This window comes from Haloarcula sp. Atlit-7R (assembly GCF_003666065.1).
In the GTDB taxonomy this organism is placed as follows: domain Archaea; phylum Halobacteriota; class Halobacteria; order Halobacteriales; family Haloarculaceae; genus Haloarcula; species Haloarcula taiwanensis.
In genome coordinates this window covers 219,109-275,479 of record NZ_QXIK01000002.1, presented here as the reverse complement: position 1 = coordinate 275,479, position 56,371 = coordinate 219,109, and the positions used below count along the sequence as shown (strand labels likewise).

The window sequence follows — 56,371 nt, the reverse complement described above, 5'->3', positions numbered from 1 at the left end:
CTTACGGAAGCGCTCCGTTCGCGGGTCTCAGGTGGGGTTGAGTTCGACGAATACGCCCGGATTCTGTACGCAACGGACGGGAGCATCTACCGCGCCGAACCGGCCGGAGTCGTGTATCCGACGGGTATCGACGACGTGCGAGCGGCCGTCGACGTGGCGACGGCCCACGGCGTGCCGATACTCCCTCGCGGAACCGGGTCGTCGCTTGCCGGGCAAACCGTCGGCCCGGGCTGTGTCGTGCTGGACATGTCCCGGCACATGGACGAGATCATCGAGATTCGGCCTGGCGAGCAGACGGCGCGCATCCAGCCCGGTGTGGTGCAGGACGATCTGGACGACACGCTGGCCGAGTACGGCCTGAAGTTCGCCCCTGACCCGGCGTCGTCGAACCGGGCATCGGTCGGCGGCGGTATCGGGAACAACTCCACCGGCGCGCACTCCGTCAGATACGGCATCACCGACGCCTACACCGACGCGGTGAAGGCCGTTCTCTCGGACGGGTCGCTCATCCACGCCCGCGAGGTGGTCATCGACTCGCCGGAGTGGGACGACATCGTGAGCAAAGACGACCGTGAGGCCGACATCTACCGGACGGTCCGGAAAATCGTCGAAGAGAACACCGAGGAGATTGAAGAACGCTACCCAGATCTGAAACGGCGGGTGTCGGGCTACAACCTCGACCGCGTCATCTACGAGAACGACGACGGGGAGCTGGTCCTGAACCTCGCAAAGCTGTTCGTCGGGAGCGAGGGGACGCTGGGCGTCATCGTCGAGGCCGAACTCTCGCTGGTGACGGTCCCCGAGGAGACGGCGCTGGCGCTGTACTGCTTCGACACGCTCGGGGACGCGATGCGGGCCGTCCCGGTCGCGCTCGACTACGATGTCAGCGCGGTCGAGCTGATGGACGACGAGATGTTCAGGCTCGCAGCGGGGTCCGACGGCTACGCCGAGTACGTCGAGCCAATTCCCGACCGGGCGGCGGCCGCACTGATGCTCGAATACGACTCGGAACTGCACGACGACTTCGAGGCGGCCATCGCGCGGACCAACGAGCGGTTCCTCGATACCGGCGCGGCCTTCGACGTGGTCGAGGCCTACACCGACGAAGACCAGGCCGACCTCTGGAAGCTCCGGAAGGCGGCGATTCCGCTCCTGATGTCCATGGACGGCGACCCCAAGCCGTACCCGTTCATCGAGGACGCGACGGTCCCGCCAGCCGAACTGGCCGAGTACGTCGAGAAGTTCGAGGACGTGCTGGCCGACCACGACACCTCCGCCGCGTACTTCGCCCACGCCGGTTCCGGAACGCTCCATATCCGCCCGATTCTCAACCTGAAGGAGGAATCCGGCATCGAGGATATGCACTCTATCACCGACGACGTAACCGACCTCGTGCTGGAACACAAGGGGTCGTTCTCCGGCGAGCACGGCGACGGGATGGCCCGGACAGAGTTCACGCCGAAAATGTACGGCGAGACGCTCTGGGATGCGTTCAAGGAAGTCAAGACGGCGTTCGATCCACAGTGGTGGATGCACCCGGGTAACGTCGTCTACCGCGACGGGCCCGAAGACATCGGCCCCGACACCGACCGGGGCGTCGGCGCGGACATGCGCGAGAACCTCCGGTACGGCCCGGACTACCAGTCTCTGGAGCCACAGACGACGCTCGACTTCAAGGACGAGGGCGGTTTCTCACATCTGGTCGAACTGTGTAACGGCTGTGGCACCTGTCGACAGACCGACGGGGACGTGATGTGTCCCACCTACCGCGCCTCGGAGGAGGAGGTTCAGACGACGCGGGGCCGTGCGAACCTCCTCCGGTCGGCCATCAGCGGCGACCTTGACGAAGACGAGATTCACTCCGACCGGTTCCAGGAGGAAGTGCTCGACCTCTGTGTCGGCTGCAAGGGCTGCAAGAGCGACTGTCCGACCGGCGTCGACATGGCGAAACTCAAGACCGAACTGAAACACCAGCACCACCAAGAGGAGGGAACAAGCCTCCGGGAGCGCCTGTTCGCCAACATCGACACCGCCTCGAAGATCGGGTCGGCGCTGGCCCCGGTTTCGAACTGGGCGACAGACATCCCGGGGGCGCGAGTCGTCATGCAGAAACTGTTCGGCATCGCACCGGAGCGCGAACTCCCGACCTTCCGCCGGGAGACGCTGCAAGACTGGTTCGATGACCGCGGCGGCTCAACCGTCTCGCGGGCCGAGGCCGACCGGAAGGTCTTGCTGTTCCCCGACACGTACACGAACTACTCGTACCCGGCCGCCGGCAAGGCCGCCGTCGAAACCCTCGAAGCCGCGGGCGTCCACGTCGCCATCCCGGACGACACCGCGCCGTCGGGACGGGCGGCGTACTCCTCCGGGATGCTGGACCTGGCGCGGGAGCGCGCCGAGACGAACGCGAACCGGCTCGCGGAGCGCGTCGCCGATGGCTGGGACGTCGTGTTTGTTGAACCCTCTGACGCGGTGATGTTCCAGGACGAGTACCGCGACTTGCTCGACGGCCCCGATGTCTCGCAGGTGGCCGACAGCGCCTACGGCGTACTGGAGTACCTCGATACGTTCCGACTCGACGACGCGCTGCCGGTCGAGGACCGGTCGCTCGGGGCCGCCGGCGCGGTCAGCTACCACGGCCACTGCAACCAGAAGGGGACCAACAAGGACCACCACGCCGTCGGCGTCATGCGCCGGGTCGGCTACGAGGTCGACCCGCTGGACTCGACGTGCTGTGGCATGGCCGGGAGCTTCGGCTACCACGACGAGCACTACGACCTCTCGAAGACTATCGGGCGACTGCTGTTCGACAAGGTCGAGGAAAGCGACGGTGACCGCGTCGTTGCCCCGGGCGGGTCCTGTCGGTCGCAACTGGGTGACCGCGACGGCGTCAAGGAGATTCCACCCCATCCTATCGAAGTTGTCGCCGAGCGACTCCCGAACACGACGACAGCCGGACGGCCAGTGTGACAGGGTCAGCGACTGTTCGCGCCCTCTAGAAAAAAGGCCTGCTTGGCAGTGTCCGTGGCTTTCTATACACTCTGTGTCTGTCGATAATCAAGTTGCGTCTGTTGCGAAACTCCTTTTTATGCCATTGTTTGTATTCAGATTTTTATTTCTGATATTGCTTTCGGTCTTTTTAATTATATATGTCGCCAAATCACCTATAGTTTGCTGTATAAAACTATATTAGTGGCATATATGTAGACAGCCACGCAAAGGAATCGGTTCTCTCTGGGTGGAAATCAGTGCTCGTGCTTCTGCTCGCTTCCGGTTCCTGCGTCAGCTCGGATTGGCTCGTATTCCAATACGTTCATCATCCTGATACGCGGGGCCAGAGAAACGAACGTACAGTTGTTAGAAATTGTTTCAGACGCACGGCGGGACTGTCGCTACCGAAGAGTTAGTCCCGGGTAAACGACGCAGTGCCGTCGGTGAACGCGAGCGACTCACGCTCGGTGACTTCGGCGGCGGGCGGCAAGTCCTCGACGAGCGGCTCGGAAACGTGGAGCACCGAGAGCTCCTGTGTGGACTGGATCCAGACGATGCGGACCGTGTCGGGGTCGTAGCCGCCGAGCGCAGACAGCGCCGTCCGGATAGCGAACTCGTCGTCCGGCGCGACGAGCGGGAGCTTTGCCTTCGCCGTCGACCCGCTGGTGAGTGCGTTCGCGTACGTCTTCTGCAGGTCCAGCTGGTCGACAGCGGCCCGGCGGGTGATGTCGGCCAGCCCGATGCCGTTGCCGTTGCCCTTCGTCGCCTTGGTGAGTCCACGGGCGTAGAGCAGCTTGATCGACGGCTCGTCGGGGTCCGGTGCGTTGAGAACGCGGTAGCGGCCGATGACGTTCGTGTCCATTCCCGCGCCGGAGACATCCTTGCCGAGTTCGTCGACGACGAGCAGGTCGATGTCGTCGACCGGGAGCGTCGCCATCTCGTCGTACGCCCGTTCCAGCAGGGCGGGCTCGCGGTCGGCGAACGAGCCCGCGGGAATCGCCTCGACGTGGGCCGTCTCCTCGTGGAAGTTCTCGACCAGCGCGATGCCGCCGACAAGCGGCAGCGCCGACTCGACAACCGGGAGCGCGGCTTCCAGCGCCTCCACGTACCCTTCCGTGATAGCTGTCGAGTGGAACGCCTTCGCGCCGTGTTGCTTGCCCAGCCCGACGACGGTCATCTTCGTCAGACCACTCTCGATGCGACCGCTGTAATTAGTGTGGGGTTTCACTCGGTTCACGACGATCACGGCATCCGCTTCCTGTGCCGCCGTCGAAACGTGGACTGGAAACTCGGTGTCACCGACGGTGACGGTGTCGACCTGCTCGGTGTCCATCCGGGCGTCGATGTCGGCGTCGAGGCGCGATTCGGTGATCCCCAGACTCTCCAGCACTTCGCGCTGGCCCTCCGGCGTCGCCCCGCCGTGGCTCCCCATCGCCGGGACGACGACCGGCTCGAAGCTCCGGTCACGAACAGCCGCGACGACAGCCTCGGCGATGTCGTCGATACGGTGGATGCCGCGGCTGCCGACGGCGACGGCGACAGTCGCACCCGGTGCCAGCCCATCAAAGTCGAGACGGCCGAGTTCGGCGCGCGTCGCAGCCGACGGGTCGTCGACGGCGGCCGTCTCAGGCTCGTACTGGATACGAGCGAAGTCCGGCAGCGGCTGTGGGGCAATGAGATGGTCCACGTCGCCTCGGTCTGGGAAGTTCATACCAGAGGGTTCGGGGCGAATCATACAAAAACCGCGGTCACACGGCGCTACCGTGGCTCGGAACACGATTCTCGTTCCAGAAGGTCAAAAGAAGCCTGCGACGAACCGCGGATGCCGCCGTTAGCCCTGTAACAACAGTCGGACAGCGTCGGAAAGCTGGCCGACGCGGGCGGCGTGTTCGAAGGACTCCTCGCGGATACCGTTCGTGACGAGCGCGAACCCGACGTTCAGTTCGGGGTCGCCCCAGCCGAACGAACTGCCGAGGCCGGCGTGGCCGAACATGCGCTCTTTGCTGGCGGCCCCGAACATGTCGGCGGCCAGCCCACCGGTCCAGACGCCGAGTCCGTAGCGAGCCGGACGCGACAGCGTGCCGTCGGACTCGGTTTCGGCGTGGGTCGTGGTCGCCTCGTCGACGGTCGCTTCGGTCAGCAGCTCCGTCCCGTCAAGCGACCCGCCGTTTGCGAGACAGGCGTAGAACCGGGCCATGTCCCGGGCAGTGCCGACGCCGTTGGCTGCGGGAATCACCGCCCGGCGCATCGCCGCCTGATTGAACGCCGCCGCGTACTCCGCGGCAGGGTCTTCGAGCCCCTCGTCGACATCGTGACACCGGTCGAACGCCTCGTGTCCGGTCAGGGTCGCCACGTCGTCGGGCTCGTCATCCCGCAGACCGATTCCGGTATCGTCCATCCCCAGCGGCTCAAACACGTTTTCGGCGACGTAGTCTTCGACCGGCTGGCCGCTACAGCGACGGATGAGTTCGCCGAAGGGGATACCGGCGGTGTGGCTGAGCACCTGCCGGACTGTGATCGATGCCTTTTGTGTGCCGTCGTCGGCAAACTCCGGCCAGTGCTCGACGACCCGGTCGTCGTAGTCGAGCTTGCCCTGTTTGACGAGCTGGTGCAGGCCGACACCGGCGAACGGCTTCGTACAGGAGAACAGCATGTGGCGTGTCTCGGGCGTCGTTCCGTCGCCGTCGGGACCCGTGGAGCCGCCAGCGAAATCGACGACCAGGTCGCCGTCAACGTACACCGCCAGCTGTGCGCCGTGGTGGAGTCCGACATCGAGCTGTCGCTCGAACTGGGCCCGGAGCTGTTCGATATCGCTTGCGCCAAGCTGTGGCATGGTCTGTGTTGATTCCGGGCGCATACTACAAGTTAGGTTCGGTTCGACAGCGGAATCGAACGGCGGACAGCTACTCGTTGCATTCGAGCTGTCGGACCCCGGTGGTCGAGTATGCGAAACGTTGATGTCACTAAGCGGTCACGAGCCCGTATGCTCGGCAACAAGAACGGCACGTCAGAGGTGTCGACGACCCGGACGTCATTCGAGATTCTGGCGCTGATTCGGGACGCGGGAGGCGCGACAATCGCAGACATCCGGGCAGAGACGGACCTGGCCAAGAGCACGGTGTATCGACACCTCAAGACGCTGCACGACATGAACTATCTCGTCGAAGAGGGCGGGGAATACCGGCTCTCGCTGCGGTTTCTGCAACTCAGCGAACCGCCGCGGATACGGCGACCGGGCTATCTCGTCGCCAAGCAGAAAGTCATCGAGCTGGCGATAGAGACTGACGAACGGGCGCTGTTTCTGGTCGAGGAGGGTTTCGAGGGCGTGTATCTCCATCGGGCCGGCGGCCGGAATCCGCTCCAGAGCGACACGATGATCGGCAAACGCCGGCCACTACACGCGCTCGCCTCGGGGAAAGCCATTCTCGCGGAGTGGTCCGACGAACGCATCGAAGAGTTCGTCGAAACCGCAGGCCTCAACAGACTGACGGCGAACACGATTACCGACCGGGATGCACTGGTCGAGGAACTCGAACAGGTCCGCGAGCAGGGCTATGCGACCAACATGTCAGAACACATGGACGGCCTGCGCGCGGCGGGCGTGCCGGTGTACAACCACGAGGACGATCTCATCGGCGCGTTAAGCGTCTTCGGTCCGAGCGGCCGGGTACGCCGGGCAGATATCGAATCAACGTACCCCGACCTACTGGAACAGAAAGCCAGCGAGCTGAAGATCGACCTCACGTATGATTGAGAAGTGCAGATTCGTGTGGGCGACATCCCGCATTCCGGAATGTGTCGGACGGACCCTACTCGAAGGCCGGGATGCCGGTCAGGTCGTGGCCGATGATGAGCGAGTGGATGTCGTGCGTTCCCTCGTAGGTATAGACGGTTTCGAGGTTCGTCAGGTGCCGCATCGGGGAGTAATCAGCCGTGATGCCGTTGCCGCCGAGCATCTCGCGGGCCACCCGTGACTGCTCGCGGGCCATCCGTGCGTTGTTGCGCTTGGCCATCGACACCTGTTCCGGGCGGAGGTCGCCGCGTTCCTTCAGGTCGGCGAGCCGGTGGGCGAGCAACTGGCCCAGCGATATCTGGGTCGCCATCTCCGCGAGCTTCTCCTGCTGGAGCTGATAGCCGGCGATCGGCTTCCCGAACTGCTCGCGGTCGGTGGCGTACTCGTGGGCGGTCTCGAAACAGTCCATGGCGGCCCCCACCGTTCCCCAGGCGATACCGTAGCGGGCCTGTGTGAGACAGGACAGCGGTCCCTTCATCCCCTCGACGCCCGGCAGGACGTTCTCCTCGGGAACGCGGGCGTTCTGGAGGCTGATCTCACCCGTAATCGAAGCCCGCAGCGAGAGCTTCTCGTCGATCTTGTTCGTCGTCACGCCGTCGCGGTCCGTCTCGACGAGGAAGCCCCGCACTGGGTCGCCGTCGGCGGAGGTGACCTTCGCCCAGACCACTGCGAGGTCGCTAATGGGCGCGTTCGTGATCCACGTCTTCGAGCCGTTCAGGACGTAGCCGTCGGCGTCGCGCTCGGCCGTCGTCTCCATCGCCGACGGGTTCGACCCGTGTTCGGGCTCGGTCAGACCGAAACAGCCCACCCGCTCGCCGCTGCCGAGTGCCGGCAGCCATTCCTCCTTCTGTGCATCGCTGCCGTAGGCGTGAATCGGGTACATGACGAGGGCCCCCTGCACGCTGGCCATCGAGCGCAGGCCGCTGTCGCCGGCCTCCAGTTCCTGCAGGAGGAGGCCATACGCCGTCTCACTGAGTCCCGGCAGGCCGTACCCATCGAGGTTCGGGGCGTAGAACCCGAGGTCGCCCATCTCGGTGATGAGATCCGTCGGGAACGTCCCGTCGATCCAGTGTTGCCCGACGTCCGGCTTGACTTCGTTCTCGACGAACTCTCGGGCCGTATCACGGACCATCCGCTCTTCCTCGCCGAGGTCGTCTTCGAGACCGAGGTAATCGATCATATAGGATCTGTGGCCGGAGTTCAATTAAGCGTTTGCCCGCTGCCAAAGGGATAAAAGTCCGTGGCGCTGTCGACACTATAGAATGTCACAACCAGATAGCCAGACGGCGTGGAACCAACTATACATTGACGGTGAGTGGCGCGACGCCGACGCATCTGAGACGATTCCGGTGACTAACCCCGCGACAGGCGAGAAACTCGCGGCAGTACCCGCCGGGACAGAGGGGGATGTCAACGACGCCTACCGGGCCGCCGACGCGGCCCAGTCCGACTGGGCGGCGCTGTCGCGCGAGGAGCGCAACGAGTACGTCCAGTCGATGATCGGAGTGATGCAGGACCGGCTCGACGAAATCGTCGAACTACTTGCGACGGAGTCAGGCAGTGTTCAGGCCAAAGCAACTGCCGAGGCCAACTTCGCCATGGCGGACTTCCAGAGCGCACTGGAGATGGTCCCGCCGGAAGAGGAGGTCCGCGATTCGATGTATCACGAGGACAAGGACCATCACATCGTCCGCGAGCCCGCTGGCGTCGTCGGGATTATCTCCCCGTGGAACTTCCCGCTACATCTCACGACGCGGGCGCTCGGCCCCGCGCTCGCGCTGGGGAACACCGTCGTTATCAAGCCAGCGACGGATACGCCGATAACTGGCGGCCTCCTGCTGGCCGACATCGCCGAGGAGGCTGGCCTCCCGGACGGCGTCGTCAACGTCGTGACGGGCCACGGCTCCGATATCGGCGACCGGATGGCCGGCCATCCGACCGCCCGTGTGATGTCGTTCACCGGGTCGACAGCAGTCGGCAGGTCCGTGGCCAGTCAGGCCGGAGACGCGCTCGCCCTCCCGGCGCTTGAACTCGGTGGCAACGGACCGTTCGTCGTCACCGAGGACGCCGACATCGAGGCAGCCGCCAAGGCCGGCTCTGTCGGCGCGTTCGATCATCAGGGACAGGTGTGTATCTCGATCAACCGCCACCTCGTCCACGAGGCCGTCTACGACGAGTACGTCGAGAAGCTCGTCGAGCACGCGGAGTCGCTGACCATCGGGAACCCGCTCGACGAGGACGTGGAGTTCGGCCCGATCATCAACGAGAGTCAGGTCGACCAGCTCACCTCGTTCATCGAGCAGACCGTCGACGCCGGCGCGACGCTGGAAACGGGCGGCGAGGCCGAGGACCTGTTCCTCGAACCGACCGTCCTCTCGGGGTGTACCAACGATATGTCTGCGGCCTGTAACGAGCACTTCGGCCCCGTCGCTCCGGTCATCCCGTTCGAGTCCGACGAGGAAGCTGTCGAACTCGCCAACGACACCGAGTACGGCCTCGCCGCGGGCGTCTACAGCGGTGATGTCGAACACGGTCGGTCCATCGCCGACCAGATCGACGCCGGGATGGTCCATGTCAACGACCACCCGATTCAGGACGAACCCAACGCCCCGTTCGGCGGGATGAAGAACTCCGGAATCGGCCGGTACAACGGCGAGTGGATCATGGACGAACTGACCGAGACCAAGTGGATCTCCGTCCAGCACGAAGAGCGCGACTACCAGCTGCTGTAACGTCCGAGCGAAGCGGCTGGTCCGCTCAAATCGATTGCGGAGGCCACTCGGAAGCAGAACTATCAGACAGCGCGTCGTTTATGTGCTGGCCCCCGAGCGGGCAGACAGAAATAGAATGCAGAGTCCGCACAGCACCTCTGAATCGCCGGTCAGACGGGCTATATCGTCATCACGTCGCCGGGGCGTTCTCGGCGACAGTTTCGATGACCGACTCGTCAACGTACTCGTCACGGAGCGTCTGTTTGGAGAACTTCCCGGTCGCGCCCTTGGGAATCTCGTCGACCAGACGGATGGCGTCGGGGACCCACCACGACGGGTACGACTCGGCGACGAGGTCTTTGATTTCTTGCCGGAGCGCGGCTTCGTCGGACACAGCATCGCGTGTGACGACGAACGCGGCGGGACGTTCGTCCCACCGCTCGTGGGGGACCGGGACGACAGCGGCTTCGACGACCTCGTCGTGACCCATAATCGCGTTTTCGACCTCGACGCTTGCTATCCACTCGCCGCCGCTCTTGACGAGGTCGTCCATCCGGTCGACCACGTCGACGTATCCCTCCGGACTCACCCGGACGATGTCACCGGTTTTGAGCCAACCGTCGTCGGTGACGGCCTGTTCGGTCGCGTCGGGGGCGTTGTAGTACTCCTGTGTGACCCACGGGCCACGCATCCAGAGTTCGCCCAGCGACTCGCCGTCCCAGGGAACTTCCTCGCCGTCGGTGTTGACGACTTTGAACTCCAGCCCGGCAAGCGGAAGCCCCGCGGAGTGGCTCCGCAGGTCGAACAGTTCCTCTTCCGGTAGGTCCGTCATTCCGGGCTTGGGCTCGTAGGCGTGCGTGACCGGTGACGTTTCGGTCATGCCGTACCCGGAGATGAGATCCACATCGAACTCCTGCTTGTAGTCTTCCATCAGTGACCGCGGCGTCGCGGACCCGCCACTGGTGAAGTATCGGACCGACGAGAAGTCCACGTCGCTCTCGCGGGCGTACTCGAGCAGGTCCATGAAGACGGTCGGGACCGCTGCGGAGACGGTCACGTCCTCCTCCTCGATAAGCTTCGCCAGGTCCTCGGCCGACGGGTTCGGCCCGGGGAGGACCGTCTTGGCTCCTGCAGCGATAGTCGTGAACGGGCGACACCAGCCGCTGACGTGGAACATCGGGACGTACGTCAGCTCCACGTCGTCGGTCTTGATTCCGGCCTGGCTAGTCATCAGCGACATGACCTGTGTCCAGTACATTTTCTGGGTGTACTCGACACCTTTCGGCTTTCCTGTTGTCCCGGACGTGTAGCACATCCCCGCCGGCTGGTCCTCGGGCAGTTGCGGGAAGGAGTAGTCGGGGTCGCCGTCGGCGATGAACGATTCGTAGTCGACGACCGGCTCCAGCGACGTTTCGGGGACGGTGTCACCCATCACTATGTACTGCTCGACGGAGGCAAACGCCGCCTCGTCGTACGCCGCTTCGAGCTTCTCCAGCATGACGGGGTCGACGATGAGAATCTCGTCCTCAGCGTCGGCCACGATGTGCTGGATGTGCTCGTCGGGCAGGAGGAGGTTAATCATGTGGACCTGTGCGCCCATGCAGGCGACGCCGTAGTAGGCCTCTTGATGCCAGTGGTTGTTCCAGGCGAACGTCCCGACTCTGTCCCCGCGTTCGATACCCGCCTGTTCGAGGGCAGAAGCTAGCTTCCGTACCCGTTCGGCATACTCCGCTATCGTGTATCGGTGAATCCCCTGATGCGTCCGCGAAACGATCTCGCTGTCGGGGAACACGTTTTCGCCACGCCACAGGAACGACCGGAGGTTAAGTGGTGCACTGCCTGGCATACTCCATGCCAACACACACCGATATCTTAAAACTAGTCCTGCTGAGTGTGGTGGCTGTTGGTGCGCCGAATTCAGTGCGTAGCCAGTATTCGATAAAACTGTAAACTAGCGGTAAATTTATACCGGAACCCTGTGAAGTGGCCCCATGCAGCTACGACAGAGGTATATCCGATGAGCGAGTCCGTACTGCTCTCCATCGACGACGGAATCGCCACCCTGACGCTGAACGAACCGGAGACGCGGAACGCACTCACACAGCCCGTATACGACGCGCTGGAGCACCACCTCGATACCATCGAGACGGCGTCCGATGTCCGGTGTGTCGTCATCGAGGGGACCGGCGAGTCGTTCTCGGCCGGCGGTGACATCAAGGGGATGAGTGAGCGACTCTCGAACGATGACCCGGCCGATGACGCCGTCAGCGAACTGGCCCGCCGAACCCGGGACACCATCGCCAGAGTCGTCGCACTGCCGGTTCCGACCGTCGCGAAGGTCGACGGGTCGGCCGTTGGGGCCGGCGCGAACCTCGCTATCGCCTGTGACATCCAGTTGGCGAGCGAGTCGGCCAGTATCGGCTTCGTGTTCCGGCAGGTCGGACTCAGCGTCGACGCCGGCACGTCGTATCTGCTCCCCCGCATTGTCGGGACCAACGTCGCAAAGGAACTGGTGTTCACCGGGGAGATTCTGGATGCCGAGCGGGCCACGGAGCTGGGCCTGTTCAACCGCGTCTACGACGACGAGGCGTTCGAATCCGAAGTCGAGGCGACCGTCAGCCGCATTGCTAATGGACCGACCATCGCTCTCCGGCATTCCAAGCGGCTGCTTCAGGACGGGCTGGAGAAGTCCTTCGACCGCGCACAGCGCGACGAGGCGACGGCTCAGAGCATCGTCTTCGAGACCGCCGACCACGAGGAGGGTGTCGAAGCGTTTCTGACCGACCGCCGACCGGAGTTCGTCGGACGGTGACACGACCCGCAGCTTTTCATGACGCGGACCGCAATCAGCAATCATGACTGAACACAGCAGCGACTACTACCAGCGATTGGTCGACGAACGTGCGCTCAAAGAGTTTCTCGCAAAGGAGATAGGCCCGGCCGAGACGTTCGACGTTGCGCGCCACGAGCAGGGTCACTCCAACGAGACGCTGTTTGTCACCTGGGGCGACCGAGAACTGGTCGTCAGGCGGCCCCCGCCGGGCCAGACCGCTGAGACGGCCCACGACGTGTTGCGGGAGTATCGCGTCATCGACGCGCTGCAGGACACAGCCGTCCCGGTCCCACCGACGGTGACGGCCTGTGACGACCAGACGGTCATCGGGAGCGAGTTCTACGTCATGACCCGCGTCGAGGGGACCGTCATCCGAGACGAAGAACCGGAGCGCTTCGCGAACGACGACGCCCGAGAGGCCGTCGGCACCGAACTGGTGGACACCCTCGCAGCCATCCACGAGGTCGATCCGTCAGCTGTCGGCCTGTCCAACCTCGGCCGCGCAGGCGGGTATGCGAAGCGCCAGGTCACGCGCTGGGGGAAACAACTGGCGTGGGCGTTCGAACGGACGACCGAGTCCCGAACCGTCCCCGAGCTAGAGCGGGTCGGCTCGTGGTTACAGGACGAGTGCCACGACGACCACCCGGAGACACTGGTTCACGGCGATTACAAGCTCGACAACGTGATGTTCGGCCCCAGCGGCAGCCCCGAACTCGCCGCCGTCTTCGACTGGGAGATGGCGACGCTGGGCGATCCACGGGCCGACCTCGGCTGGCTGCTCTCGTACTGGCGCGACGCCAAGGACCCGGAGCCGGAGATCCCCGACCTCGCGATGGAGTTCATCGAAGCACCGGGCTACCCGACCCGGACGGACCTGGTCGACCGCTGGGAAGCCCAGACCGGCCTGACGTTCGAACACGAGCGGTTCTATCGAACGCTCGCCGTGTACAAGCTCGCCGCCCTCGGCGAGATGTTCTACCGCCGCTATCTGGAGGGCAACGCCGATGATCCGTTCTACCCGCTGATGGAGGACCGCGTCCCCGCGCTGGCTGACCGTGCGATTCGGATCATTGAGGGCGACGAACCGCTCTAACAGGCAGGGACGCCGAGGACCCCGAACACGTGGCGGCGCGGGCCTGGAACTCGCTCACGCCTGTGACATCTGGATTGCGACGACCGGCTCGGAGTGCGAGTAGCGACCGTTGCCGGTGACGGCGCTGGCTTACTCGCGGTAGCGCCGCACCGGTTTCAGTTCCTCGCTGTCCACGTCCTCGAAGGCCTTCCGGGCGATGGTCCGGAGGTGAACCTCGTCGGCCCCGTCGACGATGCGGAACGTCCTGACCAGTTCGTAGAAGTCCGCAAGCGGGAGGTCCCGGCCGATGCCGTTGCCGCCACAGAACTGGACGGCGGTGTCGATGGCGTCCTGCGTCGCCCGGGCGGCGAACACTTTGCTCATCGACACCTCGACGCGGGCTTCATTGCCGGCGGCGATGGCGTCCGCGGCGGCCCGGACCAGCGCCCGCGCGGCCTGAATCTGTGTCTCCTGTTCGGCGATTTCAAACCGGACGTGTTGCTTGTCGGCCACAGAGTCACCGAAGGCCTGCCGTTCGGTGGTGTAGGCCTTGGCGATGGACAGCGCCCGCTTGGCCATCCCCGAGAAGCGCATACAGTGGGTGAGCCGCGCCGGGCCGAGCCGCTGCTGGACGTGCTGGAAGCCGTTGCCTTCCTCGCCGAGCAGGTGCTCCTCAGGGACGCGAACGCCGTTGAACTCGATCTCGGCGTGGCCCTTCGGGTCGCCCTGACTGCCCATGTGCGGGACGTTCCGAACGATGTCCACGCCGTCGGCGTCGGCCGGGACGATGAACACCGAACACCCCTGATACGGGTGCACGTCCTCGTCCGTCCGAGCGAAGACGAGCAGGATATCGGCATCGACGCCGCCGGTAGTCCACCACTTGTGGCCGTCGATGACCCACTCGTCGCCGTCCTGCTGCGCCGTGGTGCGTATCATCTTCGGGTCGGAGCCCGCGCCCTGCATCGGTTCGGTCATCGCAAAGCCCGACTGTATCTCGCCCTCGACGAGCGGGTCGAGGTACTCCGATTTCTGGAGCGCCGTCCCCTGCATCTCCAGCAGGTGCATATTGCCCTCGTCGGGCGCGTCGACGCGCATCGCAATCGGGCCAAGGAGGCTTCGGCCCGCTTCCTCGAACGTCGGCAACACGTCCCGGAAGTCATAGCCCATGCCGCCGTGTTCCTCGGGGATTTGCGGGGCGTACACGTCGTACTCCCGTGCAGCAGCGCGGAGGTCGCGAACTGTTGCGTCGGAGATCGCTGTCCCGCCCGCGAGTTCGCGCTCCCGCGGGATGACAACCTCGTCCATCAACGCTCTGGCGCGCTCGGCAAGCGCAGTCGCGGCCTCGGAATCGGTGAACGATATCATGGCACAGTCTCGCTCTCGCACGTCGTCATGATAAGTGTTGGAGCACAGCGAACGCGTGGTCGGTCGTTTATTCCACAGCGCGGTGCCCCGGCGCACCCGCCGCGACACAGCCACGGGACTCTGGGCGTCGGCGGTAGTTTCATACCCGGACCAGTCCAAGCCGCTACCGTGAACGAGAGGTCAGACATTGAGGCCGTCTTCTGGGATATCGGGGGCGTCATCCTTCGGATGGCGTCCGTCCGGGCGGCCCACCGCGAGTTTGTCGACCGCCTGTGTTCGGAGTACCCGGCGGCTGCGGATTCCGACGCGGCTCTCGACCGATGGCGGGATGTCCTCGGAACGTACTTCGGCGAGCGCGAGGGCACAGCGTTCCGACCGGCCCGCGAGGGGTACCGGCGGGCAATCGACGAGATTCTGACAGTCAGTCCCGAGGAAACTGAGTGGGAATCACTGTTCCATAGAATCCGCGACGAACAGGTCGAACCCAACCCCGACGCCATCGCAGCCATCGAGGCCTTGGCGGACGCGCCGCTCCATCAAGGCGTCGTCAGTGACGTGGACGACGACGAGGGCGAGCAACTGTTGCGGACCTTCGGGGTCTGGGACGCGATGGATTCGTACACCGCCTCAGAGGCCGTCGGTCGGACCAAACCGGACCCGGCGATGTTCGAAACGGCGCTCAGAAAGGCTGCGGTCGAACCGGCGCGGGCCGTGATGATCGGTGACCGCTACGAGCACGATATGCACGGCGGAACACGGGCCGGGCTGTGGACAGTCGCTTACGGGGCCGAAGACGGACCCGCTGTGGATATCACGCTCGACGACCTCCGCGAGCTGCCGGATTGGCTTGGCGTCTCGGAGTGAAGCCGGATTACGACCGCCGTTACTGGGACTCCCCGCTACTCAGATGTCGGGCGTCTCTTCGAGCCGTGGGACGCCAGCGGCGGTGATCGTCTGGCCGACGATGTACGACGATGCCGGGCTGGCGAGGAACAGCGCGATGTCGGCGATCTCCTCCGAGAGGCCGATGCGGCGCTCGACGGCCTCGCGGTCGATATTGTCGGCGCTGACACCCATCTGTGACTCGACGCCCGGCGTGGCGACGAAGCCCGGGGCGATGCAGTTGATGCGGATGTCACGGTCGGCCCACTCCGCCGACAGCGTGGATGTGAGATTGCTGACGCCGGCCTTTGCGGCCCCGTAGTGACTCATATACGGTGCGCCCTGTTCCCCGGCAACGCTGGAGAGGTTGATGACCGCCCCGCCGCCGTCCGCGGCCAGCGCTTCGCCGGCCGCCTGCGTGCAGTGGTAGGTCCCGTGGAGGTTGATGTCGACGATGGTTTTCCAGCCGTTCTCGCTGATGTCGTCGAACCCGGACATGAAGCTCGCGCCGGCGTTGTTCACGAGCACATCCAGCCCACCGAACTCGTCGACGGTCGCTTCCACCAGCGCCTCGACAGCCTCGCGGTCTGTCACGTCGCATTCGATAGCGACTGCGTCACCGGGCCGGTCGCTGTCGTTGATTTCGTCGGCCACCGGGCCGACGTTGTCCTGCTCGCGCGAGCAGACAACCACGTCGGCCCCGTCAGCCGCGAACTCCTCCGCGATTGCCCGGCCGATACCGCTCGATGCACCCGTGATAATCGCCCGCTGTCCCTCCAAGCGAAACCGCTCCGTGTGTGGCTTTGACATCGCATCGGACATCTCGGCCATCTGCAATAAAGCTACGTCCTGAGTTCTCTCTGCCGGATTCAGTTGAATATCGTTGAACAGTCAGATCAGACGAGTGGTGCCGCGTCTCCCTGTGGCAGCGTCGAGAGTAACGGACGAGCCCCGGTAGCATTAACACCGACGCGAGACACGGAGGGATGTGTATGTCCAGCAATAGTAACAAACCGGGGTCTAGGGACCAGCGGGTCCCAGCGGGGCAGTGGCAACTCGACCAGAAACCGGAGCGTCGTTTCACAGTCGCTTGCGAGGACCAGTAAGATGGCCGGCGAGTTCGACACAGTCGACGTTGGCGATAGCTTCACCACGTCGGGCCGGACCATCACCGAGGCCGACGTGGTCAACTTTGCGGGTGTCAGCGGGGATTTCAATCACCTCCATACGAACGCCGAACGGATGGCCGACTCGGGCTACGGCGAGCGCATCGCACACGGTGCGCTGGTGTTTTCAGTCGTCACTGTGGGTTGGTATGGCAGGCCCGCGACGAGGCCGAAAAGCGGCACATGGTCGCGTTCTACGGCATCGACCGGCTTCGGTTCATCAAACCAGTGTTTCTGGGCGATACGATTCACGCCGAAGCCGAGGTTGTCGACACAGAGCGCCGAGACCACCCGGTTGCGACAGGCGTCGTCCGGACTGAAGTCACTACGCTGAATCAGGCCGACGAAGCTGTGTTCTCGGCCGAGTCCCTCACGCTTCGGCGGTAGCCCGCGCCGCCGTACTGCTCGGGAATTTCCGGTTTGATCTCGTTTGCGTCGAACTCACGCACTGCTTCTCGGACTGTCGTCTGTTCGGCTGTCAGGCTAAACGCCACACCCAGTGTGTGACAGCTACCCGAATATATATTTGGCCGTGCACCATCTGGGCAAGTGTTTCTTGTGGACTTGGGTTTGACCGCCAAACGTCTCTGTAATAGTCAGTGCTACAGCAGTATCGCCACACGACCACTGTCGCGACCGTCGCTCTCCCGATGGCTGTCATCTGTGAGCAGACCGTTCTGCGGCGTGGCGTTCCGTATACTGGAATAATTCCCGTAGTACGCCACAGGCGGACGCTCACGGACACTTCGACCGGTTTCGTGAGAGGCAGGCGGAAAAGGATAATACCCGTACTTTTGTTATCCGGTCGCCAGCAGTACGGGCGGCAGTTAGCCCGATTGAACAGCCAGACTGGGCCGCTCAGTCGCTGTCCGGTCAAACTGATCCCTGTAGTGCCGCGTTCGATTTCGCGTGTCTGTTGGCATCACAGCGACGCTAGCGGTATCGTTCTGTATACTGAAACAGTCAGGCGGTGGGCGACGCCCGCTGACACGGGGCAGACCGTTGTAGAATGTCATAAGTGGAAGTGCATCCGTCCACATATATTCAAATACTTACTCTTTCTACTCAGATAAGGCAGTTACAGTAACAGAATCCACAAACTCGTTTTGTATTGGGTTTTAAATTACCATCGGGCGTGTTTCTCTACCTACTCCTCCTAATGTAAAAACATATGGCGAAAGTAGATTTGCAGAGAAACAGACGAAAGATACACACGTTGTTCGGAATACAGAAACGTATTTCTATAAGTGTGCACATATCTGGTCCTATGGGAGACGAAGAAGACCTCGAAGACGAAACTGTGTCCGTATCGATGGAGATATCAGGAAATTACGACGAAGTCATGTCGAAACTGGCGACAGAGGACGATGGGTCGACGTCGCTCGTCTCGCTGCTCGACGACCTCGAACAGTTGCTTGACACAGTGGTCCGGATGGACGGTGGGACACGCAGTGCAATTGCACAGCAACTGCCCAAGGATATGACCGTCTCCTTCGATGCACAGGCGGTCGTCGATACACTCCAGGTGCTCGAACGCTACGACCTCGTTGTCCTCGAAGGCAACACCTGGAAGCCGGGTCCGAAACTCACGACCGAAGAATAAGAACCACCGCGCCGCATCCGTCGTGAGCCGACTTCTCCCACACCGGGGCGGTGTGGTTACCAACCGAAGTCCGACGGTAGCAAGCGGCTAGTTCGCTGCAACCGGTCAGTAATGGCCGAAGCCAACGCCTGTAACTCCTGCCGGAGCGTCAGCTACAGCATTCAACGGCGATGTCGTTCCAGCTGGCGTGAGCGACGTTCGGTAGCGTCCGCCTGTCGCCCAGTCTGTCGACTGTCACCATGTAAAGAGCTGTATAACAAACATTGGATAGCACGGAGAGGTAAATGCGAGCACACTTGGTGCTCGTACTCTCCCGACGCCCACCGTTCCATGCTCCCCTGTACGGGACGGTTTCACGCCGGGTTTGGCCACCCGGCATCGGTTCCTAATACGTCTGCCGATAGCCGGGGTCAGTTGCTACTGCGAGGCGCGGCACACTCGATAGTTCGTCAGACTCATTACTGGATTTTGATATCAATACCGCCGATAACTGTCTGTATTCATATGTATATCGCCACCGGATTGGTCAGTTTTACTATAATAACTCAGACACCGCAGTGACCTCTTCGGTGGAATCTTGGGCCAAGTTTTGCTGCACCAATCGTGTTCTACCGCCCCGAAAGCACATATGTAATCATACAGATCGGCGGAACGGCGACTACCAGCGATGGTGGACATCGTCGAAGACGTACTTCTCGTAGATGTCACGCACCGCGCCGTGGACCTGATTCGAGAGCGGGTCCATCTCGCTGACCGCCGCGTTCGCGCGGACGTGGGCCGGCGAGGTAGAGCCGGGGATGACAGTCGACACCGCGTCGTGGTCCAGAATCCAGCGCAACGCCATCTGGGCCATTGTCATTCGTTCGGGGACGTGTTCGCGGAGTTCCTCGACGGCGTCAAAGCCCGCGTCGACCGGGAGGCCAGCGAACGTCTCGCCGCGGTCGAAGGCCTCGCCCTCGATGTTGAAGTTCCGGTGGTCGTTCTCGGGGAACTCCGTGTCCCGGGAGAGTTTCCCGGTCAGGAGTCCGGAAGCCAGCGGAACGCGGACGATGACGCCGATATCGCGGCGCTTGGCTTCCTCGAAGAACCGCTCCGCAGGCCGCTGGCGGAACATATTGAAGATGATCTGGACCGTTTCGATTTCCGGGTACTCGATGGCTTTCAGCGCTTCCTCAACACGTTCGACGCTGACGCCGCAGTGAGCGACCTTCCCTTCGTCTTGCAGCCGCGAGAGGGCGTCGAACGTCTCGGGCTGATAGTAGGCGTCGGTCGGCGGACAGTGGAGTTGTAACAGTTCCAGCGTTTCGGTCCCGAGGTACTCACGCGAGCGGTCGACGTGCTCGGAGAGGTTGTCGTAGTTGTAGCGGTCGGCTGTATGTGGGTCGAGCCGGCGGCCGGCCTTCGTCGCGACGGTCACCTCGTCGCGGACCCCGCGTTCGTCCAGCACTTCTGCGATGCGCTGCTCGCTGAAGCCGTCACCGTACACGTCGGCGGTGTCGATGAAATCGACGCCGGCATCGAGCGCGGTCCGGAGCGTTTCCCGGCCTTCCTCTGCCGAGACATCGCCCCAATCTCCACCGATGTTCCAGGTTCCAAGTCCGACATCCGTCACGTCGTACCCTGCCGTCCCTAACTGTCGTCGGTTCACGTACGACTATACCGTCGACAGTCACTTGGTGGCTGTGATACGCGGCAACAACCTGAACAAAAAAGGGCAGTGTAGCCCGATAGCAGGCAGTCCGGTGGACGTGCCAACGTGGACGCCGGGGGCTACGTGAGCCACTTCGTCCGGCGGATGTCGTACGCACCGCAGTCCGGACACGAATGGTACTGAACGTCGAACGACGCCCGGCACACCAGACAGGTGTACCGGCGGCTCGGTTCCTCCCCAGGGGACGCAACGTTATCGAACAATCCCATCGACGACCACACGCCACCTTAGCAATACGAGATTAAAAACGGAGTAGATCGTTCACACGTTTCATACCAGTCGCGTCTGGCGATTGCGATTATGGAGTAGGGTAGTGGCAGCCAGTGACTGGTGGCACAGATGTAATAATTATCCTATATTTCTACGGCGGTCGAATTAGCCTTCCGGTGGAGGCGTGAGACCGACCTTGTCCTGACCAGAGAGTTGCGACCACGGATTTTAATGCCCAGTCTCCAGGTAACGGACGGTATGGATGAGGCACCTGCTGTCGGTGAGTTGACACCGCCGGATCGAACACTGATGGGGCCCGGCCCGAGCGACGTCCATCCGCGCGTGCTCAAGGCGATGAGCACGCCGCTGGTCGGCCACCTCGACCCCTCGTTCATTGAGGTTATGGACGAGGTCCAGGACCTCCTCCGATACACGTTCCGGACGGACAATAAGTGGACGATTCCGGTCTCCGGGACCGGCTCCGCGGCGATGGAGGCAGCCATCGGCAACGTCGTCGAGCCGGGCGATACGATGCTTGTTCCGACGAACGGCTACTTCGGCGGCCGGATGGCAAGCATGGCCGAGCGTGCGGGCGGCGAGGTCGTCACCGTCGACGCGCCGTGGGGCCGGCCGCTCGACCCGGCGGCGGTCGAAGCGGCCTTCGACGAACATAGCCCGGACGTGCTCGGGTTCGTCCACGCCGAGACCAGCACTGGCGTCCTCCAGCCGTCGGTGCCCGAACTCACTGACATCGCCCACGCAAACGACGCGCTGGTCATCGCTGACAGCGTGACCTCGCTGGGCGGCGTCGAACTCCGCGTCGACGACTGGGACATCGACGTGGCCTACGCAGGCCCGCAGAAGTGCCTCTCCTGTCCACCGGGCGCGAGCCCGCTCACGCTCAACGACGACGCGATGGACAAGGTCCTCGCCCGGGAGGAGGACCCCCGGTCGTGGTATCTCGACCTCTCCCTGCTGGAGGGGTACTGGGGCGAGGAGCGCGCCTACCACCACACGGCCCCAGTCACGAACGTGTACGCGCTCCGTGAGGCGCTTCGGCTCGTCGCCGAGGAGGGCATCGAAAAACGCTGGGACCGCCACCTGCACGTCGCTGGCGCGCTGAAAGCCGGCGTCGAAGGTATGGGACTGGAGATGAACGCCCCCGACGACTTCTGGCTCCCGAGCCTCAACACCGTCCGCGTGCCCGACGGCGTCGACGACGGCGCGGTCATCCAGCACCTGCTGGACGAGTACGACCTCGAGATCGCCAGCGGCCTGGGCGCGCTGGAGGGCGACATCTGGCGCATCGGCTGTATGGGCCATTCGGCCCGCCGGCAGAACGTCAGCTATCTGCTTGCTGCGTTGGGTAACGCGCTCGGTGAGCAGGGTTCGGCAGTGGACGTAGACGCTGGACTAGCGGCGATGAGCGAGCGGTTCTGACGCTCTCCAGAACCGGCCTCGGAGGGTTCGTTTTGCGGAACTGCTGGAACGGGATTGTCTCACGTAGCTCCGCTGTCCGAAGGCAAAGGACAACTCAACTGCTGTTCAGGTCCACTCGACACCGACTGAAAACCAAGTCCGCCCTCCCCGATTTGAACGGGGGACAAGTCGATCTACAGTCGACTGCTCTACCAGTCTGAGCTAAGGGCGGTCGACACCCGAAAATACCCCGCCGTCCGGACTTAAGGGTTGTTATTCGCGGAGGGTTCGCCGAACGGTCACACGACGCGGAGTGACACACTGATTGGTGTCAGACACGTCTGACCCACTTGCAGAGGTCTGGGAGACGGGGCAACAGAGTCTACGAACGGAATCTGAGCGGAGGGAACGGTATCGCGTCATGCCGGTAGCTGACGGGCGTCAGACATCGCGGGAAGATTAAAATACCATCATGTACAACACACGTCCGAACTCGATGAGCAAAATAACGTTCCGCGCTGACGACGACCTCATCGACCAACTCGAGGCGTTCGACGCCTCGAAGAGCGAGGTCATGCGCGAGGCGCTTCGGGAGTATCTCGGAGACGCGTCGCCGTCAGCGTCGGAACCACCGTCGTCGTCAGAGTCTGTGACCGACGCCGAGACAATCGACGAGCTCATCGAAGAACGCGTCGACAGTATCATCGCCGACCGACTGCGGATACGACGCCGCCCCTCGCAACCGCAGGATATCAACGTAAACATCTCGTTAGACGGCGTAAGCGCAGGGGCAGCGAACGCTGAAACCGAACGACGGCAGACCGCCGATCGGGGTGCAAGTGCCGAGGACGGGCGGTCTCACAGTGAAAATCAGTCGTCCGACACGAGCGGGCGTAAGACAGAGCCGGAAACGCGGGACAGGACCGACACGGAGGAACGTAAGACATGTGCGCAATGCGGTGATAATCTTGGACCTGACCACGTTTACTGCCCGAACTGTGGCGAGAAGGCGTCTCGGCGGGTGTTCTGTGATTGCGGCGATGAACTCCGGTCGGACTGGGGATTCTGCCCGGGCTGTGGGAGACGAACGCCCGCAGCGGATGTGCTCGATCAGACCTAATTCAGCGTTTACACTGGATAGAAGAGTCCAGACACCGTAAACGAGAAAATGTATGACACTGCCCGTAAGTTTTAATACATCAGGGTCAGTGGTTTATCCTGCGTAAGACGGTCGTCTTACACGGCGGCGAACGCGAGGGGATGCCGCCCTCGTACTGCGGTTTCGCTGTGTAAACACTCGTGCGGGGCGTAAACAGCCCTCGTCCGGGCCGTCTTACCCAAGGGGAACTACCAAACATGGAGCGTGTGACACTACGGATTCCGAAGCAGCAGATTGAAGAGGTCGAACAGATGGTCGAGACGGGCGAGTACCCCAATCGGAGCGAAGCGATTCGCTCGGCGGTTCGGGAGATGCTCGCCGAGGAAGGCTCCGAACAGGCCTCCGAAAAGAAGCGGTCCTGGGCCAAGGTGTAACGATGCAGGATATCGTTAACGAGGCCCTCGAACGCGACGAGCAGGAACAGAAGCGGATGTCCGACGAAGATGTCGACGGGTTCGGCGACCCGCGCATCGTCATCGTCGGCTGTGGTGGCGCCGGCAACAACACCGTCAACCGCCTGTACAACATCGGCGTCGAGGGCGCCGACACCGTGGCTATTAATACGGACAAACAACACCTCAAAATGATCGAAGCCGACACGAAGATTCTGGTCGGCAAGTCCCTCACCAATGGCCTCGGGGCCGGCGGCGACCCGTCGATGGGCGAGCGCGCCACGGAGATGGCACAGGGCACTATCAAGGAAGTGCTAGGCGACGCAGACCTCGTGTTCGTCACCGCCGGCATGGGCGGCGGCACCGGGACCGGTGCGGCCCCAGTCGTCTCGAAGATCGCTAAAGAACAGGGCGCAATCGTCGTCGGCATGGTGTCGACGCCGTTCAACGTCGAGCGAGCGCGGACGGTCAAGGCCGAGGAAGGCCTGGAGAAGCTCCGCAACGAGGCGGACTCCATCATCGTGCTGGACAACAACCGCCTGCTCGACTACGTCCCGAACCTGCCGATCGGCAAGGCGTTCTCCGTGATGGACCAGATCATCGCCGAGACCGTCAAGGGCATCTCAGAGACCATCACCCAGCCGAGCCTCATCAACCTCGACTACGCCGACATGACCTCCATCATGAACCAGGGCGGCGTCGCGGTGATGCTGGTCGGCGAGACCCAGGACAAGAACAAGACCGAAGAGGTCGTCAAGGACGCGATGAACCACCCGCTGCTCGACGTGGACTACCGTGGCGCGAGCGGCGGGCTGGTCCACATCACCGGCGGCCCGGACCTCACGCTGAAGGAGGCCGAGGGCATCGCACAGAACATCACCGAGCGGCTTGAGGCCGACGCCAACGTCATCTGGGGCGCACGGATTCAGGAAGAGTACAAGGGCAAGGTGCGGGTCATGGCCATCATGACCGGCGTCCAGTCCGCCCAGGTGCTCGGCCCGACGACCCAGAAACAGGCCAACAAGTCCCGCGAGGCGATTCAGGAAGTCGGCGACGACACCTCATTCGATGCGTCCGACAACGTCGAGAGCTTCGACAGCCCCGCCCCGAACAGCGGGAGTCAGAACAGCGGCGGTCGGAACGCCGGCTACAGCGAGACCGACGGCGGACAGGACCAGCGCGAGAAGAACAACGGACTCGACGTCATCCGGACGAACAAGTAACACCGCGGTTCTTCTTTCCGTTCTCTACGGCTGCGAGCGACGCTTTTTTCAGCGGCGTCTGACAAACGAGATGTCGGTCAGACTGCTTCCAGCGCGTCCAGCAGATTACACTTCCGACAGAGGTCCCGCGCCGTCGGCGCGCCGCAGTTCTCGCACTCGCCGTAGTCGGTGTCGCCGTTCTCGCCGCCGTAGGTGTCGGCGGCCAGCGCCGCGAGCTTCTCGTAGCCGGCCATAATCGAGTGGCGAGTCCCGGGATGGTTCTCTTCCAGTCCGAGCATGAGGTCCTGTATCTCGCCGCGGTAGGCCTCCTCGGCGTGGGGGCACTCGGTGATGTGTGCCGGGAGGTCTTGGAAGCGGGCGTACAGCGCGACTTCCTTCTCCGGGATGTCACGAAGCGGCTTGGCCCGTGGGATATGATGGTCTTGTGCCTCGCGTGTTTGTTCCGTGGGCGCGTCGGCAGACAAGTCAAACGGTCCCAGCGACGCCTCGAAGTGCTTGGCGATCTGTTCAACGTCGCCTTCGAGGAAGTTCATCAGCGCCGTCTCGGCTTCGTCGTCGAGGTTGTGGCCGGTCAGCAGTTTGTCCGCGTCGAGTTCCTCGGCGTACTTCGAGAGGAGGTCACGGCGGAACACGCCACAGTAGGCACAGGCAGCCATCCCTTCGGGGTCGTCTTCGACAACGTCGTCCATCTGGACGCCGAACTCCTCGGCGTAGGAGACGGTGATGTGTTCGATGCCGAGGTCGTCGGTCAGTTCCTCGCAGGCCTCCAGACTCGCGTCGCGGTAGCCCTCGATGCCCTCGTGGATAGAAAGCGCAACCAGTTCGATTCGGGGGTCTTCGGCGAACGTGTCGTGCAGAATCTGCGTGAGAACGACGCTGTCTTTGCCGCCCGAGAGGCCGATAACCCACGTCTCGGGGTCTTCGACAGTGGCGTCGTCGGACACGAGGCCGTCCTCGCGGATGCGACGACGAACCCGTTTCGTGACCGCTCGGCAGAGATGAGACTCACAGAGGTGCAGCCCGGAATAGGCCGCGTGTAACACCGCGTTCTCGCCGCATTTGTCGCACTCCATCGTGACGAGTAGTCGTGGCCGCAATGGTGAGAGGGTTTCGTCTCGGTTCCGGCACGGCAGTAGACAGCGATGTCGTTGGAGACGCCGTTCACAGCGCGCCGGGGCCGTGCTGTAACGCGTCGAGAACCGTCTTGACGGTCTGCTCGCGGCCGCTCGAGGAGAACAGTTCGTGGCCGCCGTCGTACAGCCGTATACGGTCGGCCGGCAGGCGCTCGCCGACGGCACGCGGGTCGACGACTGTGTCCGTGAGCGAGCAAAACGCCGCGGCGGCGTCCCGGGCCGGCGGAAGGGACCGCTGTGCCCGAAACACCGTCCGGAGGAACGCCGGCGAAACCGACGACGGAGCGTCCGCGAGCTGCTGGGCCGTCGCCAGGTCACCGATAGCGTCGGCGTCCAGCGTATCGACCGGGATGAACGGTTTCGTTATCGGGAGCGAGGCGAGAGCGTCGAGCACCGGCCCCGGAACCGGGAAGTCACTGTCCCACCATGGGCTCAGGTACACTCGGTTGCCGATACCGTCGGCGTCGAGGTGGGCCGCTGTCAGCCCGCCTGCACTGTGCCCGAGCAGGTCGAACCCGCCGAGGTCGGAAGCGTACTCCTGGACCGGGCCGACCCACTCCCGCCGGTAGTCGGTGATATGTGTCGGCAGTTCGACGGCGTGGACGCGGTACGCTGTGGCGAGCTGGTCGACGAGCCACTGGACGTTCTGGTGTCGACATCGGTTCCCCCAGCCGAGGACGAACAGGCAGTCTCGGGCAGCCCCCTCGTCGTACACGCGAATCTGCATATCCGACATTCCCGTTGTGCAGACATAAGACCGGGTGAACGCCTGACAACCACTCGTCGCGTTGTCGACGTGGAAGCCGTGCTGTGCTCAGGGCCGCCACGACAGCCACGCGCCGTGTGGCTCGTAGTCGACGAGGTGTGTGGTCTCGATGCCATCGTCGGTCTGGCGTTTCCAGTCCAGTGCCACTGACTCGCCGCCCGACAGGTCCCGCCGCCCGGTGAGCCAGTGCAGCGGGCGCTCGACCATTTGCGCTTCGAGCACCGTCGTCAGCGCCTCGTTCAGTTCCGCCGGGACCTGATACAGCACGAGCGTGGTGACGACGCAGACCGGGACATCGGACGGAATCTCGTCGAATACCGCCGGCAGGTCATCGAGCATATCGCCCTCAACGAGTCGCGGTGGCTCCTCGTGGGCGACGGTGAGCGCCCCGTCGAGGACGGCCCGGCGCGCCTCGTGTTCGGGCCAGACGAGCGCGCGGAGCCAGTCCCTGTCGGCCTCGTCGGTCACGTCGAGCGGATTGCGGTCGAGACCGACCCGAGAGCGGATAGCGGGCGGCGTCTCCGGGAGCGGCGGGTCGCCGCGTCGGACGCTGCTCTCGATGGTAATCGGCGAGTCGCTGTTACCCACTACGAGACCGTCGTAATCGTAGCGGTAGCGGTCAAACAGCATGTTCAGGCCGGCACTCGGCCCGAGTTCCACCAGCGCGAGCGGTCCGTCGGTGGCGCGGGCCACCTGTGTGATAGCCGGGTAGAGGACCGCGCTGTGCCGTACCGCGTTCGTCTGCGTGCGCCGGGTCCGCAGGAGCGGCCGGATATCGTCGGCATGGTCGAGACAGAACTCGCAGAAGGCTGGAAAGCACCTGTCATCGGGGTCGTGCGCCGTCTGGGTAATGCTCGGGTAGTACTCGGCCAGCCGATGGTCGGGGTGCCGGTCGAGCAGGTACTGCACCGCGGCCAGCAGGAGGTGCGGGGCCTGGCGACCCTCAGGAACGGCCGCTGCGATGTCGAGGATATCACTGTCTTGCGCTGCCTCGCGACAGAGGTGGCTGGACAGGGGAGAGGAGTCGTCGGTCCGTACAGCCAGGTCCCAAACTGCGTCTGAAGGTCTGACATATCGTCTCGGAGACAGCAAAGTGATATCGGTGTTCGCCTCCGGAGAGTCAGCGTTTAGGCTGCGCAAGCAGTAGGGCAGGCAATGAGTCTGGACCGTCCGGAGGCAGTCGAGCGGGTCGAAGAAATCGTCGCCACAGTCGAGGACGAGACGATGCCGGTCCCGGTCCGAGAGGTGTGGGTGTACGGCGACGTAGCGCTCGGGCTGGACCCGGTCGAGCGACTGGACGTCTACGTCACCAAGGATATCCTGTTCAAGGATGCCCCGGAGCGCGCCGAAGAGTTTCAGCGCAGTCACGGCGTCGACGGGGTCGGCAAGACCGTTCGCGCCGCGTGGGCCGACGAGCACCCCGAGTTCATCCGCGCGAACGCCAACGGCCACGCCGCGCCCGAGAAGTGCCTCGCCGCCCACCTCCTGAGCGACGACGAGCCGGTCCATCTAGAAGTGTGTAACGCCTCCTTCGAGGACAACGTCACCCAGCGGCTCAAGGGCGCGAAGATGCGAAACGACTACCAGCAGATTCTGGACCCCCGGGGAGCCTGCCTGTGGCTCGACGGCGAACGGTCGCCCGACGCGTTCCAGAAGCTCCGTGACAACGAGTTCGTCTTCCCGACGCTGACCCAGTCGCTGTCGATGCTCGGGATGGACGAGACGGAGGCCGGCGACGCCGCCGACGCGGTCAAAGAGTACCGGGCACAGCAGGAGGGCGCGACGGTTCGAGGCGACGTGGTGTAGCGCTCACCGTGCCGGCGCTGGACAGGGTGACTCACAGCAGCCAAGGCGCGTCGACCGTCGAGAACCGGTGTCCGCAGGCGGGACATTCGACGAGCCGCGAGCCGGTCCCGCCGTCCGAAACCGCGGTGAACCGGCGGCTCCAGGTCACATGACGGCACTCCGGACAGCGGCGGACGAGCGGTGGTATCATGGGGAGACGTGAGCCGGCACGTGTCGTCCGTAGCCGCTCACACAGCAAGGGCCTATCGACGGGCGACAGTACTCTGGGCGCGAACACAGGCCATGACAACTACAACGCGGTTTTGAGCGAACGGAAGGGATACACCCACACCACGGGAAGGGAATCGTATGCAACGGACGCGACGAGCGACCCTTGGACTGGTCGGTAGCGTGGCGATTGGTGCCCTGAGTGGCTGCCTCGCGCCGGGCGGGAACGGCAGTGGCGATGGCAGCACGGAAACACGCACGCATCCGTCGCCGGGAACTGATCCCGGCACCGAAACGGACGACGGAGGCACAGAGACGCCGACCGACGCTGGAGAGACGGAGACTCCCACCAACGAAACACCGACGGATGCGCTGGACGGGCTAGACAGAGTCGAGACACCGCCATACGAGGTCGAAGAGGTCGAGTGCAACGTTGCTGACTCCGGCGAGGGCGACCGCAATCCGCTGTATCTCTGTGCGAATATGCCGGCCAAGCCATCGTTGTCGTTCGAACAGGCGTCGACCCGAGGGGCGCTGTTTGCCGATGAAGGGCTAGCGCGCGCCCCGGACGACAACGGTGACCAGCTCTACGCGACGCTGTTGACAGACGCCGACGACATCGAGCGACTCGAAGACAACAGCGGTGACGCGTACAGTCTCGCCGCCGACACCGACTTCGAGAGTCACGCCGTGCTCGTCGTCCAGACCGGCTGGGGGTCCGGTTCGATCGTCCCCCATCTGAAACGCATCGAGGAGACAGCGGACGGCATCCACGCGTTCGGCTGTTACACGCAGCCCTGTGTGTACACCAGTGATTTCACTGCTCGGTCGACGGTCGTCAGGTTCGAGCGCCCGGACACCCTCGACAGCGGCGTCGTCAGCCTGACCGTCGACCCGTCGACGCGGTACAACGTGGCGACGGGTGAGGGCGTGGTGACAATCGACCCGTCGGGGTAACCCCGTGATTCTTTGCGACGTGCCGCTGAACCGACAGCTATGACAGCCCTCCCGATTCGAACCCTCCACGTCCTTGCGATGGCGGTCCTCGTCGGCGGCACAACCGTGCTCTGGTACAGCTATCGGTGCGGCACTATCGCCTCGCTCGCGCCCGCAAAGCAGTTCGAGTGGCTGTTCTGGGGCGGCGTCGGCGTACTCGTGGTCACCGGCGTCGGGAACCTCGGTTCGCTCGGACCGCCGGGTCCCGGAACCGACTGGGGACGAACCTTACTGGTGAAACTCGCCGTCGTCGTCGCCCTCCTCGGGGGTTCGGTCGTCCGGACGCTACTCCTCGTTCAGATCGGTGACCGCGTGAACACGTTCGACGACCTGCACCCAGTCCACCGGCGAACGCTCTCGCGAGCGTACGGCGCGACGGCGGCCGTCTTTCTCGGTATCGTCGTCCTCGCGGAGGTCCTCGCGCATGGCTGAGGACCAGCGTGAGCAGGAGAGTATGGCGGACAACGTGAGTGAGACTGAGCCAGCGCGCGACGGCAAACAGAGTTCCACGCGGCCGGTGTCACTCGTGACGTGGACGCTCGCGACGTTCGACACCGTCCTGTTCGTCCTGCTCGGCGTCCTCGCCGTCCACGCGAGCGGTGGTCTCGCCGACCTGCTCGCCGGGCTAAACACCCTCGTCGGCGTGGCCGTCTTCTGCTACCTCTGGGCGCTGTTCGTCCTAGCGGTTCGATGGGTTCACCGGAGGGTATCGCTCGATTCAGCCGGAGTCAGCACGCTCGTCCTCCACGGAGTTGCGGCCGGGAGTGTCACTGGTGTCGTGTTCCTGCTGGGACTGCTCGCGGTGGCACTCGTGTCGACGCTCCAGAGCGGCGGGGCCCGCCCCCAGTCGGTGCTGTTGGTCCTGCTCATCGGGGCCGGTGTCGCCGCTGTCGTCGGGGGCGTCGTCGGCCTGCTCGCCAGTCTGCTGGACATCGCAGTCTACGGACTGGCGGGCACTCTGCTCCCCGAACTCGGTAACGAGCGGGTCACGGAACCGCGCCGACGGTGACGAAGAACGGCACCGTCTCGCGGCGCTCGTAGGCCTCGTCTTGCATCTGCTCGATGACATCCCGTCCCATCGACCGCCAGCGCTCCCGGAGTGAGTCGTACTCGGCGGGCGTCGCCTCGCCGTTGAGAATCGTCTCACGGTCGTGGGCCAGCCCCGTTCCGGTCGCCTTCCGGCGAGCGGCCTGCATCGCCGCGTCGTCGTATGGCGGCTCGATGCGCTGTTCTTGCTCGTATTTCGTTGTCGAGACGACGGACAGCCCCGCGTCGCGGAACACGTCGGCGGCATCACTCCCGAGGGTAACGTCTGTCCGCACCCCGTCGAGAAAGAGCCGGCGGGCGCGGCGGGCCAGCACCGGTTCGTCGTCGACGGTCGATTCGACAGTGACGGCGGCGTTGTTTGGCTCGATGGCGGCCACCCGGTCGGTGGCAACGCGGGCGAACTCCCGAACCGCGAGTTCGGGGTCAGGGAGGTTGATGAGCAGCGCCTGACATACCACCAGGTCGAAGGTGTCGTCGGGGAACGGAAGGCGCGTCGCGTCTCCGCAGACGGCCGGGTCGCCGGCGGCGGCCAGCAGGTCCGTGTCGGCGTCGAGGCCAACGACGGTCCCGTCTGTCTCCTCGCGAAGGACGCGGGTCAGTTCGCCGGTCCCACAGCCCACGTCGAGAACGCGCTCACACTCGTCCAACCGCAGGTCCGAGAGCGCCGCACGGGAGTCGGCCCACATTCCCCTGCGGGTGGTTTCGAGGTAGTCGGCAGAGAACCTGCGCACAGTTTCTCAGAGTCGAGTCGCCCTCAAAAGTACCGCGGTCGAAATCAGTCGCGGCGGAGTTCCTTGACGCGCTCGATGTTCCAGGCGAAGCTCTTGCCGTCCTCGGTCGGCGTCTCAAGCACCAGCGGCACGTCGCGGATGGCGTCGTGGTTGACGAACGCGCGCATTCCGTCCGCGCCGATGTGGCCCTCGCCGATGTGGGCGTGCTCGTCCTTGTTCGTCCCGCACTCGTGTTTTGAGTCGTTGAGGTGGACGCAGGCGAGGTCTTCGAACCCGACCACGTCGTCGAACTCCGCGAGCGTCTCGTCGACGGCCGCGGGCGTCGAGAGGTCGTAGCCCGCGGCGAACATATGGGCCGTGTCAAGACAGAACTCGATGTCCTGGTCCGTTCGCTCCCGGACCGTCGCCAGGTGCTTGAACTGGCCGCCGAGTTTCGTCCCGCTGCCGGCGTCGGACTCGACCAGCACGGTGACCTCATCGGGGATGTCGAGGTCGTCCAGCACGCTGGCGGCGTTGTCCAGCCCGCCGTCGACGCCCGCGCCGGTGTGGGCTCCGAGGTGGACGTTGACGTACTCGATGCCCAGTTTGGCGGCGGCGTCGACCTCCTTCTGCATCGAATCGAGGGACTTCTCGCGGAGGTCGTCTTTGGGCGTACAGAGGTTGACGAGGTACGACGAGTGGATGACCCACGGGCCGACGCCGTGGTCGGCCGCGAGGTCGCGGAACTGTTCGGCCTCGTCGTCGTCGATGTTCGGGTCCTGCCAGACCTGCGGCGAGTGCGAGAAAATCTGCCCGCAGTTGCCGCTGTACTCGACCTGTTCCTCGACGGCGTTGTAGACGCCGCCGGCGATAGAGGTGTGTGCCCCGACTCGTACCATGCACACCGGTCGGTGGTGCCCGACAAAAGAGGTTCCGGAGTGCTACGGTCGGTTATAGCTCGTGTCAGGATTTCGTCGAAGCGGGACGACAGGCCGGTGAACAGAGATACCCGACCGGCTCAGACCCACTCGCGGACGGGTGGGATCATGCGGAGGCTCGATAGCGCGAGGTATGCACCGAACAGGACGAGTACCACACCGATAGCCGCTGGAAGCGGCGTTGCTGACAGTAGTAACGCTGCGCCCCAGGCGGCCAGTACGATGCCGATACCGACCAACATGAGCGTGCCGAGCGCGCCAAGCACTGCGTCCTCGGTAGCCACCCGAACAATCGCATACAGTTCTTCCTCGGAGAGCGTTGCGACGCTGCCGTCGGTTGCCCGAGGGTGGGCAGGGGTGTCGGCAGAGTCATCATCAGCGGGGGACGGGACCATATTACCGCTTGACCGGGTTCCTACAAAACGGTGGTGTCGTTCCATTGTCGGGAGTGGGTGAATAGTCCATCCTCGTAGCCCGTCATCGCAGACGTGAGGTTCACGGCGAACCGGCTACCGCATCTTAATCAAAAGCCAACTAGATAAAGTGGAGTGGGGTTGGTGGTTCCAGTAATCGATTTATAACGACTGTCCTAAATTAGTACTAGCTAAATGAGCGACACACAGCCAGCAGTGGCAGACACACGCGAGTTCGAGTTCGTCCTGCAGTTCGACGCGGGAGCCGATAGCCTGATGGACGTGTTCCAGCAGCATGAAAGCCTCTCCGTGTGGTCCTCTGCCATCTTCGTCGGCGACGACCATATGTGGCGGCTCGACCACGCGAAGGGGACACCCGAGGCCCTGCGTGCGTTCGACGAGGTCTTTCTGGACGAAAACCGCTGTAACGAGTGTTTCGACGTCGTGAGCTGTGAGACGGCGCGGACGTACCACGTGCTGGACCGCGGGGAGACGTCACGGACAGTGTACACGCTACGTCGTGAAATCAGCGGCTGTCAGTCGCTACCGAGTTTCCTCCATCGGCACGTTAATGAGGGGACTATCTTCGAATCTCGGCGGACGGGCAACGAGTACCGCTGGCGCGTCCTCTATCCGGGGTCTGCCCCCATCGGCGAGGTCTACGACAAAATCGAGTCGAGCCTCCGCGAGGGCGTCACGCTCTCGGTCTCTCACATCACCAGCGCGGGGAACTGGAAGGCGACCGAACGGGTCGCGACGAACTTCTCGCCCCAGCAGTGGCGGGTACTCAAAGCCGCCGTGACCCACGGCTACTACGAGCGACCGCGGGAGGTCTCGGTCAAAGACCTCGCGTCGATACTGGACGAGCCCCGGTCGACCGTGCAGTACCAGCTCCGGACCGCCGAGGACCGCCTCGTCTCCCAGTTCGTCGAGGAGATCCTCTGAACGCGACCGCTACGCGGAGGCCTATTCGAGGTCGAAGCGGTCGAGCCGCATGACCTTGCTCCAGGCGTCGACGAAGTCGTCGACGAGTTCGGCCTCGGCGTCGTCGGCACTGTAGACCTCGGCGAGGGCACGCAGGCGGGCGTGGGACCCGAACAGCAGGTCGACGCGGGACGCCGTCCACGTCTGCTCGCCCGTGTCGCGGTCGTACCCCTCGAAGACGTCTCTGGCTTCGGTGACGGGCTCCCACTCCGTGTCCATGCCGAGCACGACCTGGAAGAAGTCGTTGGTCAGCGTCCCCGGCTCGTCGGTGAACACGCCGAGGTCGGAGTCCTGATAGGTCGCGCCCAGCGAGCGCATCCCGCCGACCAACGCGGTCATCTCGCCGGGAGTGAGGTCTAGCAGGTCGGCCTTGTCCACCAGCAGTTCCTCTGCCGGGGCCTCGACGTCGTCACGGACGTAGTTCCGGAAGCCGTCGGCCCTCGGCTTGAGCGCCTCGAACGACTCCACGTCGGTCTGGTCCGGCGTCGCGTCCGTCCGCCCCGGTTCGAACGGCACCGTCACGTCGTATCCGGCGTCGGCCGCCGCCTGCTCGACGGCCGCGTTGCCACCGAGGACGATAAGGTCGGCCAGCGAGACGCGCGTGTCGTCGTCCCGAGCGCCGTTGAACTCCTCCTGAATGCCTTCGAGCGTGTCGAGGACCGTCTCCAACTGCTCTGGCTCGTTGACCTCCCAGCTCCTCTGGGGTTCGAGCCGGATACGACCGCCGTTGGCCCCGCCGCGCTTGTCGCTGTCGCGGTAGGTCGACGCCGACGCCCACGCGGTCTTGACGAGTTGGGTAACGGAGAGGCCAGAGTCGAGGATTTCCGCCTTGAGGTCGGCGATTTCCTCGTCTCCGACGAGGTCGTAGTCGGCGTCGGGGACGGGGTCTTGCCAGATGAGTTCCTCGTCGGGGGCGTCCGGGCCAAGGAACCGCTCGGGCGGGCCCATGTCGCGGTGGATGAGCTTGTACCACGCCCGCGCGAAGTTGATGCCGAACTCCATGGGGTTGTCCTGGAACCGCTCCATGATGTCCCGGTAGTCGGGGTCGCGCTTGAGCGCGATGTCCGTCGTGAGCATCATCGGCGTCCGCTTCTCGTCCGGGTCGTGGGCGTCCGGGACCGTGTTCTCGAGGACCTCGTCCGTGGGCGTCCACTGCCAGGCCCCGCCGGGACCTTTCTCCGGCTCCCACTCGTAGTCGAGGAGGTTGTCGATGTACCCGCTGTCCCACTCCGTCGGGGCCTGTGTCCAGGGGCCTTCGATACCGCTGGTAATCGTGTCCCCGGCCTTCCCCGAGCCGTGGTCGTTCTCCCAGCCCAGCCCCATCTGCTCGATTGGCGCGTCCTCCGGGACCGCGCCGAGGTTCTCCTCGGGGTCGTCTGCACCGTGGACCTTCCCGAAGGTGTGGCCGCCGGCGATGAGCGCGGCCGTCTCCTCGTCGTTCATGGCCATCCGGCCGAACGACTCGCGGATGTTCTCGGCAGAGGCCAGCGGGTCCGGGTTGCCGTTTGGCCCCTCGGGGTCGACGTAGATGAGCCCCATCACCGCAGCGCCGAGGGGCTCTTTGAGCGTCCCGTCCTCGTTGCGGCGCTCGGACTGGTGGGCCTCCATCTCGTCTTCGGGGCCCCAGTCGACCGCCTCGTCGGGTTCGAAGGCGTCCTCGCGGCCGCCAGCCCAGCCGAACGTCTCGAACCCCATCGACTCGATGGCGTGGTTGCCGGCGAGGACGATGAGGTCGGCCCAGGAGAGCTTGCGGCCGTACTTCTTCTTGATAGGCCAGAGCAGTCGGCGGGCCTTATCGAGGTTCGCGTTGTCGGGCCAGCTGTTCAGCGGCGCGAACCGCTGGCGGCCCCCGGACGCGCCGCCGCGGCCGTCGGTGGTGCGGTAGGTTCCGGCGCTGTGCCAGGCCATCCGGATGAAGAGTGGCCCGTAGTGGCCGTAGTCGGCCGGCCACCAGTCCTGGGAGGAGGTCATCACCTCTTCGAGGTCCGCCTTCACCGCGTCGAGGTCGAGCTTCTGGAACTCCTCGGCGTAGTCGAAGTCGTCTCCCCGCGGGTCGGCATCCCGGGCGTTCTGGTCGAGAACATCCAAACTCAACTGGTTAGGCGACCGGTAGTGGTCTCGCTTAGCCATCACCGAACAGTTGCCGAGTAACGGTCTTAGCAGTACGTTTAGCAATAGGCGAATATTCGATAGTCAGCGGTGCGGTTCGGACGAGTGTTCTGGAGCGAATGATACCCGCAAGCCACAGCCGACGCGGCGACAGGAGCTACGATACGCCTGTTCTCAGCCGCTGTGAGTCGAAACCGAATGGCCGTTAGAGTGTTGTCAAATACTAGAGGCCGCGAATTCGAGAGGGCCGCCGGTAGGTCGCGGTGGCTGTCCCGTGGAGGCAAACCGTCGCTACCTCGGGTCAGGGCGACCGTCGAATCCACTCGTCAGTAGCGTACTTTCTCTCTGCGTGCTCGTGTGCGCGTGCGAGTTCATCGTCCGTCCACCCGCCAGCGTCGGCGTCGACCCACTCAGCCAGCGTCGAGCGGAGCGTCTCGACGGCTTCGGCGCGGTCGATATCGGTGTATTCGCCTATCGCCCCGACGCGTTCGGTGAACTGCTCCGAGTCGATGTCGGCGGTGAAGCAGCCGGAGTGGCGGTCGGGACGCAGCGAGACAGACAGGGAGCCGTGCTGGATGACAGCGTCCTTCTGGCGGTACTGCGCGTTCCCGCTGAGTTTGCGGCCATCGGGGCCGACGATATCGTGGGCCGGATGGAGTTGCCGCAGGTAACAGGCCGGCTGATGGACCGCCGACCGCTCGTCGTCAGCAAACGACGCGTCGACGCCCATGCGCTCGAACGCATTCAAAACCGGCTCGCAGAACTGCTCGTAGCACGCCATCAGATCGCCCGGAACGGCGTCGGCCGGCGCGATAATCCCGTAGGAGATATCCGCCACGCTGTCGTGGTAGATCGCACCGCCGCCAGTGGGTCGTCGCGTTACCCCAACGGCCTGGCGCTCGCAGAACTCCCAGTCGATGGTGTCGGGGTCCTGTCCGTAGCCAAGCGACAGCGTATCGGGCCAAGTGTACACTCGCACCGTTGCCGGACCGCCCTCTGCGACGGTTTCAGCAGCGGCTGCTTCCAGCGCCATCGTCATCGGCCCGGGTCGTGTTTCCTCGCCGATGACGCGCCACTCCAGGTCGGCCAGTGACATACCCGGGCTTCGTGACGCGGTGCGATATGAATTGCGGGCTATAGTAGCCATTGAAAATCAATGCACACCTGATCGCACGATGGCAGTGTGATCCGTGTGTAAATCGTTTCAATTGTTACTATAGCAGCGGGTGGAATGACCGACGGGGTCGTTGGTTATGCAAAGAGCCAGAAAGCCCCCGCTCGCTCGACACCTGCGACTCGCTGCGCGCTTCCTCGCTCCTCAACGTTGCTCGTCAGTGCTTGCATCGCCTCGAACGTCGAGCGAGCGGCCCCTTTCAGTCCCACCCATAGCCGGTTGGACAAAGAATGCTGGGCGGGACTGAAAGGAGCGGCCGGCTGGACGAAGGCGGGCGATGTAAGCACCACAGGAACGACCGGAGGGAGTGACAAGGAGCGCAGCGAGCCCCCCGAGTACAGCCGGCCGGGGCTTTCTGGCTGTACAAACACCTGTTTCCAATCACGAGAGCGACAGAAGTAGGTCCTAGCCCTGAACGTTCCCGCACTCGGTACAGGTGAGTTCGAACCGACCCTCGGCGAGGGCGACGCTCTGGGTCGTCTCTTCGTCGCACTCTGGACAGTGCGCTCTCGATTCTAGCTCGTCCCAGTCGTGGGTCGCGCCGGGCGCGCCGAAGGCCCAGCCGACGACGCGCTCGTCGCCGGAGTTGTACCCCTGCTGGAACTCGCCGGGTTCGAAGCGAATCAGTTCCCCGCCCGACACGTCGACTTCCTCGCGGTCGAGGCCGACCTCGAAAGTGGTCTGTCCCCGCTCGATGTAGAACACCTCCTCCTGGTCGTGGTGGCGGTGGAGGCTCCCCGAGAAGGAGTCGCCGGGTTCGAGTTCGAAGTAGTTCGCCGCGAAATGCTCGGTCCCGAGTTTTCTGGAAACCGGCTTGCGGATGTCATGCACCTGCATCGGGTTCCGTTCGACCGGTACGTCGTCGATAGTTACTGTGTCCATGGTCAGTATCGTCCTGAGTTGGACCACCGCTGGCCCTGTGGTATATTCGCAACCCAGCACTAGATGACACTTATCCGGAGTTTATAGTTTTTCGGGAAGGCACACAGTAGTCAGCCACTCCGGCGGTTCCCGGATAGAGCAGACTACTCCGCTGATGCTGGCCGCTGTTCGAGTACGTCAGCCATCACATAGGCCTCGGCCTTACGGAGGTGTTCGGCAGCGGTTCCGGGAGCACAGCCCAGTTCGTCGGCGACGTCGTCGACACCGCCCTCGCGGGGCTCGGCGTAGTACCCGCAGTCGACGGCGGCGGCGACGGCCTCGAACTGCCGGTCGGTGAGCGCGGCCCCGGTATCGAGTCGCCGGCTGTCGTACTCCCCGACCTCCCGAACGTCGACGGAGACGCCGTCGGGAACCGTTTCGACTGCCTGCTGGACCGTCCCCCCTGGACCGACCAGTGTGAGTCCGACTGTGCCGTCGGCCCGGTATGCGACCGGAGAAACGATGACCAGACCGGCTCGGGTGAGCGCGTCGACGAGGTCGTGATCGGTCGCAGACGGCGAGTCCTGTACGTAGAGGTAGAACGTCTCGTCGGGGCACGTAGAGATGGCGTACTCCCGGACGGTGTCGGCCTGTTCCAGCGCCGCCCGATAGGGCTCCGGCGGAAAGCCGTCGACGTGAAACAGCAGCGTCTGGGGATCGGCCCCGATGTCGTTGCCCCGAAGGAGATAGCTCGCCTCGTAGCCGTCGTGGTCGACGACGAACTGGTGCATCGGGTGCCGAACCTCCGGGGCCATCCACAGCGAAAGCGTGACGTACTTCATGCCTGACCGTTCTAGGAGGTATTTAAAATAACCTCGGGCATGAGGGGACAGCCCGAGGGCGGCAGCCGGCGAACGGGCGACCACGGAGATGGCCCAGACAGTCCACCGAGCCGACGACGTCCACCCGCTTATCGAGCCGATTGCCGACCACGTCCTCTCCACCGAACGCCACGAGAACGCCCCGGCCGTTGTCATCCGCGCGGACGAGGTGCAGACCGTCCTCTCGACGCTACGAGCCGAGGCCGGTCTGGACCACTGCGCCTGTGTTACGGCCCAGGAGTACGCCGACCGGTTCGAGACGATCTATCACCTGCGGCGCTACGACGACCCGACACAGGAACTTTCGGTCGTTGTGCCGACACCTAGGGAGTCGCCGAGCAGCGAGTCCGCCGCACCTGTGTATTCGACGGCGGCGTGGCACGAGCGGGAGGCCTACGACCTCGTCGGCATCGAGTACGAGGACCACCCAGACCTCCGGCGCATTCTCCTGCCCGAAACCTGGCAGGGCCACCCGCTGAGCCGGGACTACAATCAGTCTCAGCCACAGATCGTCTCCTTCCGCAAACACGAGCGCTTGCTCGAAGACCGCCGCGAAGGGCCGGAGACGATGCATCTCAACATGGGGCCACACCACCCCTCGACGCACGGCGTCCTCCACCTGAACGCCCAACTCGACGGCGAGCAGGTCGCGGCCGTCGACCCCGACATCGGCTACATCCACCGCTGTGAGGAACAGATGTGTCAGCAGGGCACCTACCGCCATCAGATCATGCCCTATCCGGACCGCTGGGACTGGGGCGGAGCTGGCCTGTTGAACGAGTGGGCTTACGCCCGGGCGGCCGAGGACCTCGCCGACATCGAGGTGCCAGCGTACGCCCAGGTCATCCGGACGATGGGCGGCGAACTGTCGCGCATCCTCTCGCACATGCTTGCAGTCGCGACCTACGCGCTTGACGTGGTCGGGGAGTTCACCGCTACCTTCCAGTGGGGTGTCCGGGACCGGGAACTCGTTCAGGACATTCTCGAAGACCTGACCGGCCAGCGGCTGATGTTCAACTACCTGCGGCTGGGCGGCGTCGCCTGGGACCTGCCCGAACCTCGGGAAGCGTTTTTCGAGAAGATACGCGCGTTCCTCGACGACCTGCCGCACAAGCTCACGGAGTACCACGATATGCTCACCAGCAACGAGATTCTCCAGCTTCGGACGGTCGATACGGGTCACCTCTCGGCTGAGGCCGCGAAGGCCTACGGCTGTACCGGGCCGGTTGCCCGAGCCTCCGGCGTCGACTACGACCTCCGACGGGACGACTCCTACGGCTACTACGACGAACTTGACTGGTCGGTCGTCACCGAACAGGGCGGCGACAACTTCTCGCGCCTGCTCGTGCGCCTGCGCGAAGTGGAGGAGTCCGCGAAGATTATCGGCCAGTGCGTCGACCTGCTGGAGGACTGGCCCGAGGACGACCGCGAGATACAGGCGAACGTGCCCCGCACACTTCGGCCCGACGCTGACACCGAAATCTACCGCGCCGTCGAGGCCGCGAAAGGCGAACTTGGCATCTACATCCGTTCTGATGGGACGGAGACGCCGGCGCGGTTCAAGATTCGCGGCCCCTCCTTTTCACACGTGCAGGCACTGTCCGAGATGGCTCGCGGTGAATACGTGCCAGACCTCGTCGCGACAATCGGCAGTCTCGACACCATCATGGGCGAGGTCGACCGGTAGGTAGGCATCCAGCTGCGAGGACCACAGCCAGTGAGTTTTGTATACCGGGCACGTATGTCGGGTGATGACTGACCAAGCGACATTCGCGGGCGGTTGCTTCTGGTGTACGGAATCGGTGTTCAAACAGATCGACGGGGTGGTCGACGTTGTGTCGGGCTACGCCGGCGGCCACGTCGCCGACCCCAGCTACGAGGCGGTCTGTCGCGGGGAGACGGGCCACGCCGAGTGCGTCCAGATTACGTACGAGCCGGACGAGGTGAGCTACGAGGACCTGCTCGCGGTCCACTTCACGACCCATACCCCGACGACAAAAGACCGAGAAGGTAACGACGTTGGCACGCAGTATCGTTCGGCCGTGTTCTACCACGACGAGTCCCAGCGCGAGACCGTGGAAGCTTTTATCGAGGAAGTCCAGCCGGGCTACGATAGCGACATCGTCACCGAAGTCGAACCGCTGGAGACGTTCTATCCGGCCGAGGAGTATCACCAGGACTACTTCGAGAAGAATCCGGACCAGAGTTACTGCCAGCTGACCATCCCGCCGAAAATAAAGAAGCTCGAAGAGACGCACGAGGAGCTCCTGCGGGCTGACTAGCGCGAGTAAATCAGTTGGAATAAAACATATGTTTATCCAATCCATATCCTACATTGCTGTCGTGTACCTACGACAGCCCATCCACAGACATCTGGTGCTGGATGGTGGTCGCCGGCACACACACCGGCGACCGTTCCCAACCACTGACGATATTGTTGAACCGAAAGCGCTGTCTGCCTCTGACAGAACAGGTCAGTCGCCGGGGTGTCCCGCGTGAATATCCAAGCGATAATACTCGGTGCTCACGGGTTCGTCGCTGTCGTACTTGTCGGGTTTGGTGTTCTCGCCGCCGCGAGCGGCGACCTCATTCAGTTCGCGTTGCTGACTGCTATCGGAGTCATGGTGGGTCTGCTCGGGCGGTCGGTCAGTCGGTTGGCTAACCAACTGTGACGGCATCAATGCTAAACGGGCGCGGCCACTATACATGAACCAACTGAAACATATGTCGGACACAGACAGGGGTATCTACTGATGGGGTTCAATAGACAAGACCGGCTGCCGATGGCCGCCGCAGTCGTCGTCATTGCAGTGTCGAACATCGTCGGTTTCGCTCTTACACTTCCCGTGTATGTGACGATTTTAGCCACCCCGCTTGCGCTACTGGTGTTCGGGGTCGTTCGGTACGTGCTGTACGGCAGTGCAGTGCCAGACGTGCTGGCATCGGGCTAATGGTCCAGAACCTCGAACTCACGATCAGCGTCGACGAAGCGAACGAGGGCATCGCAGTGCCGACAACGGTCGGGACACGCCTCGGGCTGGGTGACAACGGCGCAGTACTCATCCGAAAGCAGCGCGGGCAGGTGCAGGCCGCGACCGTACGGCAAGCGGATTCAGTTCCGGCGGAGACGGCCCGTGCCGGTCCACAGACCGCCGAGACGCTCGGGCTTCGCGACGGTGATCGGGTCACCGTGGAGGCGGCTGACCCGGCGGTCGCGACACATATCAGCGTCGCGCCGGTCCCGCAACTGTCAATCCGGGGCGGTGAAGGGCTTGTCAGGGACGCGGTCGGTGATCGCCCTCTGCTGGACGGCGACACCATCACCGTCTCGTTGTTCGACGGGTCGCTAACGGTACCAGTGCGTGTGGTATCGACACAGCCGGCAGGGCCTGTCACCCTCGTGGATGACACCGTGATCGAGATTACTGATGGGCCAGCTCCGAGGCGGTCAAACAGTGGCCTCGACCCGCTTGCCGAGACGGCTGTCGGCGGGTATGCCGACACAGTTGCAACGCTAGAAACTGCCGTTTCAACGGCGTTGCTGGCGTCCGACGACGTTCCCGGAAGCGTTCGAAACCGCGCCGGCGTATTGCTCGTCGGTGCCCACGGGGTCGGGAAGACACACCTTCTGCAACACGTGGCTTGGCTCGTGAACGCGACGATACACTCTGTTGATGCTGGGCGCCTGCTCTCACTGGACCAAGACGGAGCAAGAGCGTATCTCGACGATGTCACACGGGCTGCACAGGGGAGTGAACGCGGGATCGTCCACATCGATGGGCTCGATACGGTGTCGGCTGACGGCGGTGATAAAACGCGGCTGCTGTTGCGCCAGTGGCTCGACGATATCTCGACGCTCGACGGCGTCGCCGCTGTCGGCGAAGCGACCAGCGAGGACGACGTCCCCGTTGATATCGTGCAGGCGACACGGTTGTCTCGGACGGTTACCGTGCCGGAGCCGAGTCGCCGGGACCGGGCCGAGATTCTGAAGACAGTCGCCACTGGAGCGATGGTGAGCGCAGAGGCGGATCTCAAAGCGACCGGTGAACAGGCGTTTGGCTACGTTGCGGCGGACATCGTCGCGCTCTGGCTACACGCGGTGGAAGCGGCAGTTGCTCGAGACGGCGCTGGCGGCGATCCGGTGGTCGTCTCAGCAGCGGACCTCGAAGCGGCCCGCGACGCAGTCGAACCGAGTGGTATCCGTGGCACAGTACCGGAGATTCCGTCGACATCTTTCAGCGACATCGGCGGTCTCGACGGGCCAAAGCGCGAGCTCATCCGGGCCGTCAACTGGCCGCTGACGAAACCAGACCTGTTTGACTCGCTGGACATCGACCCCCCAGCCGGGGTGTTGCTGTATGGGCCGCCGGGGACAGGGAAAACGATGCTCGCGCGAGCAGTCGCGTCGACAAGCGACGCGAACTTTATCCCGGTCAACGGGCCGGAACTGATGAACAAGTACGTCGGCGAGAGCGAGCGGGCAGTCAGGCGAGTGTTCGACCAGGCGCGGTCGAACGCCCCCTCGATCGTGTTTTTCGATGAGATCGACGCGCTGGGTACGACACGAAGCGACGACAACGACTCCGGCGCGAGCGCCCGAACGGTGTCACAGTTGCTCACAGAACTGGACGGGATCGAAAGTCGGGAGGGAGTGACGGTTATCGCGACGACGAACAGACGCGACCGGTTGGACGACGCGCTGCTCCGGACGGGGCGTTTCGACCGTATCGTCGAGGTCTCGCTTCCCGACGCGGCCGACCGAGCCGAGATATTCGACACACATATCGGTGACAGGATAACCGGGCAGGTAGACCTCGAAGCGTTCGCCGCACGCACGGCCGGATACAGCGGCAGCGACATCGCTGCAGTCGTCAGAGAGGCGGGACTGCTTGCCATCGAAGAACACCTCAGGGCCCAGGGCGACAGCGACCGGTCGCGCAAGCCGGTCAGCCTTCGGGAGTCACACCTCGAAAAAGCCCTGCAATCCGTCGAATCGTCCGAGGCGGATCAGGCAGGCGAAACCGGCCACCGGAGCTAATCAAGCGTCCGCTGTCGGTGAAGCGTCAGAACGGAGATAACGACGCCAGCAAGTGCAACTGCCTCTATTGCGAGCACCAGCCAGAACGCCGGCCGGAACGCCAGTCCAAACGACCGGAACACTGGGAGGATGAACAATCCCACGACTGCGAGTCCGGCCGAGAGAATGAGTCCCGTTAGTGATCGAACACTTAGTTCCTTCGGCGTCGTTGGCTCCTCACTCATGTGCGTATCAAACGTACATATCGTTGGTGCGGCGTATAAAAAAGTCGATGAGCGCTGGATGTCCGCTAGTCAGCGGCTTCAGCGGACGGCGTCGGGGCGGAGTCGCCACCGACGATTGCGCGACTGCGCAGCAGGATGAATCCGAACCCGATCTTCGCGGTCAGGTCCAGAATCATGAACAGCAGGGTTTCGCCGAACAGGCCGACGAGTCCGAGTCCCTCGGTCCCAACAAGCCACGCGACGGGGTAGATGGCCCACGCGACGAGGATGATGTTTCGAAGGACGTTGAACGTCGACTGTGCTTCTTCGCTGGCATCGCTCGCGGCCTCGCCGACAACGACGACGAGGTAGTACAGGACGAACAGCATCGCGATGGTGCTGATAGTCCAGAAGGCGTACCGGGCCACAGGCACCTTCATCAGCGTCGCGGCGAGGCCGGTAACGATCATGAAGGCGTCGATGGTGATGAGCGACGCCATGTCGCGGTTGCTTGCGCCGGCCAGGAGGCCGATATCAAGCAACAACAGCGGCGTCGTGAACAGCCAGTCAGCGTATCGCGCCCAGTATACGTCGATGACCCGTCCGTTGACGAGTTCGACCTCCGTCAGGCCGAACCCGAAGAACATCGACAGGTACGACGACGCGGCGATACCTGCGATAAGGATGGTGATGACGTAGAACTCCTCCTGCTCGGGGTCCTGAACGTCCCATCCTTTGGCCATGAAGTACACCATACCCAGTAACATCCCGACCGTGCCGAGTGCGAGCCAGATTCCTTCGCCCTCTACACCGAGACTTGACACCTGGAGTGGCAACATCACATCAACAATAAAGGCTGGACATAAAAAACAGCACCCCCAAATTGATACGTGTATGAACGATAATTATCACTTTTGCTGGGACAGTTGAGTACTGTGTTCAGGGTAAGCAGGGATAGTAATGTATATTCGGCGTCTGCGGGGAAGGGCTGACACACCATAGCAATAGTTTACATAGTGACTAGTCATCTCAGAGTGAGCGATAGCTGACGGAAAATACGTCGTGATTAGATACGTTTTTAATCGCGCGCACGCGAGCGCGCCTGACAACAGTACTGGGTTATGAGCGAGCGGAAATCCGCCGATATCCCGCTGAATTGGCAGTAACTTAAAACATATGTCCGGCCTATATTACCATATGTCGGATGAGGCCGAGGCTACAGAAAGCGAGGCAGAGTCAGAGGAGTCAGCTACTTCGCAAGCCGAAACCGAGACAGAGGCGGTCCTTGATGCAGATGCAGCGGCTGCGACACAGTCTACAGCGGAATTGCGGGAGGTTATCGATGAGCAGCAAGAGCAGATAGAAGAACTCGAAGACTTGCTCCTGGACCTCTCAACGCGGGTTGCAGACGGGAACTCTATGGGAGTCTGTCCTGACTGTCACGGGCCAGTCATCAAGGTCAGTCCATGGTTCCGCTCAGCGAAGATCAAGTGCACCGACTGCGGGCGCGTGTTCCACGAGTACTGAACTGGTGCAGGCCGGGGCGACGGACCGGACCTCGTCCGTACCCTGCGTCAAGAGGGGACACTGAAATGCCGGTGGGTCGTAACAGTGCTGTGAGCTTCGAGTACACGACGGACGTCGAGGTCCGATACACAGACATCGACACGTATGGCCACGTCAACAACGCGACGTATGCGACCTACTTCGAGGAGGCTCGCATCGACTACCTGCACGACGTGGTCGACTGTGGCGAAGCGCTGCTCTCGGGCAGCGAGTCGGGCACTGGCATGGTCATCGCGAACCTCGAAGTCGACTACATCCAGCCCGTCCAAATCAGTGACTCAGTCGCCGTTGCCGTCCGGGTTCCACGTCTTGGCGAGAAGAGCTTCCCCTTCGAGTACGAGGTCCGGACCGAAGATGGTGTGGCTGCGACCGGAGAAACAACCGTCGTTACATACGACCGCGACACGGAATCCTCGCGCTCGATCCCCGAAGACTGGCGAGAGGCGATCACCCAGTTCGAAGGGCTGTAGTCACCTGCGTTACCCCGCTCACGTACAGCCACCGGGCCGACCGGTGGTTTTATTTTTTATCAAGATGTTGTACTGAAAACATATGGAATATAGTACCGACCTCAGACGGCGCGTTCTGCTTGCTATCGCGGGCGTAGCACTTTTTCTCGTGGTCGGACTCGTCCTGGCCCAGTTCCTCCCGACGCTCGTGTTTACCGTTTTTCTGTACTACGCCAGCCGACCGATTTATCGACGGCTCGGGTGGCTCCCGCTCCCCGAATCGTTCCTGGGTCGGGCTGTCCCGTACCAGAAACAGCTCCATGCGGCGGCCACGATTTTCTTCTTTCTGTTACCGTTCGTGCTTCTGGTCGGCTATACGATCGTCCTCATTGTCCCCGAGTTACAGTCGTTCTTCGGCGAAGGTGGCCTTGGCGCGGCGTACCTTTCGCAGTTTCAGGATCTTCAGGGTGGGTCGCTTCCGGGGCCGCTCGCCGACCTCGGATTCTCAGATGTGCTGGCGATGGGGCCGGACGAAGTGATTGACCTGTTGCGAAACGCGACAGTCCAGTCGTGGCTGGGACGTGTCTCTGATACGCTCATCGGCTCTGTGAGTATGCTTACGGCGCTACTGCTGCGCGTGTTCATCATGTTTGCCGGGACGTACTACCTGCTTACTGACGGACCGCGGCTTGTCGGCTGGTTCCTTGACACTTTCGACGGGTCAGGTGTCCTTCGCAACTACGCGGCGGCGGTCGACGAGGAACTGTCTTCGATTCTCTTCGGGAACATCTTGAACGCACTGGTGACGGGCGTTATCGGGATCTTCGTGTTCTCGCTGTACAATCTGGTCGCGCCAGGCTCAGTGCAGGTTCCGTTTGCACCACTCGTCGGCGCGCTCACCGGCATCGGCAGCCTCATTCCAGTAGTCGGAATGAAAATCGTCTATCTGCCCGTGGCTGGACTGCTTGCGGTCTCCGCGGTCGTCACAGGACAGACGGCAGCCCTGGCCTGGGTTGTCCTCTTTCTTGTGGTCACGCTGGTCGTCGTCGACACCATCCCGGATTTCCTGATTCGGCCATACGTCAGCGGTGATCTGACTCACGTCGGTCTGCTGATGTTCGCGTACATCCTCGGCCCCATCGCGTTTGGCTTCTACGGCATCTTTTTGGGTCCGATCCTGCTGGTGCTTGCCGCTCAGTTCTTCCGGATTATCGTCCCCTACATCATCACAGGTTCTGTCGAAACGACACAGACCTCGCTCTCTGACTACGACTCCACGGAGTCCTAGCCGCTTGCGAGCCTGGCTCTGGCGGTCCTCAAGCCGAGACAGCGGCTGTCTATCGACGAGTCGACTCTGTCGAGCCACCGCAACTCCATCACCGAGAGCCGGTAGTGACACGCCGACGGTTCAAGCTGCTGCCAATAGATGTACCGGACGTCGGGTACCGACTCGCTTTCCCCGTAGGTCTCCGGGAGACTGGTGGTTTCGAGGTCTGACATTGGCACCGGTCCCGGCGTTTCGACGGGTGTGAAGACGAGACCGACGCTACCGAGGACAGCGACGTTGACGACGAGAACCAGCCCGAGCGCCGCGGCGAGATACTGCTTCCGTCGGCGGTCACGGAGCGTCGTCGCGGCTATCCCGACGCCGATTGCGACGAACGCCAGCCCCGGAATGAGGTCGGTGTAGCCGCCGGTCTCGAAATCGACGAAGAATATCAGGAGCGCGAACCACGCCGCGCCGACCGGAATCCACCAGTCGGTGCGCCCGACCGCGCCGTCGTCGCCCCTGAACCAGCACCGAGCGGTGTGTCCGAGTCCGAAACCGCCCAGCACCACGAACGGCGACGCCCACTTGAAATGGACGACACCGGCGACGAGTCGGGCGAGTACTGGCACCTGCTCCTCGGTCTGTAGCGGCACGAGCAACACCTGGACGACCATCTCCGAGACCGAGTGCCAGACGAGAAATACCGGTGCAAGCATGACCACAGTGAACCCGAGGCCGCCGGCGACAACACGTTCAAGCGCCCGCACGTCTCGTTGCTGGATTGCCAGCCCGACCACGACGAGCGGGAAGATGACCCCGGCCTGCCAGTACCCAACGCTGGCCGCCGCGGCCACACCGCTCAGTGCCGGGTATTCGCGCGTGTACAGGTATATCGCCAGGAGTCCACAGAGGACGAGGAGGTACTTCGCCTTGAAACCGTACGCGGGCCGGACGGCGAACCCCGGCAGCAGGAACATCGAGAGGCCGGCCAGCGGCGCAGCGACGTCATCGCCGGTGATGTCGTAGACGAGTATCACGACGAGCCCGACGATTCCACACACCGCCGCGCTCATCAGCGCCACGCTGAGGAGGTGGAGCCGGTACATGTCGCCGCCGGCAAGCATCGCCAGAACGCCGGTCGTCTCGTAGGACAGCGGGAGCTTCGGCTCCCAGGCGTCGACGTACAGCCGACCGCCCCGCGTCAGATACCAGCCGAGATGCTGGAAGATGCCAGCGTCGGGAGCCATCGGGGGACGGGCAGAACCGAGTGTGATTGTCAGTACGAAATACAGTTCCGAACCGACGGCAAACAGCACCGGAAACGCGAGCCGACGGTCGTGAGAATTAAACGCGAGTGAGCGAAGCAGGTCCCTGAGCTGGTCTTTATGTTGTCTGCTCACACGGCACGCTTGCGTTTAGATGAGCAAAAGTAGAGAGTAGCTTAACGGCCACACAGTCAGCGAACGCAGTCGCCGTTCGCCTTACATATACTGTCACGGCGATTAGGAACGTATTTTCGAGTTGATGCCTAACGTTTCGCTTCTATAGCTGATTATGTGTGAATAGCGCTTGCGACCAGCAAAGGCCCGTTTCCGAGCCACATCAGCCGCGTTTTGAGATACTGAAACGATAGTACAGTAGCGATAGCAGATGTATGATGCCAAGCTGAAAACGTGTGATTATGTAGGTTAATGAGGTCTTATTCGATGAGCAAGCGACTGAACTGCGGTTTCGGTCACGAAACGCCGACAGTAGCGGGTCGAGTCGGACAGATGAAGATACGAGCGTAGCTGTCTCGGGCAGACTGTCCGAACACTGCAGTCCGTCTAAGTTTGCGCCCAGCCGCCCCGGTCAGAGCGCTCGTCGTCCGCCGATACAGCAACCAGCCTGAAACCAGATGTGTATTTTGTATAGCGGCTACAGATTTATCACCTCTATCCGGCGAACGCGTCGGCCTTTTACCAGTCCATCGAGTAGAGAACGCTAATGGTCCAGAACGTGGCTTCAGTGATGGCGGAGCTGGAACCCGAGGACTTCCATCTGCTTTCCGGCATCGAGCAGGGGATGCGGTTCTCGGAGTACGTCGCCCGCGAGAAGTTGACCGAGTTCTCACGGCTGACGTCGGAAGACGTCGACTACCGGCTCGACCGGTGTGCGGACCGGGGACTGGTCGAGCGCAAGACCATCCAGTACGAAGGGTTCAAACTCACTTTCGAAGGGTACGACACGCTTGCGCTGCATACATTCGCCGAGCGCGACACAATCGAAGGAGTCGGGTCTCCACTGGGTGTCGGCAAGGAAAGCGACGTGTACGAGGCTCAATCGTACAAGCCGGTGGCACTGAAATACCACCGCGAGGGGTATACCAATTTCCGTGAAGTGATGAAAGAGCGGGAGTATACCGCCGACCGCGACCACGTTTCTTGGCTCTACACCGCCCGGAAGGCCGCCGAACGGGAGTACGATGCCCTCGAAACGCTGTATCCGAACGTGGCGGTTCCCCAGCCAATCGACACGAACCGCCATGCGATTGTCATGGAAAAAATAGACGGCGTCGAACTCTCCCGAACGAAACTCGAAACGGAACAGGTACTGCCGATTCTGGATCTCGTCCTCGAAGAGATGCAGACGGCCTACCGCGAAGGGTACGTCCACGCGGACATGAGCGAGTACAACGTCTTCGTCACGAATGAAGGCGTGGTCGTTTTCGATTGGCCACAGGCTGTCCCGACCGACCACGAAAACGCCCGGGAACTGCTAACTCGCGATGTTGAGAACATCGTGAGCTACTTCGAACGAAAATACCCGCAGGAAATCAGTGACGTGGACAGAGACGCAGTCGCTGAACGGCTGGCGGTCGACGCGTTCGATTCTATTACCGATTTTACTGAGTAGCGGTGTTTTAGCCGCTACTACCCGTATTTGCCTGTTCATCGACGACCCGGAGGTGACCAGTGGTTTTCTCGATAAAGCATATAATGCGATATCAAATTCGGCAAACCAACTGATCGAGGCGATTCGGGAAGCGATTACGGCAGAGATAACGCCTCGATGGTGAGTGGAGTGCCACGCGATGGGTGAGAGTCTCGGACGGTAGGCTCGACTTCGCTGATTGAATTAGGCAGTCCTAAAAACCGCAGACGTTTTATATTATTAGGCAAGCCTAAAACATATGGCAGACGACGGTACTGAGTTCGGAGCACAAATGGGGGGAGACCCACGCAGGGATCGATGGCGGACCGTTTCGTATCGTCGAGGGCGCTATCGACACCGTTCGCGTGGTCCCGACGTACGGTGTGGGCATCATGCTGAGCGTCCACCGACGAGCGGCCGCTCGGTCAGTGCTCTACCGACAGTACTGGGGGCGTCTGCCTGATGGGTGGGGACGGAAATATCGAGATGATGGGAATGGGTAAACGCCCGCAGCGGTCACATGCCCGACTGTGGGCGTGGGCATACGTGGTGGTCTTCGGAGTCGGTGAGCAGTCGACAGGGGAGTCGACGGCAGTAAGCGGGAATCGGACGGATCCGTCGGAGCGATGAACACAGCACCGGAGTATCTGCTGGCGATTTACATCGCCCAGCACCGGGACGAACCGCCAGTCGCCCCGGGAGAGTTGGGGGAGATGCTTGATCGGTCTCCGGCGGCGGTGACGGAGATGTGCCAGCGACTCGCAGAGGAGAATCTCGTCACATATGAGCCGTACGAGGGGGTGACGCTGACAGAGTCAGGGCATGAGGAGGCAGCGGAGTTACACGAGACGTATGTGACCGTCTCGTGGTTCTTTCGGGGGGTTCTCGATCTCGACGATCACGAGACGGAAGCGATGGAGCTGGCCGGTCTAGTCAGCCCGATGGTCGCGGAGCGACTGGCCGCCACACTGCCCTGCAACGCCGAGACGAAACAGGACGGTTCAGAGGCTGGTTCGACGGCGCCGGATGAGGATACCGCCTGAACGAGGACTCCACAGCAAGCTTGTTTTAGGCCGTGCGAAAATTAATAGAATTAGTATACTAATTGTTTGGGTGGCCAAAATTATTGCTCCTGAAGCTCTAAGGAACGGTATTTTAGGTACGCCAAAAACGACATTTTTATGATAGGTTAGTGCGTATATACAATCGTCATGAGCGCTGAAGGACTCGAACGACAGGCGCGTAACTACTTGAGCAACAACGTCCCGCAAATCCAGCAACACGGCGGCAACTTCGAGGTCCGCGACATCGACGAGAGCGAAGGCACGGCCACCGTCGCCATCGGCGGTGCGTGTTCGGGGTGTGGCATCGCTCCGATGACGATGAAGGCAATCGAACGCCGACTCCCGGAGAGCGTCGACGGACTCGAAGCCGTCGAAGTCGTGCGGTCCGGCGGGCCGCGCGCTGCGGTCATGCCCTCGAAGACCGACGACATGGAGGAGATGGACGAGTACGAGGATTACAGCCCGCCATTCTGAGCAGCCGCTCGAACTCGAATCGCAACTGTAGGTGTCGGCCCCAGCTTTGACCGGGGCGCAGTGTCGTTCGTACCGGGAGCGACCGGCATCAGGACACCGTTGAACGACCAATCCTACGTGCTATCTCCCCTAAACTCGGTCTCGACAGCGCGTCGTCAGAGGATGGCGTATCTCTGGCCGGAGGTATACACCAGCGCAGTTCAGCCGAGAGGTGAAGCTCACCAGCGGGGTCTGTATCGGCGCCGTGTAGTATGCTCCCGGCCTGTCGCGTACCGATGCTGCCCGACTCCGAGCGCCGTTATGCTATAAGTGTGTGGGAGGGCAACATAACGCATAACTTTCGAGGTCAACGGGAATGTCTCATGACGCAGCTGCAGGCACGAGTACAGTGACGCGACGGCGCGTCCTCAAGACGGCGGGCGCGGCAACAGTAATGGCACTCGCCGGTTGTAGCGCCGGCACTGACGGAGGTGGAGACGGCGAAAGCGAGGGTGGACAGAGCCTCGACCCGGTCCGGGAGCGGGCGGAGGTCGCCGTCGACGAGATTCAGGACGGCGGGACACTCAGGTTCGGCCTCGGCGCGGGTATCGATTCTTTCGACCCGTCATACAGCACCAGCGCGCCGGCCGGCAACGTCCACGGACTCATCTACGAGAGTCTCATCACGCAGGACGCCGCGGGGACTGTGTACCCGTGGCTCGCGAAGACGTGGGAACGGATAGACGTCAAAGAAGTCGAGGACGGGGCCTACGAGCCGTACATGGTGTCGGCGGAGACGGACGACGAGGGGAACCTCGTTGCCGACGACCAGATCATCATCAGGAACCCCGAGGCCGGCGAGGTCCTGACGGTCAATGAAGCGCCCGATGCCGTTGCAGACGGCACCTACGGGATCAAGTACCGGGCCGAACTCCACGAGGGGGTCACCTTCCACAACGGCGAGGAGATGACCGCAGAGCACGTCGCCCGGTCGTATGAGGTGCTTGAGAACTCCTCGATTTCGGCTCAGACCTTCGACTCCTTTCTCTACGCGGAGGCCGTCGACGACTACACCGTCGACATCTACGGACAGGAGCCCGACGCCGAGGCCGACAGCCAGCTCCCGACGACAGTGTACCCGATGGAGCACATCGAAGAGTATCCCGACACTGGCGCGGACCCGCGAAACGACCTGACGCCGATCGGGACCGGCCCCTTCGAGTTCGAGTCCTACGAGGCCGAACAGCGCGCCGAGTTCAGCACGTTCGACGACTACTGGCTGGACGACCTTGGCCTCGACGCGCTGGAGTGGTGGGACGGGCCAGAGGGGTTCCCGACGAGCCCGGTCGTCGACGCGGTCACGGTCGCTATCGTGCAAGACGACGCGACACGTGCGGCCGCGCTCAACAACAACGAGATAGACCTCACCTACGGGCTCACGAGCGACACGTACAGCGAGTACCGGAGCGCGGAGGACTACCGGCTCAGCGTGACCAACGCCGGGGCGTACAACTTCCTCCAGTACCCCGTCACCGTCTCGCCGTGGGACGACGAGCGGGTCCGCCGGGGCGTCAATCAGCTGATTCCGCGCGCCCAGATTGCTGAGAACATCTACAACGGCTACCGGAACCCGGCGTACACGCCGCTGCCGGAGCTGGCCGCCGACGAAGGGACCGCCGACTACGACGCGCTGGTCGAGGAACTGCGCCCACAGACCGAACAGGACACCGAGGCCGCGACCGAACTCCTGCAGGAGGCCGTCGACGACCTCGGCGTCGAGACGCCCATCGAGGCGACCATCGAGACCAACACCTCCGACGACCGCGTGCGCGAGGCCGAACTCATCGCCCAGGTGATGAGCAACACGGAGTTTTTCGACATCAGCGTCGAGACCTTCGAGTTCACGACCTTCGTCCAGCGCATCCTCGGGCCGGAGTACTACCAGCAGGGCAACATCGTCCTCATCGGCCTCTCGGGCACGTTCAACCCCGGGAGCTTCTACGACGCCGTCAACTCCATCGACAACTTCGGGCAGTGCTGTAACTTCCAGCGGGTCGACACGCCGGACCTCGACGAGATTGCGACGGAGGCGCGGTTCTCGGTCGAGGCCGTCGAGGACCCGCAGTTCCGCGGCGAGCAGTACGACCAGGTGTGGCGGGGCCTCATCGAGCAGGCCCCGAACAGCTACACCGTCTTCGGGACGAACGTCTCCGCGCTGTCGACCGACTACGTCGGACACAACACGTACACGTTCTCCAGTGGCATCCTGCCCTACGGGCTGCACGACCCGACGGACCAGCAGGTCGCATATCTGGATCGGGAGTGACTCAGTACGATGAGCCTCAGACGATTCGTCGCGGTTCGCGTGGCGGCGACGGTGCCGATACTGTTCGGCGTCTCGGTGCTTACCTTCGCGCTGGTCCACCTGACGCCGGGGGACCCTATCGACCAGATGGTCGCCCTGAATCCGCAGATTTCGGCGGCCGAGGAGGCCGCGATACGCGCCAGGTACGGCCTCGACGGTCCGGTCTGGCAGCAGTACCTCACGTGGATGGGCAACGTCCTGCAGGGCGACCTCGGGACGGTCATCAGCGTCGACCAGCCGGTCCTGCCCTACATTCTTGCCCGGCTCCCCGAGACCATCGCGCTCGGTCTGTTCGGCTGGGCCATCGCCCTGCTCATCGCCATCCCGACCGGCATCTACGCCGCGGTGAACAAGGACACGCTGGGCGACGACCTCTCGCGGGTGTTCGCCCTGTCGGGCATCTCCCTGCCGAACTTCTGGCTCGGCCTGATGCTCATCCTCGTGTTCGCGCTCTGGCTGGACCTGTGGCCGGTGCTGGCCCCGGACAAGCCGCTGCTCTCCCCCGAGATGCTGTGGTATCTCGTCCTCCCGGGAGTCACCATCGGGACGGCGTCGTCGGCGACGCTGATGCGCGTGATGCGGTCGTCGATGGCAGAGGAACTGAACAAAGAGTACGTCACGGCGGCGCGGGCGAAGGGACTGCCCGAGCGAACGGTCGTGTTGAAACACGTCCTGCGGAACTCGCTCATCTCGGTGACGACCATCGCTGCGTTCCTGACCGCGAGCATCTTCGCCGGTGCCGTCGTCGTCGAGCAGGTGTTCGCCTGGCCCGGGCTGGGACGGGCCTTCGTCGGCGCGATCATCGGCCGCGAGGTCGACCTCATCATGGCCATCACGCTGTTTACCGGCGTGACGATCATCCTCGCGAACCTGCTTGCAGACATCATGTACGCTGTGCTTGACCCACGAATCCGCTATGATTGACCTATGAGTACGGACCGAGGACGCATCCGGATAACGGGGTTCGACGCCGACCGCGTCGAGTCCCGCGAACCGCTATCCGACTGGACAGAGACGAGAGACACGGGGACAGAGAGCCGGTGGGCGCGCGCCTGGCGCGAGTTCCGCCGGAACCGCAGCGCCATGCTCGGGCTGTACATCGTCACGGCGATGGCGCTGCTCGCGGTGTTCGCCCGTCCAATTACGGTCGCGGGCGTCACCGTCCAGCCGTTCTCGCTCGCGCCGTACGACCCGAGCGCCATCCTGTACGCACAGGGCCTCGACGTGAGCGCCTACGAAGCCCCGTCGCTGGCCCACCCGTTCGGGACCGACGGCTCCGCGCGGGACGTGTTCTCCCGCGTGCTGTACGGCGGCCGGTTCAGCCTCTCTATCGGCTTCATCGTCGTCCTCGTCACCGCCGTAATCGGGCTGGTGTACGGCGCGGTCGCCGGCTACTACGGCGGCCGGGTCGACGAGGTGATGATGCGGATACTCGACCTCATCTTCGCGTTCCCCGGCCTTCTGCTCGCGCTCATCATCGTCGCCGTGCTCGGCAAGGGGTACTGGGAGCTGGTGCTCGCCTTCACTGCTATCGGCTGGGCGGGCTACGCCCGACTGATACGCGGCGAGATTCTGAAAGTCAAAGAAAACGAGTACGTGCTGGCGGCAAAAGCGCTGGGAGCGCGGGACCGCCGTGTCATCTTCAGACACGTCGTCCCCAACGCCATCGCGCCGCTTGTCGTCCAGGCTTCCCTCTCCATCGGGACTGTCGTTATCGGCGTGGCGGCCCTTGGGTTCCTCGGGCTGGGTCTCCCACCCAGCTCCGCCGAGTGGGGCACGATGCTGGACCAGACCCGCGAGACCATCGTCCAGGGACCGGGCGGGTCGATTCCCTGGTGGGTCACCGTCTTCCCCGGCGGCGCAATCTTCCTGTTTGTCATGTCGATGAACCTCATCGGCGACGGCATCAACGACGCGCTGGACGCACAGGAGAGCGAAGACGTGGCCCGCGGGGGCGAGGTCTGATGGCGCTGCTGGAAGTCGAGGACCTCACGGTCAAGTTCTACACCGAGGAGGGCGTCGTCACCGCCGTCGACGACCTTTCCTTTCGCATTGAGCGCGGCGAGAAGTTCGGGGTCGTCGGCGAGAGCGGCGCGGGCAAGAGCGTCACCGCGCTATCGGTAATGCGACTCATCGAAGAGCCTGGCCGCATCGAGAGCGGGACCGTCCGTTTCGACGGTGAAGACCTCATGGAACTGTCCGAATCCGACGTTCGAGACGTGCGGGGCAACGACATCGCGATGATATTTCAGGACGCACAGACCGCACTCAATCCCGTCTACACCGTCGGCGAGCAGATCGCTGAGGCGATCCGCCACCACCTCGACTACGATGACACGGCCGCCCGCGACCGGGCGATTCGGCTGCTCGATGACGTGGGTATCCCCGAACCGGCGGCCCGCTACGACGACTACCCCCACGAGTTCTCCGGCGGGATGCAACAGCGGGTCGTCATCGCCATGGCGCTGTCCTGTGACCCCGACCTGCTCATC

Annotated in this window: 52 protein-coding genes, 1 tRNA gene and 2 pseudogenes (2 of these 55 running past the window's edge); 31 read left to right on the top strand and 24 right to left on the bottom strand. The window is 63.1% G+C overall.

All coding sequences use genetic code 11. The features are described 5' to 3' along the window. Positions 1-2,970, top strand: the 3' portion of a protein-coding gene (locus D3D01_RS05400) for an FAD-binding and (Fe-S)-binding domain-containing protein (protein WP_121511487.1). 81 nt of this gene lie to the left of the window's left edge; only the last 2,970 of its 3,051 coding nucleotides appear in the window; the start codon falls outside the window, past its left edge; it ends in the stop codon at positions 2,968-2,970. 433 nt (positions 2,971-3,403) lie between these two features. On the opposite strand, the gene D3D01_RS05395 is transcribed toward D3D01_RS05400, so the two are convergent. Beyond that, positions 3,404-4,702: a DUF362 domain-containing protein gene (locus D3D01_RS05395; RefSeq protein WP_121511486.1), complete on the bottom strand. Its 1,299-nt coding sequence runs from the start codon at positions 4,700-4,702 to the stop codon at positions 3,404-3,406. A 120-nt stretch (positions 4,703-4,822) separates the two neighbouring features. After that, positions 4,823-5,824 (bottom strand): serine hydrolase, encoded by a 1,002-nt coding sequence (locus tag D3D01_RS05390; RefSeq protein WP_121511729.1) that lies wholly within the window; start codon positions 5,822-5,824, stop codon positions 4,823-4,825. Positions 5,825-5,974: 150 nt separating this feature from the next. Here D3D01_RS05390 and D3D01_RS05385 point away from each other — a divergent pair, with 150 nt between their 5' ends. Continuing rightward, a complete protein-coding gene (locus tag D3D01_RS05385; RefSeq protein ID WP_121511485.1) occupies positions 5,975-6,745 on the top strand; it encodes an IclR family transcriptional regulator in 771 nt (256 codons plus the stop codon). A 55-nt stretch (positions 6,746-6,800) separates the two neighbouring features. On the opposite strand, the gene D3D01_RS05380 is transcribed toward D3D01_RS05385, so the two are convergent. Further along, positions 6,801-7,964, bottom strand: coding sequence for an acyl-CoA dehydrogenase family protein (locus D3D01_RS05380; protein WP_053967361.1), 1,164 nt, complete (start codon positions 7,962-7,964; stop codon positions 6,801-6,803). 82 nt (positions 7,965-8,046) lie between these two features. Here D3D01_RS05380 and D3D01_RS05375 point away from each other — a divergent pair, with 82 nt between their 5' ends. Beyond that, the gene (locus D3D01_RS05375; RefSeq protein ID WP_121511484.1) at positions 8,047-9,516 is read left to right on the top strand and encodes an aldehyde dehydrogenase family protein; all 1,470 of its coding nucleotides are present in this window, start codon (positions 8,047-8,049) and stop codon (positions 9,514-9,516) included. A 169-nt stretch (positions 9,517-9,685) separates the two neighbouring features. Here the strand turns inward: D3D01_RS05375 and D3D01_RS05370 are convergent, their stop codons facing one another. Continuing rightward, a complete protein-coding gene (locus D3D01_RS05370; RefSeq protein WP_121511483.1) occupies positions 9,686-11,341 on the bottom strand; it encodes a long-chain-fatty-acid--CoA ligase in 1,656 nt (551 codons plus the stop codon). A 171-nt stretch (positions 11,342-11,512) separates the two neighbouring features. On the opposite strand from D3D01_RS05370, the gene D3D01_RS05365 reads away from it, so the two are divergent. Together D3D01_RS05365 and D3D01_RS05360 are read left to right on the top strand one after the other, a co-directional pair. After that, positions 11,513-12,307, top strand: coding sequence for an enoyl-CoA hydratase/isomerase family protein (locus tag D3D01_RS05365; RefSeq protein WP_121511482.1), 795 nt, complete (start codon positions 11,513-11,515; stop codon positions 12,305-12,307). A gap of 43 nt (positions 12,308-12,350) precedes the next feature. After that, entirely contained in the window at positions 12,351-13,421 is a 1,071-nt protein-coding gene (locus D3D01_RS05360) for a phosphotransferase family protein (protein ID WP_121511481.1), read from the top strand. A gap of 129 nt (positions 13,422-13,550) precedes the next feature. Here D3D01_RS05360 and D3D01_RS05355 read toward each other — a convergent pair whose 3' ends face one another. Continuing rightward, a complete protein-coding gene (locus D3D01_RS05355; protein ID WP_121511480.1) occupies positions 13,551-14,768 on the bottom strand; it encodes an acyl-CoA dehydrogenase family protein in 1,218 nt (405 codons plus the stop codon). Between the two features lie 168 nt (positions 14,769-14,936). Between D3D01_RS05355 and D3D01_RS05350 the strand changes: the two genes are divergently transcribed. Continuing rightward, complete coding sequence (locus D3D01_RS05350) at positions 14,937-15,632, top strand: HAD family hydrolase (RefSeq protein ID WP_121511479.1); 696 nt, start codon at positions 14,937-14,939, stop codon at positions 15,630-15,632. A gap of 39 nt (positions 15,633-15,671) precedes the next feature. Here D3D01_RS05350 and D3D01_RS05345 read toward each other — a convergent pair whose 3' ends face one another. After that, the gene (locus D3D01_RS05345) at positions 15,672-16,481 is read right to left on the bottom strand and encodes an SDR family NAD(P)-dependent oxidoreductase (RefSeq protein ID WP_101350867.1); all 810 of its coding nucleotides are present in this window, start codon (positions 16,479-16,481) and stop codon (positions 15,672-15,674) included. A gap of 249 nt (positions 16,482-16,730) precedes the next feature. Beyond that, positions 16,731-16,877 carry a hypothetical protein gene (locus D3D01_RS24485; RefSeq protein ID WP_233563257.1) on the bottom strand — a complete coding sequence of 49 codons (147 nt, stop codon included), beginning with the start codon at positions 16,875-16,877 and terminating at the stop codon, positions 16,731-16,733. On the opposite strand from D3D01_RS24485, the pseudogene D3D01_RS05340 reads away from it, so the two are divergent. Both D3D01_RS05340 and D3D01_RS05335 read left to right on the top strand, forming a co-directional pair. Then, positions 16,818-17,203: pseudogene (locus D3D01_RS05340) on the top strand (MaoC/PaaZ C-terminal domain-containing protein). The gene D3D01_RS24485 and the pseudogene D3D01_RS05340 overlap by 60 nt on opposite strands. An 880-nt stretch (positions 17,204-18,083) precedes the next feature. Further along, positions 18,084-18,419, top strand: coding sequence for a hypothetical protein (locus D3D01_RS05335; RefSeq protein ID WP_101350869.1), 336 nt, complete (start codon positions 18,084-18,086; stop codon positions 18,417-18,419). Between the two features lie 658 nt (positions 18,420-19,077). Here D3D01_RS05335 and D3D01_RS05330 read toward each other — a convergent pair. Together D3D01_RS05330 and D3D01_RS23975 are read right to left on the bottom strand one after the other, a co-directional pair. Further along, entirely contained in the window at positions 19,078-20,067 is a 990-nt protein-coding gene (locus tag D3D01_RS05330; RefSeq protein ID WP_121511478.1) for an aldo/keto reductase, read from the bottom strand. A 122-nt stretch (positions 20,068-20,189) separates the two neighbouring features. Beyond that, positions 20,190-20,339, bottom strand: a complete 150-nt coding sequence (locus D3D01_RS23975; protein WP_147435159.1) for a hydrogenase maturation nickel metallochaperone HypA — start codon at positions 20,337-20,339, stop codon at positions 20,190-20,192. A gap of 259 nt (positions 20,340-20,598) precedes the next feature. Between D3D01_RS23975 and D3D01_RS05325 the strand changes: the two genes are divergently transcribed. Continuing rightward, positions 20,599-21,780, top strand: coding sequence for an alanine--glyoxylate aminotransferase family protein (locus D3D01_RS05325; RefSeq protein ID WP_121511477.1), 1,182 nt, complete (start codon positions 20,599-20,601; stop codon positions 21,778-21,780). A 137-nt stretch (positions 21,781-21,917) separates the two neighbouring features. Here D3D01_RS05325 and D3D01_RS05320 read toward each other — a convergent pair. Further along, a tRNA-Tyr gene (locus D3D01_RS05320) sits at positions 21,918-21,991 on the bottom strand. Positions 21,992-22,255: 264 nt separating this feature from the next. Between D3D01_RS05320 and D3D01_RS05315 the strand changes: the two genes are divergently transcribed. The 3 genes from D3D01_RS05315 (at position 22,256) to ftsZ (ending at position 24,533) form a co-directional block, all read left to right on the top strand. Further along, positions 22,256-22,879 carry a zinc ribbon domain-containing protein gene (locus D3D01_RS05315; RefSeq protein WP_121511728.1) on the top strand — a complete coding sequence of 208 codons (624 nt, stop codon included), beginning with the start codon at positions 22,256-22,258 and terminating at the stop codon, positions 22,877-22,879. A gap of 236 nt (positions 22,880-23,115) precedes the next feature. Next, a complete protein-coding gene (locus D3D01_RS05310; RefSeq protein ID WP_004515010.1) occupies positions 23,116-23,292 on the top strand; it encodes a ribbon-helix-helix domain-containing protein in 177 nt (58 codons plus the stop codon). A 2-nt stretch (positions 23,293-23,294) separates the two neighbouring features. Then, a complete protein-coding gene (ftsZ, locus tag D3D01_RS05305; RefSeq protein ID WP_101350872.1) occupies positions 23,295-24,533 on the top strand; it encodes a cell division protein FtsZ in 1,239 nt (412 codons plus the stop codon). 77 nt (positions 24,534-24,610) lie between these two features. On the opposite strand, the gene D3D01_RS05300 is transcribed toward ftsZ, so the two are convergent. The 3 genes and pseudogenes from D3D01_RS05300 to D3D01_RS05290 form a co-directional block, all read right to left on the bottom strand. Further along, on the bottom strand, positions 24,611-25,606 hold the full coding sequence (locus D3D01_RS05300; RefSeq protein WP_121511476.1) for a TIGR00269 family protein: 996 nt from the start codon (positions 25,604-25,606) through the stop codon (positions 24,611-24,613). Between the two features lie 88 nt (positions 25,607-25,694). Further along, the gene (locus tag D3D01_RS05295; RefSeq protein ID WP_121511475.1) at positions 25,695-26,393 is read right to left on the bottom strand and encodes an alpha/beta hydrolase; all 699 of its coding nucleotides are present in this window, start codon (positions 26,391-26,393) and stop codon (positions 25,695-25,697) included. A gap of 87 nt (positions 26,394-26,480) precedes the next feature. Then, positions 26,481-27,505: pseudogene (locus tag D3D01_RS05290) on the bottom strand (DUF2332 domain-containing protein). A gap of 82 nt (positions 27,506-27,587) precedes the next feature. Here D3D01_RS05290 and D3D01_RS05285 point away from each other — a divergent pair. The 4 genes from D3D01_RS05285 to D3D01_RS05270 all read left to right on the top strand — a co-directional run bounded on the left by D3D01_RS05285 (position 27,588) and on the right by D3D01_RS05270 (position 30,450). Continuing rightward, positions 27,588-28,238, top strand: a complete 651-nt coding sequence (locus tag D3D01_RS05285) for a hypothetical protein (RefSeq protein WP_121511474.1) — start codon at positions 27,588-27,590, stop codon at positions 28,236-28,238. A gap of 348 nt (positions 28,239-28,586) precedes the next feature. Next, positions 28,587-29,402, top strand: coding sequence for a hypothetical protein (locus tag D3D01_RS05280; RefSeq protein WP_101350875.1), 816 nt, complete (start codon positions 28,587-28,589; stop codon positions 29,400-29,402). Positions 29,403-29,441: 39 nt separating this feature from the next. After that, a complete protein-coding gene (locus D3D01_RS05275; protein ID WP_101350876.1) occupies positions 29,442-29,873 on the top strand; it encodes a CopD family protein in 432 nt (143 codons plus the stop codon). Further along, entirely contained in the window at positions 29,866-30,450 is a 585-nt protein-coding gene (locus D3D01_RS05270) for a hypothetical protein (protein ID WP_121511473.1), read from the top strand. The genes D3D01_RS05275 and D3D01_RS05270 overlap by 8 nt, the downstream gene beginning before the upstream one ends. Here D3D01_RS05270 and D3D01_RS05265 read toward each other — a convergent pair. From D3D01_RS05265 to D3D01_RS05255, 3 genes are all read right to left on the bottom strand, one after another. Beyond that, complete coding sequence (locus tag D3D01_RS05265; protein WP_121511472.1) at positions 30,428-31,174, bottom strand: class I SAM-dependent methyltransferase; 747 nt, start codon at positions 31,172-31,174, stop codon at positions 30,428-30,430. The two genes, D3D01_RS05270 and D3D01_RS05265, sit on opposite strands and share 23 nt — an antisense overlap. Before the next feature lie 89 nt (positions 31,175-31,263). Next, positions 31,264-32,097, bottom strand: coding sequence for a deoxyribonuclease IV (locus D3D01_RS05260; RefSeq protein WP_121511471.1), 834 nt, complete (start codon positions 32,095-32,097; stop codon positions 31,264-31,266). Positions 32,098-32,216: 119 nt separating this feature from the next. Then, positions 32,217-32,531, bottom strand: coding sequence for a hypothetical protein (locus D3D01_RS05255; RefSeq protein WP_121511470.1), 315 nt, complete (start codon positions 32,529-32,531; stop codon positions 32,217-32,219). Between the two features lie 213 nt (positions 32,532-32,744). On the opposite strand from D3D01_RS05255, the gene D3D01_RS05250 reads away from it, so the two are divergent. Continuing rightward, on the top strand, positions 32,745-33,494 hold the full coding sequence (locus D3D01_RS05250; protein ID WP_121511469.1) for a helix-turn-helix domain-containing protein: 750 nt from the start codon (positions 32,745-32,747) through the stop codon (positions 33,492-33,494). Positions 33,495-33,515: 21 nt separating this feature from the next. On the opposite strand, the gene katG is transcribed toward D3D01_RS05250, so the two are convergent. From katG to D3D01_RS05230, 4 genes are all read right to left on the bottom strand, one after another. After that, positions 33,516-35,663: a catalase/peroxidase HPI gene (gene katG, locus D3D01_RS05245; RefSeq protein WP_121511468.1), complete on the bottom strand. Its 2,148-nt coding sequence runs from the start codon at positions 35,661-35,663 to the stop codon at positions 33,516-33,518. A gap of 280 nt (positions 35,664-35,943) precedes the next feature. After that, positions 35,944-36,738 (bottom strand): biotin/lipoate A/B protein ligase family protein, encoded by a 795-nt coding sequence (locus tag D3D01_RS05240; protein WP_101350883.1) that lies wholly within the window; start codon positions 36,736-36,738, stop codon positions 35,944-35,946. A gap of 483 nt (positions 36,739-37,221) precedes the next feature. Next, positions 37,222-37,698, bottom strand: coding sequence for a cupin domain-containing protein (locus D3D01_RS05235; protein ID WP_101350884.1), 477 nt, complete (start codon positions 37,696-37,698; stop codon positions 37,222-37,224). Between the two features lie 143 nt (positions 37,699-37,841). After that, positions 37,842-38,519 carry a helix-turn-helix domain-containing protein gene (locus tag D3D01_RS05230; RefSeq protein ID WP_121511467.1) on the bottom strand — a complete coding sequence of 226 codons (678 nt, stop codon included), beginning with the start codon at positions 38,517-38,519 and terminating at the stop codon, positions 37,842-37,844. An 88-nt stretch (positions 38,520-38,607) separates the two neighbouring features. Between D3D01_RS05230 and D3D01_RS05225 the strand changes: the two genes are divergently transcribed. Both D3D01_RS05225 and msrA read left to right on the top strand, forming a co-directional pair. Then, positions 38,608-40,245 (top strand): NADH-quinone oxidoreductase subunit D, encoded by a 1,638-nt coding sequence (locus D3D01_RS05225; protein ID WP_121511466.1) that lies wholly within the window; start codon positions 38,608-38,610, stop codon positions 40,243-40,245. 64 nt (positions 40,246-40,309) lie between these two features. Next, complete coding sequence (gene msrA / locus D3D01_RS05220; protein WP_121511465.1) at positions 40,310-40,840, top strand: peptide-methionine (S)-S-oxide reductase MsrA; 531 nt, start codon at positions 40,310-40,312, stop codon at positions 40,838-40,840. A 192-nt stretch (positions 40,841-41,032) separates the two neighbouring features. On the opposite strand, the gene D3D01_RS05215 is transcribed toward msrA, so the two are convergent. Next, positions 41,033-41,236, bottom strand: coding sequence for a hypothetical protein (locus D3D01_RS05215; RefSeq protein WP_011223991.1), 204 nt, complete (start codon positions 41,234-41,236; stop codon positions 41,033-41,035). Positions 41,237-41,311: 75 nt separating this feature from the next. Here D3D01_RS05215 and D3D01_RS05210 point away from each other — a divergent pair, with 75 nt between their 5' ends. Together D3D01_RS05210 and D3D01_RS05205 are read left to right on the top strand one after the other, a co-directional pair. Further along, a complete protein-coding gene (locus D3D01_RS05210) occupies positions 41,312-41,509 on the top strand; it encodes a hypothetical protein (RefSeq protein ID WP_004958303.1) in 198 nt (65 codons plus the stop codon). Beyond that, entirely contained in the window at positions 41,509-43,596 is a 2,088-nt protein-coding gene (locus tag D3D01_RS05205) for an AAA family ATPase (protein ID WP_121511464.1), read from the top strand. The genes D3D01_RS05210 and D3D01_RS05205 overlap by 1 nt, the downstream gene beginning before the upstream one ends. On the opposite strand, the gene D3D01_RS05200 is transcribed toward D3D01_RS05205, so the two are convergent. After that, on the bottom strand, positions 43,593-43,820 hold the full coding sequence (locus D3D01_RS05200; RefSeq protein ID WP_011223993.1) for a hypothetical protein: 228 nt from the start codon (positions 43,818-43,820) through the stop codon (positions 43,593-43,595). The genes D3D01_RS05205 and D3D01_RS05200 overlap by 4 nt on opposite strands. Before the next feature lie 65 nt (positions 43,821-43,885). Then, on the bottom strand, positions 43,886-44,638 hold the full coding sequence (locus tag D3D01_RS05195) for a bacteriorhodopsin (RefSeq protein ID WP_004514987.1): 753 nt from the start codon (positions 44,636-44,638) through the stop codon (positions 43,886-43,888). 358 nt (positions 44,639-44,996) lie between these two features. On the opposite strand from D3D01_RS05195, the gene D3D01_RS05190 reads away from it, so the two are divergent. From D3D01_RS05190 to D3D01_RS05180, 3 genes are all read left to right on the top strand, one after another. Beyond that, the gene (locus D3D01_RS05190) at positions 44,997-45,326 is read left to right on the top strand and encodes a hypothetical protein (protein ID WP_004958307.1); all 330 of its coding nucleotides are present in this window, start codon (positions 44,997-44,999) and stop codon (positions 45,324-45,326) included. 89 nt (positions 45,327-45,415) lie between these two features. Continuing rightward, positions 45,416-45,835, top strand: a complete 420-nt coding sequence (locus tag D3D01_RS05185; protein ID WP_121511463.1) for a thioesterase family protein — start codon at positions 45,416-45,418, stop codon at positions 45,833-45,835. A gap of 82 nt (positions 45,836-45,917) precedes the next feature. Beyond that, complete coding sequence (locus tag D3D01_RS05180) at positions 45,918-47,102, top strand: AI-2E family transporter (RefSeq protein WP_121511462.1); 1,185 nt, start codon at positions 45,918-45,920, stop codon at positions 47,100-47,102. Here D3D01_RS05180 and D3D01_RS05175 read toward each other — a convergent pair. Beyond that, positions 47,099-48,331 carry a DolP-mannose mannosyltransferase gene (locus D3D01_RS05175; protein WP_121511726.1) on the bottom strand — a complete coding sequence of 411 codons (1,233 nt, stop codon included), beginning with the start codon at positions 48,329-48,331 and terminating at the stop codon, positions 47,099-47,101. The genes D3D01_RS05180 and D3D01_RS05175 overlap by 4 nt on opposite strands. 739 nt (positions 48,332-49,070) lie before the next feature. Between D3D01_RS05175 and D3D01_RS05170 the strand changes: the two genes are divergently transcribed. The 7 genes from D3D01_RS05170 to D3D01_RS05140 all read left to right on the top strand — a co-directional run. Continuing rightward, complete coding sequence (locus D3D01_RS05170) at positions 49,071-49,979, top strand: serine/threonine-protein kinase RIO2 (protein WP_121511461.1); 909 nt, start codon at positions 49,071-49,073, stop codon at positions 49,977-49,979. Positions 49,980-50,623: 644 nt separating this feature from the next. Next, entirely contained in the window at positions 50,624-51,040 is a 417-nt protein-coding gene (locus tag D3D01_RS05165; RefSeq protein ID WP_101350891.1) for a metal-dependent transcriptional regulator, read from the top strand. A gap of 168 nt (positions 51,041-51,208) precedes the next feature. Next, positions 51,209-51,535, top strand: a complete 327-nt coding sequence (locus D3D01_RS05160; RefSeq protein ID WP_121511460.1) for a NifU family protein — start codon at positions 51,209-51,211, stop codon at positions 51,533-51,535. Between the two features lie 355 nt (positions 51,536-51,890). After that, positions 51,891-53,840, top strand: a complete 1,950-nt coding sequence (locus D3D01_RS05155; protein WP_121511459.1) for an ABC transporter substrate-binding protein — start codon at positions 51,891-51,893, stop codon at positions 53,838-53,840. 9 nt (positions 53,841-53,849) lie between these two features. Next, a complete protein-coding gene (locus D3D01_RS05150; protein ID WP_121511458.1) occupies positions 53,850-54,803 on the top strand; it encodes an ABC transporter permease in 954 nt (317 codons plus the stop codon). Positions 54,804-54,806: 3 nt separating this feature from the next. Continuing rightward, positions 54,807-55,844: an ABC transporter permease gene (locus D3D01_RS05145; protein WP_101350895.1), complete on the top strand. Its 1,038-nt coding sequence runs from the start codon at positions 54,807-54,809 to the stop codon at positions 55,842-55,844. Then, positions 55,844-56,371: the 5' end (the start) of an ABC transporter ATP-binding protein gene (locus D3D01_RS05140; protein WP_121511457.1), read on the top strand. The gene runs 654 nt beyond the window's last position; the window shows 528 of its 1,182 coding nt (coding positions 1-528); it begins with the start codon at positions 55,844-55,846; the stop codon falls past the right edge of the window. The genes D3D01_RS05145 and D3D01_RS05140 overlap by 1 nt, the downstream gene beginning before the upstream one ends.

Bases quoted from the DNA above. Each gene is read 5' to 3' on its own strand.
- D3D01_RS05395 (WP_121511486.1), bottom strand. From the start codon at position 4,702: ATGAACTTCCCAGACCGAGGCGACGTGGACCATCTCATTGCCCCACAG.
- D3D01_RS05390 (WP_121511729.1), bottom strand. From the start codon at position 5,824: ATGCCACAGCTTGGCGCAAGCGATATCGAACAGCTCCGGGCCCAGTTC.
- D3D01_RS05385 (WP_121511485.1), top strand. From the start codon at position 5,975: ATGCTCGGCAACAAGAACGGCACGTCAGAGGTGTCGACGACCCGGACG.
- D3D01_RS05380 (WP_053967361.1), bottom strand. From the start codon at position 7,964: ATGATCGATTACCTCGGTCTCGAAGACGACCTCGGCGAGGAAGAGCGG.
- D3D01_RS05375 (WP_121511484.1), top strand. From the start codon at position 8,047: ATGTCACAACCAGATAGCCAGACGGCGTGGAACCAACTATACATTGAC.
- D3D01_RS05370 (WP_121511483.1), bottom strand. From the start codon at position 11,341: ATGCCAGGCAGTGCACCACTTAACCTCCGGTCGTTCCTGTGGCGTGGC.
- D3D01_RS05365 (WP_121511482.1), top strand. From the start codon at position 11,513: ATGAGCGAGTCCGTACTGCTCTCCATCGACGACGGAATCGCCACCCTG.
- D3D01_RS05360 (WP_121511481.1), top strand. From the start codon at position 12,351: ATGACTGAACACAGCAGCGACTACTACCAGCGATTGGTCGACGAACGT.
- D3D01_RS05355 (WP_121511480.1), bottom strand. From the start codon at position 14,768: ATGATATCGTTCACCGATTCCGAGGCCGCGACTGCGCTTGCCGAGCGC.
- D3D01_RS05345 (WP_101350867.1), bottom strand. From the start codon at position 16,481: ATGGCCGAGATGTCCGATGCGATGTCAAAGCCACACACGGAGCGGTTT.
- D3D01_RS24485 (WP_233563257.1), bottom strand. From the start codon at position 16,877: ATGGAGGTGATTGAAATCCCCGCTGACACCCGCAAAGTTGACCACGTC.
- D3D01_RS05335 (WP_101350869.1), top strand. From the start codon at position 18,084: ATGGGAGACGAAGAAGACCTCGAAGACGAAACTGTGTCCGTATCGATG.
- D3D01_RS23975 (WP_147435159.1), bottom strand. From the start codon at position 20,339: ATGGGATTGTTCGATAACGTTGCGTCCCCTGGGGAGGAACCGAGCCGC.
- D3D01_RS05325 (WP_121511477.1), top strand. From the start codon at position 20,599: ATGGATGAGGCACCTGCTGTCGGTGAGTTGACACCGCCGGATCGAACA.
- D3D01_RS05315 (WP_121511728.1), top strand. From the start codon at position 22,256: ATGAGCAAAATAACGTTCCGCGCTGACGACGACCTCATCGACCAACTC.
- D3D01_RS05310 (WP_004515010.1), top strand. From the start codon at position 23,116: ATGGAGCGTGTGACACTACGGATTCCGAAGCAGCAGATTGAAGAGGTC.
- ftsZ (WP_101350872.1), top strand. From the start codon at position 23,295: ATGCAGGATATCGTTAACGAGGCCCTCGAACGCGACGAGCAGGAACAG.
- D3D01_RS05300 (WP_121511476.1), bottom strand. From the start codon at position 25,606: ATGGAGTGCGACAAATGCGGCGAGAACGCGGTGTTACACGCGGCCTAT.
- D3D01_RS05295 (WP_121511475.1), bottom strand. From the start codon at position 26,393: ATGCAGATTCGCGTGTACGACGAGGGGGCTGCCCGAGACTGCCTGTTC.
- D3D01_RS05285 (WP_121511474.1), top strand. From the start codon at position 27,588: ATGAGTCTGGACCGTCCGGAGGCAGTCGAGCGGGTCGAAGAAATCGTC.
- D3D01_RS05280 (WP_101350875.1), top strand. From the start codon at position 28,587: ATGCAACGGACGCGACGAGCGACCCTTGGACTGGTCGGTAGCGTGGCG.
- D3D01_RS05275 (WP_101350876.1), top strand. From the start codon at position 29,442: ATGACAGCCCTCCCGATTCGAACCCTCCACGTCCTTGCGATGGCGGTC.
- D3D01_RS05270 (WP_121511473.1), top strand. From the start codon at position 29,866: ATGGCTGAGGACCAGCGTGAGCAGGAGAGTATGGCGGACAACGTGAGT.
- D3D01_RS05265 (WP_121511472.1), bottom strand. From the start codon at position 31,174: ATGTGGGCCGACTCCCGTGCGGCGCTCTCGGACCTGCGGTTGGACGAG.
- D3D01_RS05260 (WP_121511471.1), bottom strand. From the start codon at position 32,097: ATGGTACGAGTCGGGGCACACACCTCTATCGCCGGCGGCGTCTACAAC.
- D3D01_RS05255 (WP_121511470.1), bottom strand. From the start codon at position 32,531: ATGGTCCCGTCCCCCGCTGATGATGACTCTGCCGACACCCCTGCCCAC.
- D3D01_RS05250 (WP_121511469.1), top strand. From the start codon at position 32,745: ATGAGCGACACACAGCCAGCAGTGGCAGACACACGCGAGTTCGAGTTC.
- katG (WP_121511468.1), bottom strand. From the start codon at position 35,663: ATGGCTAAGCGAGACCACTACCGGTCGCCTAACCAGTTGAGTTTGGAT.
- D3D01_RS05240 (WP_101350883.1), bottom strand. From the start codon at position 36,738: ATGTCACTGGCCGACCTGGAGTGGCGCGTCATCGGCGAGGAAACACGA.
- D3D01_RS05235 (WP_101350884.1), bottom strand. From the start codon at position 37,698: ATGGACACAGTAACTATCGACGACGTACCGGTCGAACGGAACCCGATG.
- D3D01_RS05230 (WP_121511467.1), bottom strand. From the start codon at position 38,519: ATGAAGTACGTCACGCTTTCGCTGTGGATGGCCCCGGAGGTTCGGCAC.
- D3D01_RS05225 (WP_121511466.1), top strand. From the start codon at position 38,608: ATGGCCCAGACAGTCCACCGAGCCGACGACGTCCACCCGCTTATCGAG.
- msrA (WP_121511465.1), top strand. From the start codon at position 40,310: ATGACTGACCAAGCGACATTCGCGGGCGGTTGCTTCTGGTGTACGGAA.
- D3D01_RS05215 (WP_011223991.1), bottom strand. From the start codon at position 41,236: ATGCCGTCACAGTTGGTTAGCCAACCGACTGACCGACCGCCCGAGCAG.
- D3D01_RS05210 (WP_004958303.1), top strand. From the start codon at position 41,312: ATGGGGTTCAATAGACAAGACCGGCTGCCGATGGCCGCCGCAGTCGTC.
- D3D01_RS05205 (WP_121511464.1), top strand. From the start codon at position 41,509: ATGGTCCAGAACCTCGAACTCACGATCAGCGTCGACGAAGCGAACGAG.
- D3D01_RS05200 (WP_011223993.1), bottom strand. From the start codon at position 43,820: ATGAGTGAGGAGCCAACGACGCCGAAGGAACTAAGTGTTCGATCACTA.
- D3D01_RS05195 (WP_004514987.1), bottom strand. From the start codon at position 44,638: ATGTTGCCACTCCAGGTGTCAAGTCTCGGTGTAGAGGGCGAAGGAATC.
- D3D01_RS05190 (WP_004958307.1), top strand. From the start codon at position 44,997: ATGTCGGATGAGGCCGAGGCTACAGAAAGCGAGGCAGAGTCAGAGGAG.
- D3D01_RS05180 (WP_121511462.1), top strand. From the start codon at position 45,918: ATGGAATATAGTACCGACCTCAGACGGCGCGTTCTGCTTGCTATCGCG.
- D3D01_RS05175 (WP_121511726.1), bottom strand. From the start codon at position 48,331: ATGGCTCCCGACGCTGGCATCTTCCAGCATCTCGGCTGGTATCTGACG.
- D3D01_RS05170 (WP_121511461.1), top strand. From the start codon at position 49,071: ATGGTCCAGAACGTGGCTTCAGTGATGGCGGAGCTGGAACCCGAGGAC.
- D3D01_RS05165 (WP_101350891.1), top strand. From the start codon at position 50,624: ATGAACACAGCACCGGAGTATCTGCTGGCGATTTACATCGCCCAGCAC.
- D3D01_RS05160 (WP_121511460.1), top strand. From the start codon at position 51,209: ATGAGCGCTGAAGGACTCGAACGACAGGCGCGTAACTACTTGAGCAAC.
- D3D01_RS05155 (WP_121511459.1), top strand. From the start codon at position 51,891: ATGTCTCATGACGCAGCTGCAGGCACGAGTACAGTGACGCGACGGCGC.
- D3D01_RS05150 (WP_121511458.1), top strand. From the start codon at position 53,850: ATGAGCCTCAGACGATTCGTCGCGGTTCGCGTGGCGGCGACGGTGCCG.
- D3D01_RS05145 (WP_101350895.1), top strand. From the start codon at position 54,807: ATGAGTACGGACCGAGGACGCATCCGGATAACGGGGTTCGACGCCGAC.